This window comes from Williamsia sp. MIQD14 (genome assembly GCF_051025635.1).
Lineage (GTDB): Bacteria > Actinomycetota > Actinomycetes > Mycobacteriales > Mycobacteriaceae > Williamsia_A.
The window spans coordinates 457,975-515,387 of sequence record NZ_JBPFDG010000001.1 but is presented as its reverse complement, the minus strand read 5'-3'; the positions used below and the strand labels follow the sequence as shown (position 1 = coordinate 515,387).

The following is a 57,413-nucleotide window of genomic DNA, read 5'->3' as shown; positions in this document are numbered from 1 at the left end:
TGCTGTGGAACTGCCAGTCGGCCGCGGTCAGCATCGACATCCCGTACTCGAGGCGCTTGCGGTCGTCGTCGTCGGAGAGATACGCCCCGTGGCTGCAACATCCGTCGTTCTCGCGGCCCTCGATGATGCCCTGACACGCGGGCGTGCCGAACACGCACGTCCAGTGCGACAGCAACCAGGTGAGGTCGGCGCTGATGAGGTGTTCGGGGTCGTCGGGATCGAAGAAATCGAACCATTCCCGGGGGAAGTCGAGTTCGACCTCCGGAGCGGGTGTCATCTTGTCGGTGGCTGCCTGCACAACAGTCAACGGTAGACGCACTAGGTTGTACTGCGTGCGCCTAGGAGTTCTCGACGTGGGAAGCAACACCGTCCACCTGTTGGTGGTCGATGCCCATCGCGGTGGGCACCCCACTCCGATGAGTTCCACGAAATCGACGCTGCGCCTGGCCGAGCAGATCGACGGCTCCGGTCGCCTGTCCGACAGCGGTGCCCGTGCGCTGGTCGAGGCGGTCGACGAGTTCACCACCATCGCCCGCACCTCGGGATGCGAACAGGTGATGGCCTTCGCGACGTCGGCGGTCCGTGACGCCACCAACTGCGACCGGGTGCTGGCCGAGGTCGCCGCCGCGACGGGCGTCGAGGTGGAGGTCCTCACCGGCGAGGACGAGGCGCGGTTGACGTCGCTGGCGGTACGCCGCTGGTACGGCTGGAGCGCCGGACGAATCCTGGCCCTCGACATCGGCGGCGGGTCGCTGGAGTTGTCGAACGGTGTCGACGAGGAACCCGACGTCGCGTTGTCGTTGCCCCTGGGGGCCGGCCGCCTCACCCGTGAATGGCTGACCGAGGACCCGCCCGGCAAGCGTCGCGTCGCGGTGTTGCGCGACTGGCTCGACGCCGAGCTCGCCGGGCCCGCCAAGGCGCTCGCCGACGCCGGTGCCCCCGATCTCGCCGTCGGGACCTCGAAGACCTTCCGTTCGCTGGCGCGTCTCACCGGTGCCGCGCCGTCGAGCGCAGGTCCCCGCGTCACCCGGACCCTGACCAGCAACGGTCTGCGCCAGCTCATCGCCTTCATCTCGCGGATGTCGGTGCGCGACCGCGCCGAACTCGAGGGCGTCAGCGACGACCGCGCCGGTCAGCTGGTCGCCGGCGCGTTGGTGGCCGAGGCGTCGATGCGGGCGTTGTCGGTCGATACCCTCGAGATCTGTCCCTGGGCGCTGCGTGAGGGTGTGATCCTCCGCAGGCTCGACGTGGAGCCGATGGCGCCTCTCACCGATCCGCGGGCGTCCGGCTCCCACGTCGGCACCCGATGATCGACGATCCACTCGTGAGAAAGGGCCTTGTGTTGAGAGAGGGCGCACTGTGATGGCAAGAGAACCCGATCCGGATTCGCGCCCGATCTCGGTCGCGGAGATTCTCGCCCGCCGAGCCGAAGAGGATGCCGCCGATGCCGCGAACGCCGGCCGCGACTCCGGTGGCGGGCGTCGACGCCGCGGTGGCGCCGGCTCGTTCTCGGTGTCGGAACTGACCGGCGAGCAGCCCCGCATCGGTGGCGGCTCGGCGCATTCGGGCAGCTTCGCCGCCATCGACCGCGCGACCGCGTTCGATGACGTGACCGCCGGCGACGCCGTGCCCGACGACGCCACCCTGGCCGCGGAGTCGTCGTTCGTCCCGGACCCCGCCGAGGCGCACATCGCGCCCTCGACGACCCCGCGATACGAACCGCGTTCGCGCCGTTTCCCCCGGTCGGAGGTGCCGCGCCCGGCTGCCGACCCCGATCCGTTCCCGCGCTCCGAGCCGCCGGTGGGTCGGCCCCCGGTCGCCGACACCGTTCGCTGGTCGGCGCCCGACACCGACCGTCCGGTGCACCCGCCGACCCGCGACATCAGCGCCGGCGCGGTCCGCGACCGCCTCGACGCGGGTCGATCGGATGCCGGTCGGGCCGACGGGGAGGAGGCGACCGGGATCATCCCGCGCTATGACGACGCCCCATTGGTGGCGTGGCCGACCCTGCCCGCCGACGACGATCTCGACGACCTCTCGCCCGAGGAGCGCGAGCGGGCGTTCGAGCGCTACCGCAACTTCGAGGACATCCCCGCCGAGGAGGTCGAGCCGCCGGCGAAGACCGGTGGTCTGCGTGGTGCGCTGCGTCGTCTGACCGGCGATCGCGCGCCTGCCGCCCCGGAGACCGAGTCCGATCCGGTCACCGAGGCGCCCCGTGATCACCCCTATCGCTTCGCGCCCGAACCCGAGCGCGACACGGTCCGCGACGACGCGGTCCTCGACGAGCTCCCGCCGGTCGACCTGCCGTACGACCACGTCGAGCCGCAGGTGCACGACGATCCCGACACCGAGGTGGTCGATCTCGATCGGGCGCAGCTCGGCGGGTACGACACCGACGCCGCGCCCTCGGGCGCCACCACCTCGGCGTTCGGCGCCACCTCCGCGTTCGGCGCCGCCTCGACCGGACCGGCCGAGGACATCGACACGGACGACGACACCGCGCCGGCATCGACCCGGGCCTCGCGTCGGGCCGTCGAGGACGACGAGCCGTCCCCGACGCGGCAGTGGGTCGTCCTCGGTCTGCAGGTCCTCGCGGGCCTGGTGATCGGGGTCGGATTGTTCCTCGGCTTCACCGAACTGTGGCGCTGGAACGTCTACTTCGCGCTGGTGCTCAGCGTGGTCGTCATCTTCGGACTCGTCACGTTCGTGCACGTCGTCCGCCGCAGCCAGGACCTGATCAGCACGCTGCTCGCGCTCGCCGTCGGTCTCGTCGTCACCATCGGACCCCTCGCCCTGCTCGCCTCGGGCAACTGATGGCCGATCGGGGGCCGGTGAAGGTCGACATCCCCATCGGACTGTCGACCGCGTCGGTCTATCCGCAGAACACCGAGGCCGCGTTCCAATACGCCAGCGAACTGGGTTTCGACGGCGTCGAGCTGATGGTGTGGGGCGAGCAGGTCAGCCAGGACATCGACCACGTGCACTACCTCTCCGACCGCTACGCCATGCCGGTGTTGTCGGTGCACGCGCCGTGTCTGCTCATCTCGCAGCGGGTCTGGGGTCGCGACCCCATCGCCAAACTCGCGCGATCGGTGACCGCCGCGCAGGAACTGGGTGCCTCGACCGTCGTCGTGCACCCGCCGTTCCGATGGCAGCGTCGCTACGTGAAGCAGTTCTCGGCGCTGGTCGCCGAACTCGAGGCCGACAGTGGTGTCGCGGTCGCGGTGGAGAACATGTTCCCGATGCGCGCCGACCGCGTGTTCGGCAAGTACGACGAGGCCGCGCAGCGGATGCAACGCCGCGGCGGACCCGGCATCAACGTCTCCGCGTTCGGCACGTCCATCGACCCCACCGACGACGGGTTCGCGCACTACACACTCGACCTCTCGCACACCGCGACCGCGGGCGTCGACGCCCTCGCCCTCTTCGAACGCATGGGCTCGAACCTCAACCACCTGCACCTCACCGACGGTGTCGGGGCCGCGGTCGACGAACACCTCGTGCCCGGCGACGGCAACCAACCCTGCGTCGAGGTGTGCCGTCGGCTCGCCGAGAGCGACTTCGACGGGGGAGTGGTGCTCGAGGTCACGACGGGTTCGGCGCGCACCAAACCCGAACGCAGTGAGATCCTCGCCCGGTCGCTCGCGTTCGCACGCGAGCACCTCTCGCGATCGTGATGGGCCCGATCCCGACCCGAAGGAGACCGCCGGTGAAACGGCTCGCCGACCTACGCCCCAGCGACACCGCGGAGGCATCCGCCGACCGCCGCACCTACCTCATCACCATCGACCCGGTGTTCACCATCGGCAGCAAGGTGCACGGCGGTGCGCTGCAGGCCATCTCGTCGTACGCCGCGCTGCGCGCCTTCGCCGACACCGCGCCCGAGCCCGGTGACGTCCCCGCCGACCTTGCCCCGATCGCGGTCGCCAGCAACTTCCTCGGCGCCCCCGACCCCGCCGAGGTCGAGGTCGCGGTGTGGGTGCGCAAACGAGGTCGTCGGATCTCGCTCGTCGAGGTGGAGATCGTGCAGGGCGGGCGCACCCGGGTGTCGTCGTCGATCACGCTCGGCCGTCCAGACACCGCCGATCCGCAGTACGTCGCGCCGCAGCCGATGACCGAGATGCCCGTCGAACCACCCGCCGACGTCGAGTGGACGAAGGACTCGGTGATGGCCGACATCGTGCACCTCACCGGTGCCATCGACATGGCCTACGACCCCGCGACCACACCCATGACCCGCGGCGAGACCGGCGCACCGCTCATGCGGATCTGGGCCCGCCCGACCGGGTCGGATCCCGACGGTGCGTTCGCCGTGCTGTGCGGGGACCTGTCGGCGCCCGTGGTGATGAACCTCGGTCTCTTCGGTTGGGCCCCGACGCTGCAGCTCACCTCGTATCTGCGTCGCGCACCTGCGCCGGGTTGGCTGCGGATCGAGTCGTCCACCAGTGAGGTCGGCGCCGGCTGGTTCGAGGAGGACCATCGGGTGATCGACTCCACCGGCGCGCTGGTCGCCCAGTCGCGGCAGCTCGCGTTGATCCCGGAGGGCGCACCGTGATCAGCTGGTGTCGGAATCAGCGACGAGAGGGATACGTGTGACTCAGCGGGTGGCGATCATCGGCGGCGGCAAGATCGGGGAGGCGCTGCTCGCCGGACTGATCCGATCGGGCCGACCGACCCGCGACCTGGTGGTCGCGGAGAAATCGGAGGAGCGGCGGGCCGAACTCGTCGAGGAGTACGGCGTCCGGGTCACCGATGTCGCCGACGCGGTCGAGGGCGCGGCGATCGTGGTGCTCGCCATCAAGCCCGCCGATGTCGACGCCGTCGTCGCGAAGGTCGCCGCGGTGGAGGACAACGCCGAGGTCGAACGCCTCACCGTCACCCTCGTGGCGGGTCTGCCGACGCGGCGCTACGAGGACACCCTGCCCGCCGGTGCGCCGGTGGTGCGGGTCATGCCGAACACCCCGATGCTCGTCAACGAGGCGATGTCGGCGGTCGCGCCCGGTCGGTACGCGACCGAGGAGCACGTCGCGACCGTGGTCGGGTTGCTCGAGTCGGTCGGTCGGGTCGTCGTGGTCGCCGAGAAACAGATGGACGCGGTCACCGCGCTGTCCGGGTCGGGACCGGCGTACGCGTTCCTCATGGCCGAGGCGATGATCGACGCCGGCGTCGGGCTGGGGCTCACCCGGGCCGTCGCCACCGAGCTCGCCGGGCAGACGATTCGCGGGGCCGGGGTGCTGCTGACCGATGCGAAGGTGTCGCCGGTCGACCTGCGCGCGGCGGTCACCTCACCGGCCGGGACCACCGCCGAGGCGATCCGTCAGCTCGAGGCCAACGGTTTCCGGCACGCGTTCTACGAGGCCATGCGGGCCAACGTCGCGGCGAGCGTGTCGATGGCCGCGGCCGATGCGCGGCCCGTTTCGGGTGGTTCCGGGTCCTCCACATCGGACATCTCCGACCGCGACTGACCCTGCCGGCGCGTGCGCGTGACCACGCCACGCCGACGGTTGATCGCGACACGCCGTATATCGGTTCGACAACTGGTCAATCTCAGAATGGTTACCCACTCACGTCGCATCTTTCCCACGCGCCACGCTAAGCTCCCTGGAGCACGTGCGTGTCTGGTGTCCGCGGGAGGGGAAGCCCGCGGCCGCGACGCGTGCACCGGAGGTATGAGAATTTCATGGCGCCTGCAAGTAATGCCGGCGACCGGAACGGCCCCAGCGGGTCACCGGTCACCCCGGCCTCGAGCGGCTCGAGCACTCCCGCCTCTGGCGGCCAACTGAATGCTGTCGGCTCGGGAACGCAGTTCCTGACCGTCGCCGAGGTGGCCGCGTTGATGCGTGTCTCCAAGATGACCGTGTACCGGCTCGTCCACAGCGGCGAGCTGCCCGCGGTGCGTGTCGGGCGCTCGTTCCGGGTGCACGCCAAGGCGGTCCACGACTACCTCGAGACGTCGTACTTCGACGTCGGCTGACGCCTCGTCGCGGGTGACCGCCGCCCCGAGGTCGGCGGCCCCTGTCGTCCACGCGGTCCGTCTCGCCGGCGGGGATTTCATCTCTCGCGCCGCGAACGGTAACGTGGACCCTTGTTGTGCTCGACGGCCACCGGCCCCGCGTCTGCGCGGTTCGGGCGCAGTCCCGTGATTCGCAGATAACAGACCGCGTTCGGTCAGATCGTGAGGTACCCGAGATGGGTTCAGTCATCAAGAAGCGCCGCAAGCGCATGTCGAAGAAGAAGCACCGCAAACTGCTGCGCCGCACGCGAGTGCAGCGCAGGAAACTCGGTAAGTGATCGACCGGGTCACCGATGACGAAACCCGCCGCTGGTCGGCGGGTTTTCTCATATCTGCACCCGACGCCCGCGATGGCTAGGGTGACCGCATGAGCGATGCCAACGCGCGGTCGGATGCACCGAAGGTCGTGCTGGTGACGGGTGCGTCGACCTTCCTCGGCGGGTACCTCACCACCCGCCTGGCGCAGAACCCCTCGATCGAACGCGTGCTGGCCGTCGATGCACGTGTCCCCAGCAAAGACATGCTCCGCAGGATGGGGCGCGCCGAGTTCGTCCGCGCCGACATCCGGCGACCCACCATCGCCAAGGTCATCGAGAACGCCCGCGTCGACACCGTCGTGCACGCGGCGACGTCGGTGATGGACACCGTGGCGCACTCGCCCGCCATCAAGGAACTCAATGTCATCGGCGCCATGCAGGTGTGCGCGGCGTGTCAGCGCGCGCCGTCGGTGCGACGCCTGGTGCTGCGGTCGACCGGCATGGTCTACGGCTCCAGCGCCGCCGACCCCGCGCACTTCGCCGAGGACAACCGCGCCCGCGTCGAGCCGACCACCGGCTACGGCCGGGACCTCCTCGACGTCGAGTCGTACGCCCGCGGCCTCGCCCGACGTCGCCAGGACATCGACGTCACCATCCTGCGACCGACGGCCATGCTCGGCCCGAAGATCTCGACGCGCATGAGCATCTACTTCTCGTCGCCGATCATCCCGGTCGTCATCGGTTATCAACCGCGACTGCAGTTCCTGCACGAGGAGGACGCCCTGGCCGCCCTCGAGCACGCCACGCTCCTCGGCCGCCCCGGCACGTTCAACCTCGCCGCCGACGGTGTCGTGACACTGACCCAGGCGATCCGCCGCGCCGGCCGTGTCGAACTGCCGGTGCCCGCCAACCTGTTGGGGTCGGTGGCCGGGGTGTTCCGCGGGATGCGGGTCGCGACCCTGCACGGCGACCAGGCGTCGTACCTCACCTACGGACGCGTCCTCGACACCGCCCGGATGCGTGCCGAGTTGGGTTTCGCGCCGAAGTACTCGAGCCTCGAGACCCTCGACGATTTCATCGCGCGACGCCCGCTGGAGCCGGTGGTGTCGTCCGGGGCCTGGCATCGCCTCGAACAGAAGATCGCCGAGACCGCTCGCTCGTTGGTCTGAGACAGCATCGATCCGGCGCACCTTCTACACTGGGCGAGCGAGTGCAGGCCGGGGGCTGGTACGCGCTGTCGGGGGACAGCGTCTGATGGTGCGAAAGGGTGTCGGCACAGTGGTCAAAGGCAACGGCGCATCCGACGCACGGACCGCCAAGGTCATCCAGCTGTACGCGACCCCACCCGACGCCCCCAGTCGCGAACAGGTTCGTCGTCGCCATCCCTCGCAGCAGCAGAAGCCAACGCCCCCAACGCCTTCCGGCATCGTCACCCCGACCGACGACGCCGCCACGACCGCCGAGATCACCCCGATCAACGCCGATGTCGTCGCCCGCCTCGACGCCTCGGGCCTCCCCGTCGGACGCACCGGCAGCCCGCTGTTCAGTCTCACCGGACTGCGGTCCGCGGTCGCGGATTCGGTGATCTCCGGCGCCGGCTACCTCCGCGAGCGACTGACCGGTGACTACGAGGTCGACGACTTCGGCTTCGATCCCCACTTCACCGAGGGCGTGTTCCTGCCCGCGATGCGGGTGTTGTTCGACAAGTGGTTCCGCGTCGAGGTCTCCGGCATCGAGAACATCCCCGACGAGGGCGGCGCGCTGCTCGTCGCGAACCACGCAGGCACCATCCCCATCGACGCGATGATGACCTCGGTCGCCGTCCACGACCACCATCCCCGCGCACGGTTCCTCCGGCTGCTCGCGGCCGATCTCGCCTTCGAGTCGCCCTTCGTCGGACAGCTCGCGCGCCGCACCGGGTCGACCCTCGCGTGCACCGCCGACGCCGAACGACTCCTGCGCGGCGGGGAGCTGACCGCGGTGTGGCCCGAGGGGTTCAAGGGTGTCGGCAAGCTCTACAAGGACCGCTACAAGCTGCAGCGGTTCGGCCGCGGTGGCTTCGTCACCACCGCCCTGCGCGCGGCCGTCCCGATCATCCCGGTGTCGATCGTGGGGTCGGAGGAGATCTACCCCATGCTCAGCGACCTCAAGCCGCTCGCCCGCGTGCTCGGGTTGCCCTACATCCCGGTCACCCCGACGTTCCCGCTGCTCGGCCCCCTCGGTCTCGTGCCTCTGCCCTCGAAGTGGCACATCCACTTCGGCAAGCCCATCGAGACCAGCCAGTACGACGAGCAGGCCGCCGAGGACCCCATGGTCGTCTTCGACCTCACCGACCACGTCCGCGAAGAGATCCAGCAGACCCTCTTCCGCATGCTCTCCCGCCGCGGCTCGGTCTACTTCGGCTGACGCCCAGCGTCGCGCGACCGTTCCCGCCTCGCGCGACCGTCGCACTGGTCGCTGGTGACAGAGCCGGTCGCGGGAATCGGGTCACACACATTCCAGCCGATCGAGCCACGGACGGATGATCCCCACGACCTCGCGCCGCACCAGCTGCGGCCATATCCACCGGACGACCATGCGGTCGCTCCACCGCAGCAGATCCTCCCGGGCTTTCTCGTCGGCGATCACATCCTCGACGCGCTGCCCCGGTTTCAGCAGTCGGCCGTATTTGATCTGACCGTCGAACTCGCCGACGAGTCGGTCGTCCCAGTCGAAGTCGGTGACCACTCGCCGTCCCTGGAGTGTGTGCTCGCGCTGGAGAGCCGGGATGGGCAGCCCCGCCGTGATCATCTGAGCCCGGCTCCAGGACTCACCCACCGACGCCGACGCTCCGTCGGCGTGGGCCAGCGCGCGTCGTGCGACGCCGATCCCGCGGCGCCGACGACCATCCACCTCGGCGGCCAGGTCGATGGCCTGAACACCGACGCGGAGCGCGGAGTCGAAGACGACCAGCGCCTGATCGAAATCACCGGCACACGCGACATCGACGGCGGTGCGAGCGCCCGAGGTGACGAGGAGTCCGTCGATGCCGGTGACGTCGGCGCCATCGAGCGGTCCCGCGTGCATATGTCGGGTGGGGGAGATCCTTCCACCGGTCGTCGCGCCGGACGTCGTGTGGACCCGGCGCAGTGGCGGGTGCAGCATGCCGAAGCCGTGGATCACCGCGGCCGAATGGTGACTGACGACGGTGTCGGGCTGCGTCGATGCCTCGACACGCAGGCGGTGTCGGTGCTCCGGCGACGAGGGCGTCGTGAGGAGATAGGTCCCCGCGCGTAGTCGCGTGAGGCGACCATCGCGGACTGCGGCCGCGAGGTGCTTGTCACTCAGGCCGACGCGGAGGGCGGAGTCGCGGTGTACGAGGCCGTTGTCGTCGACGGGAAATGAGGTCATGGGGTTTGGACGCGGCCGACAGCGGATCGGATCCCGAGACGTTTCCCGCGACCTGCTGCACCTCCCGCGACCGTTGCAGCGGTCGCGCGTGGACGAAACAGTCGCGCGAAGGGCGGTCAGTCGCGGAGGCGACGGGCCGCGGCGACGGCGCCGCCGCCGGCGGCACCGAGGAGGACCGCGGTGGGCAGGCCGATCTTGGCGGCCTTGCGGGCGGTGCGGTAGTCGCGGATCTCCCAGCCGCGGACGCGAGCGACGTCGCGGAGGTCGGCATCGGGGTTGATCGCGACGGCGGTCCCGCACAGCGACAACATCGGGACGTCGTTGTGGGAGTCGGAGTAGGCCGTGCAGCGCTTGAGGTTGAGCCCCTCACGTACCGCGAGCTGGCGCACGGCGTGGGCCTTGCCGAGTCCGTGCAGAATGTCGCCGACGAGCCGCCCGGTGAACTTCCCGTCGACGCTCTCGGCGACGGTGCCCAGGGCGCCGGTGAGGCCGAGACGGTCGGCGATGGTCTGCGCGAGTTCGAGGGGGGTGGCCGTCACCAGCCACACCTGTTGACCGGCGTCGAGATGCATCTGCGCGAGGGTGCGCGTGCCCGGCCAGATCTTGTCGGCGATGGTCTCGTCGAAGATCTCCTCACCGAGCCTGCGCAGTTCCTCCGTCGAGCGTCCGGCGATGAAGGCCAGGGCCTTCTCACGACCCGAGGCGACGTCGTCGGCGTTCTCGCGACCGCTGATGCGGAACTTGGCCTGCGCCCAGGCGAACTCGGCCATGTCGCGGTAGGAGAAGTAGTCGCGGGCGGCGAGGCCGCGGGCGAAGTGCACGATCGACGCACCCTGCACGAGGGTGTTGTCGACGTCGAAGAAGGCGGCGGCGGTGAGGTCGGGCGGGACGTCGGTCGGGGCGCCGGGCTCGTCGTCGTCGTGCAGCGGTCCGGCGAGTCGGCCGCGGCGTTCGAGGGTGGCGTAGGCGGCCTGCGCGCTGGCCTCGCCGGCCAGGGAGTGCCGCAGTTCGGCGGCGGACTGACGGAACCGTCCGACCCGACCCGACTGGGCCGACCGGTTGGCCCGCGACGAGATCCAGTTGCTGACGGTCCCACCGGGCTCACGGTCGTCGCCACCGACCGGACCTGTGCTGGTCACGGGGTCGACGGACTGTTCGGCGGGCACCGGGGGGATGGCGTCGGGCTCGTGCTCACCATCGCCGGTGGGGCCGGTGTGCATCGACCTCTCGGGGTCGGTGTCGCCGGGCGTATCGCTCACCAGATCGCCTCCTGCTCCTCGGCCTCCAAGCCTAGCCGCACCCGCCCACGACACCGCGTCCCCGTCGCGCCCGCGCCCGGCGGAGCCGGGTGCACAATCGGCGCCATGGTGATCACCCTGCTGACCCGCGCGGGTTGTCCGGCGTGCGCCCGCGCGCTCGACGAGCTGACCCCGGTCTCCCTCGAGTACGACACGACGCTCGAGATCGTCGACGTCGACGCCGCGGCCGCACACGACCCGGGGCTGCGCGCCGAGTTCGGCGACCGGCTGCCCGTGGTGCTGCTCGACGAGCGCGAGCACAGCTACGGCGAGGTGGACATGCCGCGACTCCGGGCCGACCTCGACGCCGCGAGGTGATCCAACCCTTCTTTGTGAACGCGTTCACAAGCGGTATACCCTCGACGCGTGCCTCATGCCGACGACGACGTGACATCGTCGATACCCGCTGCCTCCGTGGCGCGGTTGGCTGCCTATCTGCACGTGCTGCGGTCGTTCAGTGAGCACGGCGTCATGGTCGCCTCGAGCGGCCAGCTGGCGACCGCGGCGGGCGTGAACCCCGCGATCCTGCGCAAGGACCTCTCCCACGTCGGCGCGAACGGGGTGCGTGGCGTCGGCTACGACGTCGGCCGCCTCACCGCCCGCATCGCCCTCGCGCTGCGCACCTCCGACACCCACAACGTCGCCCTGGCCGGCGCCGGTCACCTCGGACGGGCTCTTCTCGCCCACACCGGACTCGGGCGCGGGTTCCGCGTGGTTGCGATGTTCGACACTGATCCCACCCTCGTGGGCACCACATTCGGTACCGGGGGCGTTGAGATGATCGTGGCACCGATGACCGAACTCTCCGCCGAATGCGCGGCGAAAGACGTCGACATCGCCGTGGTGGCGACGTCGGACGCGATCGCGCAGCAGACCTGCGACACCTTCGTGCTGGCGGGCGTGCGACAGATCCTCAACTTCACGACCGTGGCGTTGCACACGCCGCCGTCGGTGCACGTCCGACCCGTTGACCTGGCTCTCGAACTCCAGGTCCTCGCGTTCAACGCCTCGCGGCGCGACTCCACGAGCGCAGCGACCCAGAAAGCAGTGTCAGTGTGAGCATCTTCTTGTTCGGAGTGTCCCACCGCAGCGCGCCTGTCTCGGTGCTCGAACGCCTCGCGGTGTCCGACGGCGACCGGCCCAAGCTGGTCGACCAACTCCTCGACACCCCGCAGATCTCCGAGGTCATGATGGTCTCGACCTGCAACCGCGTGGAGATCTACGCCGTCGTCGACGCCTTCCACCCCGCGCTCGAGGCGGTCGGTGCGGTGATCGGCGAGCACTCCGGCATGACCGTCAACGAGATGACGCAGCACGCCTACGTCCGCTACTCCGAGGCCGCCGTCGAGCACCTGTTCACCGTCGCCGCCGGACTCGACTCGATGGTCGTCGGCGAACAGCAGATCCTCGGCCAGATCCGTTCGGCCTACGCCAGCGCCGACGAGCATTCCTCGGCCGGACGCGTCCTGCACGAGCTCGCCCAGCAGGCGCTGCGTGTCGGCAAGCGGGTCCACACCGAGACCGGCATCGATCGTGCCGGCGCGTCGGTGGTGTCGGTCGCCCTCGACCGCGCCCGCGCTCTGCTCGGCACCCGCGAGACCCCCGGGGCGATCGGATCGGCGGTCGTCCTCGGTGCCGGCGCGATGGGTGCGCTCGCCGCTGCCCACCTCGCCCGCGACGGCGTTCTCGACCTGTCGATCGTCAACCGCACCGCGGAGAAGGCCGATCACCTCGCGGCGAACGTCGCGAAGAACCACGGTGTGCGGGCGACGTCGGTCCCGATGTCCGAGCTTTCCGCAGCGGTCGCCGAGGCCGACGTGCTGGTGAGCTGTACGGGCACGGTCGGTTCGCTGGTGAGCGTCGGCGAGGTCCACTCGGCCCTGGCGCGACGCACCCGCACCACCCCGCTCGTCATCTGCGACCTCGGTCTGCCGCGCAACGTCGATCCCGCGGCGGCGAAGCTGCCGCACGTCCACATCGTCGACATCGAGGGCCTGCGCGCCGACGGGGCCACCCAGGCCGCCGCGGCCGACGCCACCGCCGCGCGCGCGATCGTCGCCGGCGAGCTCGCCGAGTACCTCACCCTGCAGCGCCAGGCCGAGGTCACCCCGACCGTCACCGCCCTGCGCCAGCGCGCCGCCGAGATGGTCGAGGCCGAGATCATGCGCCTCGAGACCCGGCTGCCCGGACTCGATGACCCGCAGCGTGACGAGGTCGCCAAGGCCGTGCGGCGCGTCGTCGACAAGCTGCTCCACGCGCCGACCGTGCGGGTGAAGCAGCTCGCGTCGACCCCGAACGGCGACCACTACGCCGAGGCGCTGCGCGAGTTGTTCGAACTGACTCCCGGTGCGGCAGAGTCCGTGTCGGCTCCCGAGACCGGTTTGCCGGTCACGGGGAGCGACCGTTGACGATCAGGATCGGGACGCGCGGATCGTTGTTGGCGACCACGCAGTCGGGGGTCATCCGTGACCAGCTGATCGCGGCGGGTCACGACGCGGAGCTGGTCGTCATCACGACCGCGGGCGATCTGTCGGCGGCACCCGTGGAGCAGATCGGTGTCGGTGTGTTCACCACCGCGATCCGCAACGCCCTGCACGCGCGCGACATCGACGTCGCCGTGCACTCCTACAAGGACCTGCCGACCGCGGTCGACCCGGTGCTCACCATCGCCGCCGTCCCGCCGCGCGAGGATTCGCGCGATGCGCTGGTCGCGTCGGGTGGCCGGGTACTCGGTGAGTTGCCGCCGGGTTCGACCGTGGGCACCTCGGCGCCGCGGAGGATCGCGCAGCTTAACGCACTGGGTCTCGGTTTGGAAATCCGCCCCCTACGAGGCAACCTAGATTCTCGGTTGGGCAAAGTCGCCAGCGGCGAACTCGACGCAGTGGTGGTGGCCCGTGCCGGGCTGGTTCGTATCGGTCGTGCCGATGAGGTCACCGAGGCGTTCGACCCGGTCGTGTTGCTTCCGGCACCTGCACAAGGTGCCCTCGCTGTGGAGTGCCGCTCCGACGATGCCGAACTGGTGAGCATTCTCGCCGAGTTGGACGACGCCCCCACACGGGCGGCGGTCGATGCCGAGCGAGCCGTGTTGGCAGCCCTGGAAGCCGGCTGCACGGCCCCGGTCGGAGCGATCGCCGAGGTGGTGGAGTCGCTCGACGACGACGGGCGCATCTTCACCGAGCTGTCGCTGCGCGCTGCGGTCGCTGCGGAGGACGGATCCGACGTGATCCGGTCGTCGCTGGTGGGACCGGTCGAACGCGCTGCCGAACTCGGGCGGGAACTCGCCGTAGAACTGCTGGATCGCGGGGCCGCGGAGGTCATGCGTTCCCAGTAGCCGCCGAACGCAGTTCGCTGTAGCCAACGAACGCAACGGACCCCCGCACGGGTCAGGAGAGCGCACGAATGAGCCGTACGAAGAAGGCCAGTCCGGGTCGGATCCTGTTTGTCGGATCGGGCCCCGGAGATCCGGCACTGCTGACGCTTCGCGCCCGAGACGCCATCGCCTCGGCGAGCACCGTGTTCGTCGACGCCGACGTCCCCGCGGGTGTCACCGCGCTCATCGGGGCCGACATCCCCGTCGAGGAGCCCGTGGTCCGGCCCGCCGAGACGACACCGGCCGACGCGTCCGCCGACGGTGACGACGACGCCTCCATCGACACCCCGCCCGCCGCGGACGACCAGGACCCCTCGGGTGCACGCATCCGGCCGGCCCTGGGCGACCCGGGTGAGGTCGCCAAGACCCTGCTCGCCGCCGCGAAGGCGGGCGACGACGTGGTCCGCCTGGTCTCGGGCGACCCGCTGACCACCGACTCCGTTCTCGCCGAGGTCACCGCCGTCGCGCGCACGTCGGTCGGCTTCGAGGTCATCCCCGGTCTGCCCGCCGCCGCCGCGGTGCCGAGCTACGCCGGTATGCCGCTGGGCTCGTCGCACACCGAGGCCGACGTCCGCGGCGAGGTCGACTGGGCCGCGCTCGCGGCCGCACCCGGCCCGCTGGTGCTCCACGCCACCGCCGGTCACCTGGCCGAGACCGCCAGCGCGCTCACCGAACACGGTGTCGCCGCTCAGACCCCGGTCGCGGTCACCGTCAACGGCACCACCTGCCAGCAGCGCACCATCGAGGCGACGCTGGCCACCCTCAACGACAAGGGCGCGGGCCTGCAGGGACCGCTCATCGTCACCGTCGGCAAGGTCGTCGCCCAGCGCGGCAAGCTGAGCTGGTGGGAGTCGCGCGCGCTGTACGGCTGGACCGTGCTGGTGCCGCGCACCAAGGATCAGGCCGGCGACATGAGCGACCGGCTCGTGGTGCACGGCGCGATCCCGATGGAGGTGCCGACCATCGCCGTCGAGCCGCCCCGCAGTCCCGCGCAGATGGAACGTGCGGTCAAGGGTCTCGTCGACGGCCGCTACCAGTGGGTGGTGTTCACCTCCACCAACGCGGTGCGCGCGGTGTGGGAGAAGTTCGCCGAATTCGGTTTGGACGCACGTGCTTTCAGTGGCGTGAAGATCGCCTGCGTCGGCGAGGCCACCGCGGAGAAGGTGCGCACCTTCGGCATCAACCCCGAACTCATCCCGAGCGGCGAGCAGTCGTCGCTGGGCCTGCTCGACGACTTCCCGCCCTACGACGACGTCTTCGACCCGGTGAACCGGATCCTGTTGCCGCGCGCGGACATCGCAACCGAGACCCTGTCGGAGGGCCTGCGAGATCGTGGCTGGGAGATCGACGACGTCACCGCCTATCGCACCGTCCGCGCGGCGCCGCCGCCGGCGACGACCCGCGAGATGATCAAGACCGGCGGGTTCGACGCGGTCTGCTTCACCTCGAGCTCCACGGTCCGCAACCTCGTCGGCATCGCGGGCAAGCCGCACGCGCGCACCATCGTGGCGTGCATCGGACCCAAGACCGCGGAGACGGCAACGGAATTCGGCCTGCGGGTCGATGTCCAGCCCGAATCTGCGTCGGTGCCCGACCTCGTCGACGCACTCGCCGAGCACGCCTCGCGTCTGCGCGCCGAGGGTGCTCTGCCCCCGCCGCGCAAGAAGGCTCGTCGCTCGCGGTCCTGACAGGCCCGGTCGCAGATGGCCGGGTCGCAGATGACAGCGTCGTAGGCTGGTCGGTATGACCTCGCATCCCTACATCCGGCCCCGTCGTCTGCGCACCACCCCGGCGATGCGTCGGATGGTGGCCCAGACCTCGTTGGAGCCACGGCATCTCGTGCTCCCGATGTTCGTGGCCGACGGTCTCGACGAGCCGAGGCCGATCTCGTCGATGCCCGGTGTCGTGCAGCACACGCTCGCATCGCTGCGTACGGCCGCCGCCGAAGCGGTCTCCGCCGGCGTCGGCGGAGTGATGCTGTTCGGTGTGCCGCGCGGCGAGGACAAGGACGCGACCGGCTCCGGGGCCGATGATCCCGAGGGGATCCTCAACCGCGGATTGCGCTCGTTGCGAGACGAACTGGGCGACGCCACGGTGGTGATGGCCGACACCTGCCTCGACGAGTTCACCGATCACGGGCACTGCGGCGTGCTCGACCATTCGGGTCGCGTCGACAACGACGCCACCCTCGACCGGTACGTGTCGATGGCGCTCGCCCAGGCCGACGCGGGCGCACATCTGCTCGGCCCGAGCGGCATGATGGACGGGCAGGTCGGTGTCATCCGCGATGCGCTCGACGACGCCGGGCACACCGACACCGGCATCCTGGCCTACACCGCGAAGTACGCCTCGGCGTTCTACGGTCCGTTCCGCGAGGCGGTCGGCTCGACCCTGCAGGGTGACCGCCGCACGTATCAGCAGGATCCGGCGAATCGCGACGAGTCGATGCGTGAGCTCGAACTCGACCTCGCCGAGGGCGCCGACATCGTGATGGTGAAGCCGGCGATGAGCTACCTCGACATCGTGCGGGACGTGGCGAACGCGACCGACGCCCCGATCGCGGCGTATCAGATCTCCGGCGAGTACTCGATGATCACCGCCGCGGCCGAGCGCGGCTGGATCGACCGCGACGCCGCGATCATGGAGTCGTTGACCTCGATCCGCCGGGCCGGCGCCTCTGTCGTGCTCACCTACTGGGCCACCGAGGTCGCCCGTCGCCTGGGCTGACCCCCGTTCGGCCACCTGAGCTGGGCGGACACCGTCGGATACGGGTGGGGCACTACTCTGTGTGCCATGTCGTACCCGTCGAATCCGCGGCCGTCTGCGCAGGGCCCGCCGAACCAGGGCACCCATCCGGAGTCCAGTCCGCAGAACCCGAAGCCGACCCTGGCCACGCCGATGGCGATCGGTACCGAGCTGTGGTTGGTGGTGATCGCGGGGCAGGCCATCGCCTACGGCGGTCAGTACTCCGCGGCCGCCGATTCGGTGCGCCGGGCGGCGCGCGAGGCGTCGACCGAGCAGTCCGATCTCATGGCGTCGACCGGCCTCATCGTCGGCGTGTTCGTCGGTGTCGGTGTGGTCGTGACGGCGGTGTCGTTGCTGCTGGTGTGGCTGGCGCGATCGGGCCACAACTGGGCGCGTCTCGCGCTGTCGTTCCTCAGCGGCTTCCTCGTGGTGCAGGCGGTGTTCTCGCTCTTCGGTGACGGCGGACCCGCATGGACGACGATCCCGTCGGTCATCAGTGGTGTCGCCGCTCTCGGCGCGGGATACCTGCTGCTGCAGAAGGACTCCGAGAAGTTCTGTCGGGACATGGCGATGTACCGCCGCGGTGGCGCGACGCCCACGCCGTACCCGGCCGCCCTCTACCCTCCGAACGCCTTCCCGCCGGCCCAGTACCCGCCGAGCCAGTACCCACCTTCCCAGTATCCGGCGAACCAGTACCCGCCCGCCCAGTACCCGCCCGCCCAGTACCCGCCCGCCCAGCACCCGCCGGCGCAGTACCCGCCGGCTCCGCCGCAGTACGACCCGAACCGGTATCAGCCTCCGGCGCAGCAGAATCAGGGATCTGCGCAGCACGGGGACCAGCAGCCGGGGCCCTACTACGACCCGCACGCCTACGACCCCCGGACCTTCGACCCGCAGGCGTATCAGCAGGCGCCGCCGACACCGCCGGCCGACGACCGGTCGTCGGCCCGCCCCGCGACGGGGGAGAACGTGCGCGAGCGTGACCTGTCCGCGCTCGACGAGCGGTCCGAGGACGCAACACCCGATCACCCCGACGACGGCGAGTCGCGCCGATGAGCGCGGGTGGTGTCGCGGTTCCGACGATGGCGGTGTGGGCGGCGCGGCTGTGGCTCGCCTCGGCCGTGCTCTTCGGTGTCTCGGCCGTGTGGTTCCTGTGGATCGGTATCGGCAGCGGCAGCGCCTTCGGTATCGGCCTGGGCGTCATCAGCATCGCGATCGCCGCGGCGGTGTACATCCTGGGTCGCCGCGCGGCGACCCCCGACGCACGCTGGCGATCGACGGTGTCGGTGCTGACCCTCGTGGTCACGATGGCGGGGATGCTCGTCGCGGTGCTGTTCTTCGACCCGTTCCTGTTGGTCAGCGGATTGGTGGGTCTCGTCGGATCGATGATGGCGTATCGGCCCGCAGCCGAGAAGTGGTTCACCGGGGGTGCGATCGGTGGCTGATCGGCGCGACCTCGACGCGGATTCGGCGGCAGGATCCGACGACGACCCGGGCGCAGTACTGTTCCGCGAGAACGGTGGCAGCTGGTGGGTGGTGTCGATCGGGCCGCTGCTGATCGCGGCGGTCGTCGCGGTCGAGGCGACCGGACCCGGGCAGATCCACTGGCCGGTGTTGTCGATCTTCTTCGTGGTGCTCACCGGGTTCGCCCTGATCCAGGTCTACGCCGCACGTCAACATGTCAGCGTCTGCCTCACCGAGACCACACTGCGGCAGGGCGTGAAGACGATCCCGCTCTCCGACATCGCGACGATCCACCCCGAGAACAACGCGCACGACCCCAAGGACTGGGAGAGTGCCAAGGCGCTGGGGGATCTGTCGGGTGTGCCGCGGCGTCGCACCGGAATCGGCCTCACCCTCACCTCGGGGAAGCTGACCCAGGCCTGGGCCCGCGATCATCGACGCCTCCGTCAGGAACTGACCGAGGCACTCCTCGCGGTGCAGATGGGGCTGGGTCCGCGCGGTGGCGCGAAGCCTGATCCCGACGACGAGCCGGACGAGACCCCGTGAACGGTCGGGCACGCCTGGTCGCCGGGGCGGCAGTGATCGTCGCGCTGGTGTTCGTTGCGCTGGCGGTGTGGCTCGCTCTGACCTCGGTGACCACCGCCGACTATCCCCCGCTGACCATCGACGACCGCACCGTGGGCGGCCCGTACTCGTTGACGACCTACAGCGGCAACCGGATCGGCGGCGCGACGGCGTGCATCCTCGCCGCCGTGGTCGCGACCTGTGTCGCGGTCACCCGGGTGCTCCCGCGCCGCCGTCGTGGCGACACGGGAGTCGACGGGGTCAGCCCTCCATCGCCACGGTGAGCAGCGCCTCGGGAACGCCGAAGGCGTCGACGAGGGTCTGCGCGTGCGGCCGGAGTTCCTTGCACAGTTCGTTCACGCCGCGACGGATCGCCTTGGCGCGCTCCACCGACACGTGTCGGTGCATGAGGAACCAGTCGAGGTCGTCCTCGAGCGCGGAGTAGACGAACAGGTCGCAGACGGTGCCCAACAGCTCGGCGGCGGCCTTGCTGTCGCAGTTCTCGATGCCCTCGATGAACGACTCGAGCACCACACGCTCCATGTGGGCGTGGCCCACCTTCAGCAGGTGATCCTGGGCGTTGTTGAACACCTCGAACGCGTCGGCATCCTCGGCCGTCGCGCGGCGGAGACGGTTGGCGCAGGTGCGCAGCAGGTGATCCTCGCGGTTGCGGAAGAGGCGGATCTGCGTGGCCCGGTTCGACAGCTCCGACTCCTCGGGATCCTCACCGGAGGAATCGAGCAGGGTCTGCACCACCTGACGCGCGGCGGACTTCTCGAGGATGACGTCGCGGGCCATGTCTGCGATGAAGCGGGCCCAGCCCACGGTGTTCAGTCCGCGCACGTCCTCGGCGTAGGCCGAGAGCAGTTCCTTCGCGACCAGCTGTGTGAGCACGGTGTTGTCGCCCTCGAACGTGGTGAACACGTCGATGTCGCCACGCATGATCGACAGCTGGTTCTCGTCGAGATAGCCGTTGCCGCCGCACGCCTCACGGCACACGTTGATGCTGTGCGACGCGTGCCAGGTGGTCATCGCCTTCAGTCCGGCGGCTGTGCTCTCGAGTTCGCGCTGGCGGCCGGCCATCGAGTCGTCGCCCTCGGTGTCCTCGGGGTTGGCCGACTGCACCTCGTGCAGTTCCTCGACGACCTCGTTCTGCGCGAACGCCAGGGCGTACGACTTGGCGATGAGCGGCAACAGCTTCCGCTGGTGCGCCAGGTAGTCCATGATCACGATCTCGTTGTCGGAGTCGGGCGCCTCGAACTGGCGACGCTCGAGACCGTAGTGCGTGGCGATGGCCAGCGCCTTGCGGCCGGCGGCACCGGCCGTCGCGGCCACCGACACACGACCACGGATCAACGTGCCGAGCATCGTGAAGAAGCGACGGTTCGGGTTGTCGATGGGGGAGTGGTAGGTGCCGTCGTCGTCGACGTCGGCGTACTTGTTGAGCAGGTTCTCGCGTGGGATGCGGACGTGGTCGAAGCTCAGACGCCCGTTGTCGACGCCGGCGAGACCACCCTTCGGGCCGTCGTCGCCGATCGTCACACCCGGCATGGGCTCGTGGTTCTCGTCGCGGATCGGGACCACGAAACAGTGCACGCCGTGGTCTTCGGGCTCCTGACCCGGACCGGCGGTCACCAACTGTGCGAACACCGTTGCGAGCGTGGCGTGCTGGGCTGCGCCGCCGATGTAGTCCTTGGTGGCCGAGGGCGTGGTGGAGTGGACCACGAACTCGTCGGCGTCGCGGTCGTACGTCGCGACGGTCTCGAGCGCCTGGACGTTGGATCCGTGACCCTTCTCGGTCATCGCGAAGCAGCCGAGGAGGTCGAGATCGATGAGCGGCTTCACGTATTTGTCGTGGTGGCGCTGCGTGCCGAGGTTCTCGATCGCCCCGCCGAACAAGCCCCACTGCACGCCGGCCTTCACCATCAGCGAGAGGTCGGCGTAGCCGAGCATCTCGATCGCGGTGATCGACGCGCCGACATCGCCCGTCCCACCGTGCTCGGTACGGAAACCGGCCGAGGCGAAGTCGAGCTTGCCGAGCTCGCGGATGTGCTCGAACGTCCGGTCGCGTGACTCCTGCATCGTCAGCGTCGGGTCGGGCAGGAGGTCGGTGCGATCCATGTTGCGCCGCGCGTACTGGCGCGTCTCGCGCCACCGCCCGTCGAGCGTGTATCGCAGATTGTCGACCAGGAGTTCACGATCGACGTCGTCGGCGCCGACCACACTCAGGTCCGGGGTGACTTCTTCGGGTACTGCCGCATCGGTGACTGACATATACCCACGTTACGCAGAGCCGGACCGGGCTTGACGGAAATGATGATCACAGTTGACGACCGGAATACGGCAGCGGTGGGCGTGTCGGATAACAGCGGAGTAACGACTGTCGTCGCCAGGCTCGGCGATTTCCTCCGAACCTGGTGTGCAGGTGCATGACTGGGCGAACAATGACATCGAAAAAGTTCTGGCACTCGACGCATCGGAGTGCTAAATTCGGAGCTGCACAGTGATGGAGGGCTCGTCACCGGGGCGGGCCATGGCGACACAGGAGGTGGGTTGCTGTGCTTCGTTTTGATCCTTTCACCGAGATGGACGCACTGGCCCGCGGTCTGCTCAGCGGTCAGCCGACGGGATCGACGCGGACCCCGAGGTTCATGCCGATGGATCTCTGCAAGGTCGACGATCATTTCCTGCTGACGGCGGATCTCCCGGGCGTCGACCCGGGATCGGTCGAGGTCAGCGTCGACAACGGAACGCTGACCCTGGCCGCGCAGCGCACCGCGCGGTCCGATGATGCGGTGCAGTGGTTGGCCAACGAGAGGTTCTCCGGGACGTATCGGCGCCAGCTCAGCCTGGGCGACAATATCGACGCCGCGGGCATCGAGGCCTCCTATGAGAACGGTGTGCTCACCGTGACCATCCCGGTCGCCGAGCGGGCGAAGCCGCGGACGATCGCAGTGCGCCAGAAGGATTCGCCTCGGTCCATCGAGGCCGAATCGACAGCCTGACGCGACCTTGTCCCCAGGTGGCACCCGTGGGCCGGCCGGCTCACGGGTGCCGTCGTGCGGGCTGCTGGCAGGTGATGCAGTGGATCCCGCCGCCGCGGTCGAACAGCGGCCGCGCGTCGACGGTGACGACGTCGCGTCCGGGATAGGCGTCGGCGAGGATCTCCGCGGCCGGTGCGTCGCCGGGGTCGTCGAACGAGCACGCGACGACGCCGCCGTTCACCACCAGGTGGTTGATGTAGCTGTGGTCGACGAATCCGCCTGCGTCGGTGAGGTTCCGCGGCGCGGGCACACGCACGATGTCCAGCCGTGAGCCCATCGCGTCGGTGGCGTCGGAGAGCAGTTCGATGATCTCGGCGGTCACCGCGTGGTCGGGGTGGGCCGGGTCGGTCTGATCGTGGACGAGGATCGTGCCCGGCGTCGGGAAGGCCGCGACGATGTCGACATGTCCACGGGTGCCGAAGGTGTCGTTGTCCCGGGTCAATCCGCGCGGCAACCAGATCGCCGTCGTGGTGCCGATGGTGCGTGCCAGTTCGGCCTCGACCTGCGCGCGAGACCAGCTGGGGTTGCGACCCTCGCCGCGCTGGACGGTCTCGGTGAGCAACACCGTCCCGGCGCCGTCGACCTGTATGCCGCCACCCTCGTTGATCATGGGCGAGTCGATGCGTTCGGCACCGGAGAGCTCGGCGATCAGCGTCGCCACGTGCTGGTCTGCGTCCCAGGTCGCCCATTCGGCGGCGCCCCAGCCGTTGAACACCCAGTCGACCGCGCCCAGCCCGCCGGCGTCGTCGAGGACGAAGGTGGGGCCGATGTCTCGGGCCCAGGCGTCGTCGAGCGGGGCCTCGACGAGCGTGATCTCACTCGACAGATGGCGTCGTGCGTGGGTGATCTCGGCGGGGTCGACGATCACCGTCACCGGCTCGAAGTCGGCGACCGCGTGCGCGACCGCCGCCCACGTCGAACGCGCCTCCTCCCGTTCGGCCTCGCTGTCGCCCAGGGAGTATCCCGCGACCGGGTAGGCCATCCAGACACGTTCCTGCGCAACGGTCTCCGCAGGCATCCGCCATGTTCGGTCGGCGGGGGTCACGGCGTCACCGGCGCTGTCAGCGATGCGTAGGTGTCGGGCCGACGGGTGGCGAGGAACGGGAACAGTGCGAGCCAGTCGCGTCGCTGGTCGAGGTCGAGGTCGGCGACCAGGGTCACCGACTCGTCCCGGGGTGCCGCAACGAGGATGCGCCCGAACGGATCACAGATGAACGACGACCCGTAGAACGTGATCGCGCCCTCGTCGCCGTGTCGATTCGGCACCACCATGAACGTCGCGTTGGCGATCGCGTTGCCCACGATCACCTGCTGCCACAGGGGTTGTGTGTCGAAATCAGGGAAGTCGGGCTCGGATCCGATGGCCGTCGGATAGACCAGGATCTCGGCGCCGGCCAACGAATAGCTGCGCGTCACCTCGGCGAACCACTCGTCCCAGCACGTCGGCAGACCGAGGGCCGCGTCGAGTCCCTCGGGACGGTGCACCGGGTACGGGTCATCGGCCGGTCCGCCACGGAAGTAGGTGTCCTCGTGATAGCCCGGGCTGATCGGGATGTGGAGCTTGTGGGTGTGCGCGACGATGTCGCCTTGCGGTGACACGAGGATCGCGGTGTTCAGGCCCAGCCCGTCGTCACCGGGCGACGATTGATAGAGCGACGCGTGGACGAACACGTCGTGGGTGCGTGCCATCTCGGCGGCGAACGTGGCGGTCGGTCCGGTGTGCAGGTCCTCGGCGTCGGTACCCGGGTCGGTGCCCGCGCGTTCGAAGGCCGGATAGCGACGCAGGGTCAGCTCGGGGAGGAACACCACGCGGGCTCCCGCGCGCGCGGCCGCGGCGATCCCCTCGGCGAGTTCGGCCCGCAGGTCGTCGGGGTCGGCGTGCCAGCGGTGCTGCACCAGCGCGACGCGCAACGGTTCGCGCGTCGGCGCCTCGTACCGACACGGCGGCGCGGGCACCGCAGGGGCGACGATCGTTCGCATCGGGTCTCCTCGGGTTTAACGAATTATGTTCGTTTAACGATAACCCCAGCTCGCTGCCTCGGCAAGCGATGTCGAACCTCCGACTTTGCACCTTTCGGAGCGAAACGAAACGAATGTGAAACACGGCGTGTGCACAATGACGCAAGTTGTCCACAGGGTTCTCGAAGGGTGGGGTGCGTGGCGGGGTATCTGGTTCGCAGGCTCCTGAACTACATCGTCCTGCTGTTCGTGGCGACATTCCTGACGTACCTGCTGGCGTCGCTGACGTTCGACCCGCTGGCGAACCTCCTCGGTCGCAACCCGCCGCCGTCGGCGGGGGTGCTCGCCGCGAAACGCGCGGCGTTGCATCTCGACGACAATCCGGTACTGCGGTATTTCCAGTGGCTCCGCGACGTGCTCACGGGCGACTTCGGGCAGACGGTCGCGGCGGGATCGGTGAACGACGAACTCTGGCGACGCATCCTCGTGTCGCTGCGTCTGGTGGTGCTGGGCACCGTCCTCGGCGCGGTGATCGGGACCCTGGTCGGCGCGTATGGGGCCGTGCGGCAGTACAAGATCTTCGACCACGTCGCCACCGTCGTCACCTTCGTCCTGCTGAGCATCCCCGTACTGGTGCTGGCGCCGGTCTTGAAGTACGTGGCGGTGAAGGTCAACCAGTCGACCGGATCAACCTTCTTCGAGTACACCGGCGAGACCTCCACGACGCTGTCGCCCGGTCTGTGGAACGAGATCATCGACCGCGCACAGCATCTGGTGCTCCCGACCCTTGTCCTGCTGCTGTTCACCCTGGGTAGCTACAGCCGCTACATGCGCAGCTCGATGCTCGACGAGCTCAACTCCGACTACATCCGCACCGCGCGTGGCAAGGGTCTGACCCGTGGTCGGGCGATCTTCAAGCACGGCTTCCGCACCGCGCTGATACCGATGGCGACGTTGTTCGCGTTCGGGATGGGTGCGGTCATCACCGGCGCGACGTTCACCGAACGCGTCTTCGGCTGGTACGGCATGGGGGACTGGCTGATCTACGGGATCACCAGCCAGGACGTCAACATCACGATGGCGGTGTCCCTGTTCACGGCGCTGTCGGTACTGATCTCGGGCATGCTGACCGACATCCTCACCGCCGCACTCGATCCACGGATCCGCGTGTGATGCAGACCGTCCCGATCACCTCGAGTCCGTTGCCACCCGCCGAGAGAGGAGCCGATCATGTCGGTACCCATCCGTCCCGCTGACGGGTCCGTCGGTCCGGTGGGCGACGAGGCGCTCGACACCGTGGACGCCGTGGTGCTCGCGCCGCCGATCAGCCAACGGCGACTGATCCTGCGTCGCTTCCTGCGCAACCGGCTCGCGCTGTTCGGGATCGTGGTGCTGGTCGCGATGTTCCTCGCGGCGTTCCTGCTCCCGTACGTGATCCCCTACGGCTACGAGGAACTCGACGCGTTCGCCCTGAACTCACCACCCACCACCGCACACTGGTTCGGCACGAACCAGATCGGCCAGGACGTCCTCGCGCAGACGCTGCGCGGACTGCAGAAGTCACTCATCATCGGCATCCTCGTGGCGCTCATCTCGACCGTCGTGGCCGGGGTGGTCGGCGCCGTCGCCGGCTACTTCGGTGGGTGGCCCGATCGCGGGCTGATGTGGATCGCCGACGTGATGCTGGTGGTACCGAGCTTCCTCATCATCGCCATCTCGAGCCCCTATTTCCGGGGCAAGAGCTTCATGATCCTCGTCGTCCTGCTCGCCGCCTTCTCGTGGATGATCACCTCCCGCATCGTGCGAGCTCTCACGCGGTCGTTGCGCGAGCGGGAGTTCATCCGGGCGGCGAGATACATGGGCGCCACCCCGGGCACCATCATCGGCAAGCACATCCTCCCGTCGATGGCGTCGATCCTCATCGTCGACGTCACCCTGAACGTGGGCATCGCGATCATCGGCGAGGCGAGCCTGAGCTACTTCGGTTTCGGGGTGCAACGTCCCGACGTGTCGCTGGGCACGCTCATCGCCGACGGGACCTCGTCCGCGTTGACCTACCCGTGGCTCTTCGGGTTCTGCTGTGGCGCACTCGTGCTCATCGTGCTGGCCGCGAACTTCGTGGGCGACGGTCTGCGCGACGCGTTCGATCCGACCTCGACGAGAGGGCAGGCCCGTGCCTGAGAACACGAAGGTCCTCGAGGTCGCCGACCTCGAGGTGACCTTCCCCAGCGAAGAGGGGACCGTGACCGCGGTCCGCGGTCTCGACTACTCGGTGAACCGCGGTGAGGTACTCGCCATCGTCGGTGAATCGGGGTCGGGCAAGTCGGTGTCGTCGCTGGCGGTGATGGGTCTCCTGCCCCCGTCGGCGCGGGTCTCGGGGTCGATCGAGCTCAACGGCCGCCAGCTGCTGGGCCTCTCCGATCGCGAGATGTCCACCGAACGCGGACGTTCGGTCGCGATGATCTCCCAGGACCCGCTGACCGCACTGACCCCCATCTTCCGGGTGGGCGATCAGATCGCCGAGGCCGTGAGGATCCACAACCCGTCGATGTCGCGGTCGGCCGCGCAGACGCGTGCCGTCGAACTGCTCGACCTGGTGGGTATCCCCGAACCGGGCACCCGCGCGCGGTCGTATCCGCACGAGTTCTCCGGCGGTATGCGCCAGCGTGTGGTCATCGCGATGGCGATCGCCAACGACCCCGATCTCATCATCGCCGACGAGCCGACCACCGCGCTCGACGTCACCATCCAGGCCCAGATCCTCGAATTGCTGCGTACCGCGCGCGACGTGACCGGTGCCGGCGTCGTGTTCATCACCCACGACCTCGGAGTCGTCGCGGGCGTGGCCGATCGCGTGATGGTGATGTACGCAGGTCGTGCCGTGGAGACCGCGCTGGTGGACGACCTCTACGCGCGGCCGTCGATGCCGTACACGATCGGTCTCCTGGGCTCGATACCCCGGCCCGACCGTCCGGCGCAGCAACGTCTCGTCCCCATCGACGGCAATCCGCCCGCACTGGTCGATCTGCCCGTCGGATGCCCGTTCGGCCCACGCTGTCCCGTGCACATCGATGCCTGCGACACCGCCGAGCCGCCGCTGATCGAGGTGGCGGCCGGTCACCGTGCGGCGTGTATCAACGTCGAAGCCGCCACCGAGGGCAGTGCCGCCGAGGTCTTCGGAGTCGAGGTCGACACACCGCCGGCCGCCGGTGGAGACGCTACCGAGAAGGCGCCCACCTCGGATGTCGTGCTCTCGGTGACCGAGCTGCGCAAGAGTTACCCACTCTTCAAGGGTTCGGTGATCCGGCGTCGCACAGGTTCGTTCGAGGCCGTCGGCGGGATCAGCTTCGACCTCCGCGCCGGGCACACCCTCGCGATCGTCGGCGAGTCCGGGTGCGGCAAGTCGACCACACTGATGCAGATCATGGACTTCACCCGACCGGAGTCGGGATCGATCTCGGTGCGCGGTCAGCACCCCTACGACCTCGGCCGTGCCGCGCAACGCGAACTGCGCGCACACATCCAGATGGTGTTCCAGGACCCCATGGGTTCGCTCGACCCGCGTATGCCGGTCGGCGAGATCATCGCCGAGCCGCTCAAGATCACCGGCGTACCCGCGACCGAACGTGCCACGCGCGTGCGGGAACTCATGGACACCGTGGGTATGCGACCGGCCTTCGCCGACCGCTACCCGACCCAGTTCTCCGGCGGTCAACGCCAGCGCATCGGCATCGCCCGCGCGCTCGCACTGCGGCCGTCGATCCTCGTGCTCGACGAACCGGTGTCGGCGCTCGACGTCTCGATCCAGGCCGGTGTGCTGAACCTGCTGCAGGACCTGCAGGCCGAACTGGGGCTCGCCTATCTGTTCGTGTCGCACGACCTCTCGGTCGTGCGGCACCTCGCCGACGACGTCGCCGTCATGCGGAACGGCGTCTTCGTCGAGAAGGGCCCCACCGCGCAGGTCTTCAGCGACCCCCGCGACCCCTACACGCGGGCTCTGCTCGCGGCCATCCCCGTCCCCGATCCCGCCCGACAGCGAGAACGCATCACCACCGCGGCCGAACTGGCCGAGAAGATATGAGAGGCAACATCATGAGACGCAGAACACTTCGCGCGATCGTGCCCCTGGCGGCGGTCATCGCCGCCGCCGGCCTACTCGCGGGATGCTCGTCGGGCAACAACGGTGGCGCCCGGGGGCCCGATTCGTTCGTGACAACGGCGCAGGTCAACCCGCATCCGATCAGCGACCTGAAGCAGGGCGGCAACCTCAACTTCCCGTTGTCGCAGGTGCCGGTCAACTTCAATTACTACCAAATCGACGGAACCCAGGTCGACACGAATCGCTTCTATCTCGCGCTGATGCCGACCGCATTCCGAGCCGCGCCGGACGCGTCCCTGTCGGTGGACACCGACTACTTCACGTCGATCAACGAAACCTTCGTCAACGGCAAGCAGACCGTCACCTACGACATCAATCCCAAGGCGACGTGGAGCACCGGTCGCCCGATCGACTACACCGATCTCGTCACGAACTGGACGGCCCTCAACGGCAAGGACACCGCCTACGAGGCATCCTCGACCGCCGGCTACGACCGTGTGGAGTCGGTCGTCCGCGGGTCCAGCGACAAACAGGCGATCGTCACCTATCAGGCCGGGAAGCCCTACGGAGACTGGCGCGGATTGTTCGTTCCCTTGCTACCTCGCGAGAACATGAACTCGGTGCAGGCGTTCAACAACGGCGCGATCACCCAGTTCCCGCCCACAGCAGGGCCTTTCCGCATCCGGTCGATCGAGCCCGGGAAGAAGCGTTTCGTGGCCGAACGAAACCCCGACTGGTGGGGTGAGAACAAGGCCGTACTCGACACCATCACCTACATACCGCTCGATTCGACAGCGTCGATCGGCGCGTTGCAGAGCGGGGAAGTGGACTTCTACGAACTCGGCAGCGATGCGGACGCTTTCAAAATCGCCCGGGGTATTCCGAATGTCGAACTGCGCCAGAGCCTGGGATTCCAATATCGGCACTTCGATTTCAACGGTGCCAGTGGTCGCATCACCTCGGACAAGGCTGTGCGGCTGGCACTGATGAAGGCGATCAATCGGACGTATCTCGCCCAGACACAGTTGGGTCAGATCACCTCGAAGCCGACCGTGATGAACAACCACGTTTTCGTCGACGGACAGAAGGGGTATCAGGCCAACAACGGGGACATCACCTTCAATCCGGAGCAGGCGAAAAAGGAACTCGACGCGGCAGGGTGGACCATGTCGGGACAGTTCCGCAAGAAGGACGGCAAGCAACTCGATCTGCAGGATGTGATCCCGTCGGGAACGCCCAACGCCTCACAGGAAGCGCAGATCATGCAGCAGAACCTGAAGGACGTCGGGGTCAACCTGATCATCGACACCGTGCCCACTGATGACTTCTTCGAGAAGTATGTCTTGGTCGGCAATTTCGACGTCACTCATTTCACCTGGGAAACAACGCCGTACCCGTCCGGTGGCGATGGAATTTACCGGCTGACCAAGGGCATCACGCTGCAGAACTACGGCCAGGTCGGTAGCCCGGAGATCAATGCGCTTGCCGATGAGGCGTTGAAAGAGACCGACGACACCAAGCGGTTCGCCCTCTACAACCAGCTTGATCAAAAGGTCTGGCAGGAGGGCCACAGTTTGACGCTCTTCCAGCGTCCGTTCACCTACGCGACGAAGAAGAACCTCGCGAATTACGGTGCGCCCGGTTTCGGCGACCAGGACATGTCCAAGGTCGGGTTCCTGAAATAGCGGGCCTGCGCTATCCGCTCGCCGTCGCGGCCGCCTGCATGGTGGTCGCGGCGGCGACGGTCCCGGTGCTCGGGGCGCTGTCGGTCCTGGTCCTCCTGATCGTGCTGATGACCACCGTGTGTCGACTCGGTATCGCGATGGTGTGCGCACGACGTCTCGCCCGGGGCGGCGGTCGACCGGTCACGGTGAGGCGCATACGGGTGCAGCACCGCATGCGCTCCCGCGGTGTCCTCGAACTGCACGCCGAGGGGGCGGTCACCCTGGTGCCGGTGTATTTCCACACCGGTCTGCTGGCGATCGCGCCGGATACCGCGGCGCGAATCGTCCGGGTCGGTCGATGGGTCGCCTGCGAGGTCGGCGACGGGATCGTGGCGCTACCCGCCGGGCGGGAGCGGCACAGACCCATGCCGGGGACCGTGTCCGACGCCCCGCGTCTCAACCCCACTGATCTGCGGGCCCGCGCTGCGCGTTTCGGATCGATCCGGCGTCGGCTGGTGCTCGATGCGCCCGCCGCGGTGGGCGCACCGATTGTCGGGCTGCTGTGGGTGTTCGTCGCCGGTGGTGGGGTGATCGACGTCGTGGCCGTGACGGTCGTGGCGGCCACGGTGGCGGTGTGGATCTCCGCCCTCGGGGGCAGCGATCCCAGCTGACGTCGACTCCCCGACGGGTCAGGCTCCCCAACCGACGAGGAGTGCGGCGAGGCCGGATTCGAAGGCGCGGTGGGCTCGGTCCGGGGTGTCGAGATGGGCGAGCGCGCGGGCGAACGCGGGCTCGGACACGTCGTCGTGCGCCCACACCTGCTGCGGGGCAGCGAGATCGAGTGCCGATCCGAGGACGAACGCATCGAGCACGGTGATCGCGTCGAGGGTCTCCTGCGCGGTGAGGCCGGCGGTGTCGAAGGCTCGGGCGAGTGCCTCGTACATGGCGAGCGCCGCGCGGCTGCGCACCGTGTGGGTGGTCAGCAGCGGGATGAGCCGCGGGTGTGCGGCGTAGGCTTCGCGATACGACCGTGCGATGGCGGCCACGGTGTCGGCCCATCCCGCGTCGGTGGACGCGTCGATCCGCACCGACGCCATGGCGCGGTCGCGCAGCAGCTCGATGATCGCACCGCGGCCACCGATGTGGTTGTAGAGCGACGACGGTCGAACTCCCAGTGCGGCAGCGACACCCGGCATCGTGAAGTCGCCGGTCGAGTCGACCGCACGCAGCGCGGTGTCGACGATGAGGTCGACCGACAGCAGCGGGGTACTCGGGCGGGGCACGCTGTCACAGTAGCGACCCGGCGGAGCGTGACCCGGCCGATCGAGCCGCGGCGTTCGCCGTGGTCGTCGAAACCCCCGACCGGGTTCGGCCGCCGTCCGTAGGCTGAATCGTGCGGCTGCCGGCCACGAAGACCCCGGGAGCCCTCACACATGTGTCGTGCGCGGCCGGCCCGCGCTTTTCGGAGGTTCACCATGAAGGCAACACTCATCTACGGCAAGGGCGACATCCGGATCGAGAACGTCCCCGACCCCGAGTTGCGCGATCCCACCGATGCCGTGGTCCGCGTCGTCCGGTCCTGCATCTGCGGGAGCGACCTCTGGCCCTACGGCTCGAAAGAGGCCTCCGACGAGGGCGCCCGCATCGGACACGAGTTCCTCGGCGTCATCGAGGACGTGGGTTCCGAGGTCGGGGACCTCCAGCGCGGCGACCTCGTCGTCGCCCCGTTCGTGTGGGCCGACAACACCTGCGACTTCTGTGCCGAGGGCCTGCAGACGTCCTGCCGCCACGGTGGCGGCTGGGGGATGGACGGTGTCGACGGCGGACAGGGAGAGGCGGTGCGCGTGCCGCAGGCCCAGGGCACGCTGGTGAAGCTGCCGGTGGCCGAGGACTCCGCACTGCTGCCGTCACTGCTGACGTTGTCCGATGTGTTCTCCACCGGCCACCACTGCGCGGTCACCGCCGGTGTCGGCGAGGGCGACACGGTGACCGTGATCGGTGACGGCGCGGTGGGTCTGTCGGCGGTGCTCGCGGCCAAGCGCCTCGGCGCCGAGCAGATCATCCTGATGGGTCGGCACACCGCCCGCACCGACCTCGGTCGTGAGTTCGGTGCCACCGACGTGGTCGCCGAGCGCGGCGACGAGGGCATCGAAAAGGTCCGCGAGCTCACCGGTGGTGACGGCACCCGCAAGGTGCTCGAGTGCGTCGGGCACGAGGCCGCGATGGACATGGCGCTGGGCGCGGTCCGCTCCGGCGGTACCGTGAGCCGTGTCGGCGTGCCGCAGTACGACAAGGTGACCGCGGGAAGCCAGTTCTTCATGAACAACATCACGCTCACCGGCGGTGTCGCGCCTGCTCGCGCCTACATCGAGGAGCTCATGCCCGACGTGCTCGACGGAAAGGTCGAGCCCGGCAAGGTCTTCGACGTGAGCATGGGGCTCGACGACGTCCCGACCGGCTACCAGCAGATGGCCGACCGCGAGGCACTCAAGGTGATCGTCACCCCCTGACCGACGTCCCGACGCGCAGGCGCTCCACTTTCGTGGTCGCGCTCCACGTATAGGTGGAGCGCCACTCGGGAAGTGGAGCGCCTGTGTTGTCAGCAGTGCCGGGACTCAGCCGTGGCAGTGACCGCCGGGTGAGGGGGCCACGTCGAGCGAGGGGTTGCGGTCGAAGAACCCGAAGGGCTTGAGCCAGAACGAGACGGTGTCGGCGGGCATCACCGGCCAGTCCTCGGGTCGGGTGATGTGGTGGACGCCGAAGACGTACCAGAGCACGACGTCGGTGTTCTCGATCGGCCGGTCGGCCTTCGTCCACGAGCCCAGGCCGGTGTCGCCGGCCGACTGGTTGACGAACTCGCCTGCGGGCCAGCGTTCGTCGGGGCGGTTGGGTGTCACCCACAGGGTGTGGCCGATGACCTCGGCGCGGGCGAAGATCGGCGAGGCGGGATCGAACATCGACGGGATCGCGTCCCCGGGGACCAGTTTGTAGGCGGGATGCGTGCCCAGGCCGTTGACGGTGTTGGGGTTGACCACCTTCCACGCCCGCTGACTCGCCCAGTTCATGTCCTGGCGTCCCTGCGACTCGGTGCGCAACGGGATGTTGCGCTGCACGAGCGACAGTCCGTACGGGTTGTCGGGCCCCATCGGCTCGGCCTCGGTCTCGCTCATCACGACGGTGTTGTCGGTGCCGTCGACATCGAGATCGAGGCGTGCCACCAGGAAGTGTTGGTGGAACGGTGCATAGGTGCGTTCGTCGACCAACGTGCCGTGCGGGTGCTCGGCACCGGGGGCGATCGGCGTGGTGACCATGATCCCGGTGGCACGGACCTCGCACTGGATGTTGCCGTCGGTGTAGAAGCGCCAGTAGACGAGGTACTCGTAGTTGGCGACGGTGACGTGGAAGCTGACCGTGAGCCGCCGCATACGACGCACCTCGGCGCCCGCGTCGTGATCGACGTGCTTCCACAGCACGGCGTCGTCCTCTTCGTGGATGCAGATCGCGTTGGTGATCGTGTACGGCTCGCCGGCGCTGTCGTGCAGGGTGGCGTCGAGATACCGGATCTCACCCAAACAGTCGCAGCCGAGTTCCAGTGATGTGGTCATGAACCCGAGGCCCCACTCGCCGATGTCGAACGCCGTGCGCCGGTAGTGGTCCTCGCAGTGGTCGCGGTAAGGAACCATCATCTCCGCGAACGACATCCGATGCGCGACCGACCTCTCTCGGTCGCCGTCGCGGTAGGTGACGGTGTGCAGCGTCATCCCCTCGCGATGGTTGAACCCGACCCGCAGCGACCAGTTCTGCCACGTGAGACGGTTGCCGTCGAGGGTGAACGACGGTCCCTCGGGTTGGGTGATCTCCAACGGGCTGAGCGGTTCTCGGCGCGACTGTGCCCGGATCCGCTCGGGGATCAGTGAGGGGACGTATTCGCCCATCACCTCCGGCGGGTCGATGGCGCCGTCGGGACCGTCGAACGAGTCCTCGATACGCAGCAGTTCCATCGTGTTGACGTCGATCACGCAGTGCAGCCCCGACACCGGGTGCGCGTACGGGTTGGCGCCGGGCTCCGACCGCAGCCACGTGTCCGACCAGCCGAGTCGGCGGTCGGCGTACTCGGGGGGCATCACCGCCGCGCCGTAGGTCCAGGTGTCCATGAACACCAGGTCGAGATCGGTGATGCCGCGACGTGCGAGCGCGGCGATCACGTCGGGATGGGCCCGCAGCACACGGTCGCATTCCTCGAACTCGTCGACGGTGAAGTTGGCCTGCACGCCGGGGATGTGCTCGAACGACTCGACGCGGGCGTCGGTCAGAGAGACCACCGCCTTGTGGGTGGCGTTGCGCGCCGATTCGAGCAGCGTGACCAGCGCGCGGCGCGCGGGCAGCGTGCCGTCGGACGCGAACGCGGCGAGCTCGGCCTTGCTCGGCTCGGCCATCTCGATCGAGCAGTACCGCCAACCGGGCCCCACTCCGTGGGCGTCGGCGAGAATGCTTCGCACCGAGCGGAATTCGTCGGTGTCGAGGGGGTCGAGCGGATGCGAGGTCACGGGAACGTGCTCCTGGTGTGGAAGGAAAACACGCCTGCGCGGCCGGGTGACGACCGCGCAGGCGGGGTTCGTGGCGGTCCTAGTCGACCGAGCTCATCACATGTTTGACGCGCGTGTAGTCCTCCACGCCGTAACCGGAGAGGTCTTTGCCGTAGCCGGAGTTCTTGAACCCGCCATGGGGCATCTCGGCGACCAGCGGGATGTGGCAGTTGATCCATACGCAGCCGAAATCGAGTGCGGCCGACATGCGGTTGGCGGTGGCGTGATCGGTGGTCCACACGCTCGAGGCCAGGCCGTAGTCGACGCCGTTGGCGAGCTCGATCGCCTCGGCCTCGTCGGTGAACGACTGCACCGTCACCACCGGACCGAACGTCTCGTCCTGCACCAGGCTGTCGTCCTGGTGCACACCGGTGATCACCGTCGGTTCGACGAAGAACCCGGTGTCGCCCTTGCGTTTGCCGCCGATCGCGACGGTGGCGTGCGACGGGACGGAGTCGAGGATCGCGGTGACCTTGCCGAAGTGGTCGACGTTGTTCAGCGGGGGCACGGTGACGTCGGCGGTGTAGGCGACCAATTTGTCGACGAAGGCGTCGTGGACCGAGTCGTGCACGAGGATGCGGGTCACCGCGGTGCAGTCCTGGCCGGCGTTGAAGAACGCGGCGTCGGCGATGGGCGCGACGGACTTCTCGAGGTCGGCGTCGGCGAACACGACCGCGGGTGCCTTGCCGCCGAGTTCGAGATGGGCGCGCTTGAGGTTCTTCGCGGCGGCGACCGCGACGGCGATCCCGGCGCGCACCGAGCCGGTGATGGCGACCATGGCCGGCGTCGGATGGCTCACCACCGCGGCACCGGTCTCGCCGTTGCCCAGCACGATGTTGAGGACGCCGTCGGGGAGGATGCCCTTGGTGATCTCGGCGAGCACCAGGGTGCTCTCGGGGGTGGTGTCGCTGGGCTTGAGGACGATGGTGTTGCCCGCCGCGAGCGCGGGCCCGATCTTCCACAGCGCCATCATCAGCGGGTAGTTCCACGGCGTCACCTGGCCGACCACGCCGACCGGCTCACGACGCACGTGCGAGGTGAAACCCTCCATGTACTGCCCCGCCGACTTGCCCTCCAACATGCGGGCGGCGCCAGCGAAGAAGCGGATCTGATCCGCGCCGACGGTGACCTCCTCGTCGGCGATCTGCGCCTCGGGTTGTCCGGTGTTGCGCGCCTGCGCGGCCACGATGCGATCGGAATTGGCCTCGATCGCATCGGCGAGACGCAGCAGTGCCTTCTGGCGGGTCGAGGGTGTGGTGGTGCCCCACGAGGCGAACGCGGCCTTCGCCGCCGCCATGGCCGCATCGACATCGGCCGCACCGGAGATGGGGGAGCGGGCCACGACCGACTCGTCGATCGGGTTCACCACGTCGATGACGTCGGTGCCCGTCGCGTCGACGAACTCCCCGTTGATCCAGTTCTGCAGCACGGTCGGTGTGGTCATGCGGGTGGCGGCCTCCTCGGGAGACGGTGGGTGGCTTGTCGATCAGTGTTTCCCCTGTGGGTGGTGGGGTGCCCCTGACAGTCTGTCCACACTTCACGCTCCCGGATGGACGAAATGGAGTAGCGTCGCGGTGTCCGTGCAGTTCGAGGGGGTGATCGGCAGTGGCGACGACGGTCGGCTGGCTCCTCGATCAACGTGCCCTCGACCTACGGGCCTGCACCGGCCGGCTCGGGCTCGACCGTCCGATCGACTGCGCCCTGACCTCGGAACTCGTCGATGCCGCCGAGTGGCTCTCGGGCGGGGAACTCCTGCTGACCACGGGGATGCGGCTGCCCGACGACCATGACGGTCGCGCGCGGTACCTCTCGAGCCTCGCCGACGCCGGCGTCGCGGCCATCGGCTTCGGCACCGGGCTGGGCTACGACACCGTGCCCGACGACCTCGTCGCCCTCGGCGCCGATCTGGGTCTGCCGGTGCTCGAGGTCCCCCTGCCCATCCCGTTCTCCGCGATCGCGCGAGCACTGCTCGACCGGGTCGCCGACGACCGCTACGCGCAGTTCACCCGCGCCGCCCGCAGCCAGCCCGCGATGACCCGGGCCGTCATCGCCGGGGGCGTCCCCGCGCTCGCCGGCGAGCTGGCGGCCGCACTCGACCACACCGTGGTGGTGATCGATCGCGACGGCCGTGTCGTGTGCAGCCGTCCGCGCGCGGCCGATCCGGCCGCGATGGCGCATGTGCGCCGTGCCATCGGACCCGACCACTGGCGTTCGCGTGCGGCGTCGGCGACCGGTGTGACCATCACCGACGACCACACCATCACCGTGCAGCGCATCAGCTCCGGCGGCGCGGTGGTCGGGCACCTCGCGGTGATCGGTGAGCGGCCGCTCGGCGATCTGCAGCGCGTGCTGGTGGGTCACGCATCGTCGTTGATCACCCTGCAGCACAACGGCGCCGGCGACGTGGCCGCCGAACGGGCGCAGCTGCATGCCGACGTCCTCGGGTTCGCGGTACGCGGTGACCCCCTGCCGCCGACCGCCGAGACGATGCTCCTGCGCGCCGCCGACGACGACGGTCTCGTGCGGGTGGTCGTGTTCGAATTCCGCTCGGCGGCCACGGCGACCGACGCCGTCGGGCGTCTCGCGGGCGCGCTGGAGCAGAGGTGGCGACCGGTGTTCTGCGCGCAGGACGGGCGTGAGGTGGTGGTGGTGCTGCGCGGTGACGACGACGCCGCGACGGCACTGTCGCTGGCCGCGGGTCTGCGGATGCGCGCCGGCCTCGGTGACCCGGTCGCGGTGCGCGAGATCGCGGCGTCGACCGGGCAGGCCCGTCAGGCCGCACGCGCCGCCGTCGACGGGGAGGTCGTCGATCTCGTGACGACGCGGTCGGTGCTCGCGATCGACGGGGTGCAGGACGGCCTGCGCGGACTCCACGACATCCGGTTGCGACCCCTGCTCGAGGTGCGTGCCGCCGGTGGCGCCGACCTCGTGATCACCCTGCGCCGGTTCCTCGAGGCCAACGGACACTGGGAATCGGCGGCCGCGGCGATCGGCGTGCACCGGCACACGTTGCGGCAGAGGGTGTCCCGGATCGAAGGCCTCCTCGGCGTCGATCTGGCCGACGCCCGCACCCGCGCCGAACTCCTGCTCATCCTCCTCAGCGGCGACCGCCCACCCTCGCCGCGCTCGACGCCGACTGCTCGATCCCTAGGGTGAACCCATGGACCTGCAGCTGAGCGGTAAGCGCGCGATCGTCACCGGCGGGAGCAGCGGCATCGGCAAGGCCATCGCGCGCGCTCTGGCCGCCGAGGGAGCCGCTGTGGTCGTCGCGGCACGGGACCCGCGTCGACTGGCCGAGGCCGCGGCCGAGATCGCCCGCGACACCGGCGGGCGGGTGGTCCCGATCGCCGCCGACACCGCGGAGCAGGAATCGGTGGATCGCCTCGTCGAGCGGACCGTCGCCGAGCTCGGTGGCGTCGACATCCTCGTCAACAGCGCGGCGACCCCGTGGAGCGCGGGCAAGCCGACCGCGTTCGACGCCATCACCGACGACGTCGTGCGCGCCGAGGTCGAGATCAAGGTGCTCGGCTACCTGCGCACCGCGCGGGCGGTGACGCCGCACATGGTGGAGCAGGGGTGGGGTCGCATCATCAACATCAGCGGACTCGGTGCGCGACAGGCGACCTCGATCGCCCACACCGTCCGCAACGTCAGCGTCTCGGCGCTCACCAAGAATCTCGCCGACGAACTCGGTCCGAAGGGGATCAACGTGACCGTGGTGCACCCCGGGCTCACGCGCACCGAACGGCTGCGGGATCGTCTCGCCGATCAGGCTGCCCGCGAACAGGTCTCGGTGGAGAGTCTCGAGGAGGGGGTGGCGACCAACTCCATCCGACGCGTGGTCGACGCCTCCGAGGTGGCCGACGTCGTCGCCTTTCTCGCCTCGCCGCGCAGCATCGCGATCACCGGCGACGCGATCGCGGCCGGCGGCGGGATACCCGGACCCGTCTACTACTGAGTCGGGGTTGCCGACACCGGCGTCGGTGTGGGCGACGAGCGCGGCGCGAGACGGGACACGATGCACCGCGCCACATCCCGCACCGCCGACCGGTCGTGGGTGTAGTACCAGGCGTACCGCCGCCGGGCGAGCGGCCCGCTGTCGCCGAGATCCTTGGCGACGATGGTGGCGGCGTAGTTCTGGGTCAGGATGGCCAGCGCGAACTGACGCGGGAAACCGGAATGCGGGCTGATCGGTCCGCGCACCCCGGGGACGTCGAACTCGCCGGCCCCCACGACCCCGACAAGCGTGTGCTTACGCGCGAAATCGGCGTACTGGTGCCCGAATCGGGTCGCGAAAGCATCGGCGTTCTGCACCGCGACGACCATGCATCCCGGCGTGATGAGCTCATCGCCCAGCGAGGTGACCGTGTCGAACACCCGCATGATGGTCGCGTGGTCGATGACCTGCGACGGCAGTCGGTCGAGGATGTCGGCCGGCGCCTGCAGTGGTGGCGGACCGGCCGGGAACGCCCGGATCATGTGTCGCTCATCGGCGATCGGTGCGTCCGCAGGCGGGTCGCCCGGCCGACCCAGGAGGAAGCCCTGGCCGAGGGTGGCGCCGACCGAGCGGGCCACGGCGATGTCGCCGTCGTCCTCGATGCCCTCGGCGAGGATGCGGGCGCCGGTCTCGGCGGCGTAGTCGATCACGAAGGAGACGGTGTCGTCGGACCCCGGCGCCGTCGGGTCGGTGATGATCCGCCGGTCGAGCTTCACGACGTCGGGCAGGATCAGGGGGAGCAGCGCCAACGACTCGGGGTTGGGGCCCACGTCGTCGAGCGCGATACCGCAGTCGCGTTCGCGGGCCCAGTCGATGGTCGCCATGACCGCGGCCGGGTTCGCTAGCACGTCGCGTTCGGTGAGCTCGATGATGATCTGCAGGTCGTTGCTGGTGATCTCGCGAAAGCGATCGCCCGGGAAATGCCAGGTGGGTGACGTTCCCAGCGCCGTGGGCTCCACGTTGATGAAGACGCTGAGCGGACGGACGAGACCTTCGCGCAGCGAGGCGACGACCGCGGCGCGGCGACAGGCCCAGTCGAGTTCGGCGATGCGCCCCGACCTGCGCGCGTGGTCGAACACCTCGAGCGGGGAGGCGTCGGGTTCGGCGGGCCACCGCGACAACGCCTCGTACCCGACGGTCGCCGATGTCGTGAGATCGACGATGGGCTGGAACGCAGGCACGACCGGGGACGCGAGAGCGCGCTCGGCGCGCTGGTGGTCGTAGGTCATCGCAGGTCACGCCTGTCTCTAGACGGTCTCCCGAACCACTGTGCATCATCGTTGTCGGCGACCGGTCGCGCAACAACGTGCAGATCGGCGCGTGTCGCCATCGCCCGTTCCGCCGACACCGCCGTCCGGGCGTCCTCTCAGGGCGGAGACCGGCGTCGGAGGCGGCGGGGTCGAAAAGTTTGGAACACTGGAGAGGTGACCCCGCCCCCTCCCTCGTCCCCAGCACCCACCGCCGACGGCTCCACGGCATCGACCGCCCGTTCGGCGGCGTTGTTCGCGCGGGCGAGCGGTGTCATCCCGGGTGGGGTCAACTCGCCGGTCCGGGCCTTCTCGTCGGTCGGCGGCACGCCGCGTTTCATCACCTCGGCGCAGGGCTGCCGCATGACCGACGCCGACGGCACCACCTACATCGACCTCATCAGCTCGTGGGGCCCGATGATCCTGGGCCACGCCCACCCGACGGTGGTCGAGGCCGTGCAGCGGGCCGCGACCACCGGCCTGTCGTTCGGCGCCCCGACCGAGGCCGAGATCGAACTCGCCGAGGAGATCATCGGTCGCGTCGCCCCGGTCGAACGGGTGCGCCTGGTCAACTCCGGCACCGAGGCGACGATGTCGGCGGTGCGCCTGGCCCGCGGGTTCACCGGTCGCACCAAGATCATCAAGTTCGCGGGCTGCTACCACGGTCACGTCGACGCGCTGCTCGCCGACGCGGGCTCGGGCGTCGCGACGCTCGGCCTGCCCACCTCGCCCGGCGTGACCGGCGCCCAGGCCGCCGACACCCTCGTCGTGCCCTACAACGACCTCGCCGCGGTCGAGGCGGCGTTCGCCGAGAACCCCGACACCGTCGCGTGTGTGATCACCGAGGCCGCCGCCGGGAACATGGGCGCCATCGCACCGGCGCCCGGCTTCAACGCGGGCCTGAAGGAGCTGACCGCCCGCAACGGAGCGCTCCTCATCGTCGACGAGGTGATGACCGGCTTCCGAGTGAGCCCCTCCGGGTGGTTCGGCATCGACGGCGTCGCCGGCGACCTCTACACCTTCGGCAAGGTCATGAGCGGTGGCCTGCCCGCCGCCGCGTTCGGTGGCCGCGCCGACATCATGGGCCACCTGGCACCGGCCGGGCCGGTCTACCAGGCGGGCACGCTGTCGGGGAACCCCGTCGCCGTCGCCGCCGGGCTGGCCACGCTGCGCACCGCCGACGCCGACGTCTACGCCGCGCTCGACGCGAACTCCCACCGCCTCGGCGACCTCATCACCGACGCTCTCACCGCCGCGGGTGTCGGCCACCGCGTGCAGTACGCGGCCAACATGGTCAGTGTGTTCTTCACCTCCACCCCCGAGGTGGCGATCACCGACTACGCCGCGGTCAAGAACAGCGAGACCTGGCGGTTTGCGCCGTTCTTCCACGCGCTGCTCGCACGCGGCGTCTACCCGCCGCCCAGCGCGTTCGAGGCGTGGTTTGTGTCGGCAGCGCTCGACGAGGATGCTTTCGGTGTCCTGGCCGACGCGATGCCTGCGGCGGCCGCCGCGGCTGCCGCGGCCACGTCCCGCGAGGAGCTCCACTGATGCAGCGCACCATCGTGCACATGATGCGACACGGCGAGGTGCACAACCCCGGCGGCATCCTCTACGGCCGTCTGCCGCATTTCGGGTTGTCGACCACCGGTACCCGACAGGCCGGTCGCGTCGCCGACGAGCTCGCCGACCACGACATCACGGCCGTCTTCGCCTCGCCGCTGCAGCGCGCCCAGGAGACCGCCACCCCGATCGCCGCGCGCCACGGGCTGTCGATCATCACCGACGAGGGCCTCATCGAGGCCGAGAACGTCTTCGAGGGTCTGAAGGTGTCGATCGGCGACGGGGCGCTGCGCCGCCCGCGGCACTGGCCGAAGATGCGTGACCCGTTCACGCCGTCGTGGGGTGAGCCCTACATCCAGCTCGCGCACCGCATGCTCGCCGTCGCCACCAAGGCACGCGACGCCGCCCGCGGTCACGAGGCGGTCTGCGTCAGCCACCAGCTGCCCGTCTACACACTGCGTCGGTTCCTCGAGGGCCAGCGTCTGTGGCACGACCCGCGCCGTCGCCAGTGTTCGCTGGCCTCGCTGACCAGCCTCCTCTACGACGGCGACGCCCTCGTCGACATCGTGTACTCCGAGCCGGCCGGCGCGTCCGACCCCCTCGCCACGGGGGCGTGACCCCAGCTGTGAGGAAAGGCGCGGTGCTCGCGGCCATCGTGGCGCTGGTGGTGGTCCTCGCCGGCTGCGGTACCGGCGACGACGCCGTCGCCCAGGGCGACACCTTCGAGTTCGTGTCGCCGAACGGTCAGACCTCGATCACCTACGACCCGCCGTCGGCGCGCAAACGGGTCCAGGAATTGCGCGGCGAGAACGTCGTCGACAACAGCCCGCTCGCCCTCTCGGATTTCACCGGCGACGTCGTCGTCGTCAACGTGTGGGGTCAGTGGTGTGCACCGTGCCGGGCCGAGGTCGGTGACCTCGAGCAGACCTTCGAGCAGACCCGCAGCCTCGGCGTCGCGTTCCTCGGCATCAACTTCCGCGACAACCAGACCGACGCGCAGGACTACATCGCCAACAACAAGATCAGCTACCCGTCGATCTTCGACTACCCCGGCCGCACGCTGGTCCGCCTGACCACGCCGACCTCGGTCGTGCCGACCACCGTCGTCCTCGACCGCTACCACCGGGCCGCGGCGGTGTTCCTGCGGACGATCTCCGCCGAGGAACTCGAACCCCTCGTCCGGCGCCTGGCCGCCGAGCCCTATGACGGCCCCTCGGCGTCGGCGTCCCCGTCGTCCTCACCGTCACCGTCGACCGTGCCGTCGGCGCGGGTGCCGTCGTGAGCGCGGTGACGCTCGCCTCGGGCATCGGCGACTCCTTCGCCTCCACCGTCAGCTCCGGACCGATCCTGCTCGCCCTCGGTGCCTGCGCGCTCGCCGGCCTGGTGTCGTTCGCGTCGCCGTGCGTGGTGCCGCTCGTCCCGGGCTACCTGTCGTATCTCGCCGGTCTCGTCGGCGCCGAGGCGCCGCCGGTGCGCGCCGGGGAACCCAAATCGACCGGCCGTGCCCGCGTGGCCGGCGCCGCACTGCTGTTCGTGCTCGGGTTCACCGTGGTGTTCGTGCTCGCCACCGCCACCGTCTTCGGCATCACCTCGACGTTCGTGCTCAATCGTGATGTGCTGCAACGCATCGGCGGTGTCGTCACCATCGCGATGGGTCTGGTGTTCATCGGTCTCGTCCCGATGCTGCAGCGCGACGCGCGGTTCCACCCGCGACTGGTGTCGAACCTCGTCGGCGCACCGCTGCTGGGGGCGGTCTTCGCGCTCGGCTGGACGCCGTGCCTGGGCCCGACGCTGGCCGCGGTCATCGCGACCGCCAGCGGCACCGAGGGGTCGACGGCGGTCCGCGGGGTCACCCTGATCATCGCCTACTGCCTCGGACTCGGCCTGCCGTTCGTGATCCTCGCGTTCGGCTCGGCGAGCGCGCTGCGCGCCGTCGGCTTCATGCGTCGGCACGCCCGCACCATCCAGGTCGTCGGCGGCGTACTGCTCATCGCGGTCGGCATCGCGCTCGTCACCGGGATGTGGGACTCGTTCGTCACCTGGGTGCGCGACGCGTTCGTCACCAACACGGAGTTGCCGATATGACCGACACCATCGTCCGCGACACCACCGGAGCCGCCTCGCCACCGCCGCCGGTGTGGAAGCGGCGCCTGCTGTGGCCGGCGCGCAACCTGTGGCGGTCGCTGACGTCGATGCGCACCGCGCTGGCGTTGCTGTTCCTGCTGGCGTTGGCCGCCGTCCCCGGCGCACTCCTGCCGCAGCGTGAACTGAACTCGCAGAAGACCCAGGCCTACATCGACGACCACGGCCTCCCGGCCCGGATCCTCGACCGCCTGCAGTTCTTCGAGGTGTTCTCCAGCGTCTGGTTCACCGCGATCTACGTGCTGCTGTTCATCTCGCTGGTCGGCTGCCTCACCCCGCGCCTCATCGAGCACGCCAAGGCCCTGCGCGCGACACCGGTCGCCGCGCCCCGCAACTTCACCCGACTGCCGCGCCACGACCGCCACGAGGTCGACGGTGCACCGTCGGAGATGGCCGACCGCGTGATGGGGAATCTGCGTGGATGGCGACGCACGCGCACGACGCGCACCGTCACCGCACCCGACGGCGCGCAGACCGAGATCATCGAGATCTCGGCCGAGAAGGGCTACCTGCGGGAGTTCGGCAACCTCGTGTTCCACTTCGCGCTGCTCGCGCTGCTGGTGTCGATCGCAGCGGGAAAGATGTGGGGCTACGAGGGCACCCGCATCCTCGTCGCCGACGGCCAGCAGGGACTGTGCAACACCTCGACCGCGGTCTACGACTCGTTCCGCGGCGGCAACCTCGTCGACGGCACCGACCTCGCGCCGTTCTGCGTGCAGGTCGACGACTTCACGGCCAAGTACCTGCCCAGCGGCCAGGCCGACATGTACTCCGCCCGCGTCGACTACCAGGCGGGTTCCGACCTCGAGAACGACCGGACGAAATCGACCACCCTGAAGGTCAACGACCCGCTGCGCGTCGCCGGTGACCGCGTGTACCTCCTCGGCCACGGGTACGCGCCGACGTTCACCGTCACCTTCCCGAACGGGGAGAAGCGCACCCAGACGGTGCCGTTCACCCCGAACGAGGCCGTCACGCTGCTGTCGTCGGGCGCCGCCCGCTTCGACACCCCCGCCGGGCTCTACCCCGACTCCGACGTGCGCCGCAAGAACCAGATCGCCGTGGAGGGCCTCTTCGCGCCGACCGCTCTGTTCACCGGCGCGACCGGGTCGTTGCTGTCGTCATCGTTCCCCGAAGCGCGTGACCCGCAGGTCGCGATCCGCATCTACAAGGGTGACACCGGCCTCGACACCGGTCGCCCGCAGAACGTCTACTCGCTCGACCAGAACCTCATCAACCAGGGACGACTGCTGCAGAAGGCGCAGGTCAACCTCGCGGTCGGGCAGACGAGCACCATCGACGACGGCACCACCGTCCGCTTCGACGGCTACCAACAGTGGGTGTCACTGCAGGTCAGCCACGACCCCGCCCAGCAGTACGTGCTGATCTCGGCGATCGCCATGCTCGCCGGGCTGTTGGTGTCGCTGCTGATCAAGCGACGTCGGGTGTGGGCGCGGATCACGCCGGCTGCGGACCCCTCTTCTCGGGATTCCGCCGCGACCGGCAAACGACATACAGTAGTAGAGATGGCGGGTCTCGCCCGGACCGATCAGGCCGGGTGGGGCGAGGGCTTCGGTGACCTCGTCCGCAGACTCCTCGAGATCGATCCACCCGGCGCACGTTCTGCGCGCACCGGCGAAAGGTGACACCTGTGAACATCGACGAGAACCTGTCGCGGTACTCCGACCTGCTCTTCGGCACCACGCTCACGCTGTACGTGCTGGCGATGATCATGTTCCTGGCCGCCCTCGCGTCGTCGCGCAGCACGACCGCCGCGCCGGCTGCAGCCGAGGAGAACGTGCTGGTCAAGGCGGGTGGCGGCAACGACGTCCGCACGCCGGGTCCGGTCGGCGACGTCCGGATGCCGGGCAAGATCGGTCCGCAGGTGCGCACGCCGTTCGGTGAGCGCATCGCGAAGATGGCGTTCCCGGTGGTGATCGTCGGCGCGCTGGCCCACATCGGGTCGATCGTGATCCGCGGTCTCGCGACCGACCGCATGCCCTGGGGCAACATGTACGAGTTCATCAGCCTGTCGTGCGCGGCGGGTGTCGTCGCGGGCATCGTGGTGCTGCGCCGCCCCGAGAACCGGCCGCTGCTGTCGTTCGTGCTGGTGCCGGTCGCGCTGCTGATGTTCATCGCGGGCCGCTGGCTCTACACGCAGGCCGCGCCCGTGGTCCCCGCCCTGAAGTCCTACTGGCTCGCGATCCACGTCTCCATCGTGTCGGTGGGGTCCGGGGTGTTCCTGGTGTCCGGTGTCGCCAGCGCGCTGTACCTGATCAAGCTGCGCTACCCCGAGGCCGGGAACGGCATCGGCGGACGCATCCTCGACCGGCTGCCCAGCGCGCAGGCGCTCGACCGGCTCGCCTACAAGACCGTCGTGTTCGCGTTCCCGCTGTTCGGCCTGGGCGTCATCTGCGGCGCCATCTGGGCCGAGGCGGCCTGGGGACGCTTCTGGGGCTGGGACCCCAAGGAGACGGTCTCGTTCATCGCCTGGATCATCTACGCGGCCTACCTCCACGCCCGCGCGACCGCGGGCTGGCGCAACACGTCGGCGGCGTGGATCAACATCGCCGGATTCGTGGCGATGTTGTTCAACCTCTTCATCATCAATCTGGTGGTGTCGGGTCTGCATTCCTACGCCGGCCTGTAGGAAGCGCGCCGCGGGCGCGCGACTTTACGCAGTGCTACCGAAAAAACAATGTCAACGAACAATGGTGAGCCGCGAGAATGATCCCGCGGCTCACCATTGTCTTGCGGTGACTCAGTGGTCGTCGCGCAGATTCTGCTGACGCACGACCTTCAGCAATTCGATGATGGTGTCGATGGTCGACACCGACAGTTCGCCGTGGCGGAACGCCGCGAGATGGGCGCCGGTCTCGGCGGCCATCGCGACGTATTCGCGCTGCTGCTCGACCCGCTTGAGATCCTCGTCGGGGTCGGACAGGAAGTAGGTCACGCTGATCTCGAACGCGCGCGAAATCGCTTCCACCGTGCGGAAAGACGGTGTCTTGGCCTTGCCGGTGCGCAGCTGTGAGATGTAGGCGTCGCTCAGCGTGTAGCCGAGGCGATTCGCCTTCAGCGCGATCTTCTTCCCGGTGTAGGGAATACCGTTCTCATCGCGAACGGTGTCGAACAGTTCATTGAGACTCTCGGCAAAAGACCGGGCTGTGTGAACGTCGCTCGTCGTGGTCATTCGTGCTCCCCGATCTAGTGAAGGTGACCGACCAGATCACCTTCGCAGCAGATGGAACTCGCCATGCGGACAAGAATGTGTCCGCCTTGCGTTTATTTCTGCTGTGAACTCTACCTTTAGGAGTCGTTCATCAGGTACTACGAGCCGAACACCACCTCAGGAACCGGCTCCGGGGCGCGGATCGTCGGCGTCGGGGGCCGGTGGGGTGGCCGTGTCGTCGCCGGTCGGGTCGGTGCCGTTCGTGTCGCGGCGGGGGCTGCGAGGGGTGCGGCGATCGTGACCGAGATCGAGCAGGAAATCGGGATCGTCGTCGGGGCCGATGGGGCCGCGCCGCGACGACGTCGGTGCGCTGCGCGTCGTCGTGTCCGGCCCGAACGCCTTCCACACGAGATAGGCGACACCTATCGCGACGACCAGGGCAACGACGACGACCACGAGAAACCTCCACGAACGTACGGGTAGGTCCACGTTACGGGAGTCCGACGAATCGGGCTGTCGACGCTGGTCGGGAGCCCGCGTCGGGGGCTCCGAGACGACCGCGGGCCGACACCCGGGGGCTGTCCGGGGCCGGCCCGCGGGCTCGACGAGTCGTGCGACGAGGTCAGTCGGTCTTGCGGTTGAGCAGGGCCACGACGTCGGCCTCGCGGAACCGGCGGTGACCACCGGGGGTGCGGATGGCGCCGAGCAGGCCGGAGCTGGCCCAGCGGGCCACGGTCTTGGGGTTGACGTTGAACATCGCCGCGACCTGTCCGGGGGTCAGCGTGTGCTGGCTGGCCACCCGCGGCGTGATCGGCATGGACGACGAGAGTGCGCCCCCAGGCATAGCGTTGAATGCTGCAGTCATGTGTCGTTCTCCTCGTGCTGGGCCCCCGGCCGTCGATCGAGATCGGCGGTGGTGGGCATCTGATCTGGCTGTGACCGATGAAACTGGTGTTTCGCTGCCCGACAACATGATTACACCGAGAATGCAAGGTGTTCGAACGGTCAGCTGTTGGTAAATCAATGGTAAAAATCGGGCATCGCGGGCGCGGGGCCCTCTCGACGTAGGCTGACGGGGTGAACGAACGCGACACATCCGCCAGTCAGCCGGGCCCCACGGGTGCCCCCTCGGACCCGCAGGAGGTCGGTGCCGGACGTGGTCTGGCGACCGCGCTTATCCTGTACACCGTTGCGCGCCTTGGACTTGTCATCGTGCTGGCCGCGATCATCTACGGCGTCGGACACCTCGCCGGGGTCGACGTGCCGATCCTCGTCGCGGCGATCTTCGCGGTCGTGATCGCGCTGCCGCTGGGCATGCTGCTGTTCAAGCGACTGCGCACCGACGTCAACTCTGCCATCTCCGCGGTCGACGCCGACCGCCGCGCCAAGCGCGACGCGTTGCAGGCACGGTTGCAGGGATCGCAGCGTCCCGACGGTTCCGGCGACCCCCGATCGTGACGCCCGCGGGTCCGCTGGTCGACCACCGGGGCTCGCGTGAGTGGGTCGACACCGCGATCCGGCTGATCGAGGCCGACGCCACGCGCAGCGCCGACACCCACCTCGTGCGGTTCCCGCTGCCGGAGTGGTCGCGGTTCGTCGGCGCCGACGGTGAACCCACCGCCATCGATCTCTATCTGAAGGACGAGAGCACCCACATCACGGGTTCCCTCAAGCACCGGCTCGCGCGGTCGCTGTTCCTGTACGCGCTGTGCAACGGGTGGATCACCGAGACGACACCGGTCATCGAGGCGTCGTCGGGATCCACCGCGGTCTCCGAGGCCTACTTCGCGGCCCTGATCGGGGTGCCGTTCGTGGCGGTCATGCCGCGCAGCACGTCGTCGGCGAAGGTCGCGCTCATCGAGCGACAGGGCGGCCGGTGCCACTTCGTGGACTCGCCGTCGGAGGTCTACACCGCCGCGGCGTCCCTCGCCGACGACCTCGGCGGGCACTTCATCGACCAGTTCACGATGGCCGAACGCGCCACCGACTGGCGCGGCAACAACAACATCGCCGAGTCGATCTACTCCCAGCTGTCCCTCGAGCGGCACCCGATCCCGACGTGGGTCGTCGTCGGAGCGGGCACCGGCGGCACCTCGGCCACCATCGGCCGCTACATCCGCTACCGCCGCCACCCCACATGGCTCTGCGTGGTCGACCCGGAGAACTCGGTGTTCCATCCGGCGTATGCCAGCGCCGACGGATCGGTGACCTCGGCGGTCGGGTCGAAGATCGAGGGCATCGGCCGGCCCCGTGTGGAGCCGTCGTTCGTCTCGCAGGTCATCGACGCGATGCTGCGGGTTCCCGACGCGGCGTCGGTGGCGACCGCGCGGCTGGTGTCGGATCAGCTGGGCCGCCGCGTCGGCGGGTCGACCGGCACCAACGTGTGGGGCGCGTTCGCCGTCATCGCCGACATGCTCGCCGCCGGCACCGGCGGCAGCGTGGTGACGTTGCTCTGCGACGGCGGCGACCGGTACGGCGACACCTACTTCGACGACGACTGGGTCGCCGGGTGCGGCTGGTCGCTCGACGAGCCGCGCGCCGTGCTCGACGAGTTCTGGACCGACGGTCGGTGGACCGGGTGAGCGCGGTGGCCGACGGCGTGACGACGCCGGCTATCGAGGCGACCGACCTCGTGCGGGAGTACCACATGGGCGAGGAGACCGTCCGCGCGCTCGACGGGCTGACCCTGCGCCTCGACGGCGGTCAGTTCGTCTCGGTGGTGGGGCCCTCGGGGGCGGGGAAGTCGACGCTGCTGCACGTGATCGGTGCCCTCGACGCCCCCGATTCGGGACGCATCGTGGTCTCCGGTTCCGACATCGGGTCGCTGAACGACGACGAGCAGTCCGAGTTCCGCAGGCGCACCATCGGTTTCATCTTCCAGTTCTTCAACCTGGTGCCGACGATGTCGGCGTGGGAGAACGTGGCGCTGCCCCGGTTGCTCGACGGGACGTCGCTGCGGCGGTCGAAGGCGGACGCGGTGGCGTTGCTCGACCGCGTGGGGCTCGGCAACCGCGCCGGTCACCGTCCGTCAGAGCTGTCGGGCGGGCAGATGCAGCGCGTCGCGATCGCCCGGTCGTTGATCATGGACCCGCGGATCGTGCTCGCCGACGAACCGACCGGCAACCTCGACTCGCACACCGGTGCCTCGATCCTCGGACTGCTGGCCGAACTGGCCCACGACGACTCGGGCCGACTGGTGCTGATGGTCACCCACGACACCCAGGCCGCCCAGTTCGCCGACACCACCGTCACCGTCCGCGACGGGCGGATCGAAGCGTAGATGTCGGGGGGCGGGGGAGCGCGACGTCGGTTCGATCCGGTCGCGACGTGGACACGGGTGCGGGTGCTCAACCTGCGCGAGCTGCGCAGTCACCGGCTGCGGGTGATCACGTCGCTGATGGTCATCACGGTGTCGTCGACGCTGCTCGTGGCGGTGCTCGGCACCTACGGATCGATCACCGCGTCGGTGCGTGAGCTGTCGGCGACCGTCTCCGGGACCGCCGACCTCGACGTCACCTCCGTCGGCGACAGCGGGCTCGACGAGTCGTTGGTCGGTGAGATCCGCTCGCAGGTGCCGCAGGCCTCGACCGTCGCACCGCTGATCCAGGGCTCGATCTACCTCGACGCGAAGCCGGTCACCGTGCTCGGTGCCGACGTGTCGATCCTCGGTCTCGGCGGCGCCCTGCGTGAGGTGCTGGCCTCGTCGTCGGGGGGCGGGCAGGCATTGTCGCCGAGCGGTCCCGACGCGTCGACGTCGATCGCGGTCGGCCCCGGACTCGGTCTCACCGCGGGGCAGAAGGTGACCGTCGACGGCGTCGAGGTGACGGTCGTCGGGGTGGTCGACAACGCGGCGGCGAAACCCATCAACGGGGGCCGGTTCATCGCGGCGTATCTGCCGCTGGCGCAACGACTCACCGACAAGCAGGGCCGCCTCGACTCCATACTCATCGGCGCCGCCCCCGGTGTCGACACGGCCGCACTGCGTTCGGCGATCGAGCGCGTGGTCGCCGGGCGCGCGGTGGTCAACCGGCCCGACTACCGCGCGGGTCAGGTCGAGACGGCCAGCTCGGTGACCCGCGACTCGACACTGCTCGTCGCGCTGATCTCGCTGGTGATCGCGGCGTTCCTGGTGTTCAACACGATGAACATGGCCGTCGCGTCACGGCGACAGATGCTGGCGATGGTCCGGGCGATCGGCGGGCGCCGTGGACAACTCGTGCGTGACCTCATCGGCGAGGCCGCCCTGTTCGGATTGGTCGGCGGCCTGATCGGCATCCCCGTCGGGATGCTCGCCGGCCGCTGGATCATCAGCAGGCTGCCCGAGGTCTCGGAGGAGGCCGTCGGCGCGACCATCGGCTACCACCTGCCCTGGTACGTCGGCCCGATCGCGGTCATCGCCTGTATCGCGTCGTGCGTGGCGGCCAGTGTGCTCGCTGCCCGATCGGTGTTCGCGCTGTCACCGATCGAGGCGATGGTGCCCGGCGAGGTGCTCGCCCGCGACCGCAGCCCGGGCGTGCTGGTGTGGCTCGCCGGCGTCGGTGGTCTCGGGCTCGTCGGGTCGGGCTGGCTGATCGCGCACACCGTGCAGGGTCGGCTCGTGTTCGGCGGCGCGGTGCTCACCAGCATCGGGACGCTGCTGTTCTTCTTCGCGATCACCGGCCCGCTGATCCGGGCGGTGACGGCGTTGGCCGCGCGACTCGGCGGCCCCGGGACGCTCGCCGCGGTCAACACCGAGCGGTCCCCGCGCCGAGCCTGGGCGACGCTCATGACGGTCACCGTCGCGGTGTCGGTCGGTGTCGGCACGTCGGGGGCGATGAACGACCTCGTCGGATCGGTGTCGGGGGCGCTCGACGGTCTCGCCGATCCCGATCTCTACGTCTCGTCGCAACCGGTGGAGAACATCCCGAGCGGGCCGGTCCTCGACTCGGGCGTCGCCGGCCGCGTGGCCGCGGTGCCCGGTGTCGCGGCGGTGGTCGGTGGTCAGTGGGCGACGGTGAACGTCGGCGAGGCCCGGATCCTGATGCAGGGTCTCGCGCCGGGGATCCAGGCCCCGTACGTGAAGAAGACCTCCCCGGAGGTTCTGCGTCGGGTGCTCGCCGGCGAGGGCGTCGTCGTGTCGAAGGTGCTCGCCCGCACGCTGAAGCTCGGAGTGGGCGACGGGTTCCGGCTCGCGACCCCCACCGGGTTCCACGAACTGCCGATCCTGCAGACCGTCGACTACGTGACCCTCGACTCGGGTACCGCGGCCATCTCCGATCAGCTCCTGTCGCAGTGGTTCCAGCGGCCCGGCAGCACGTTCCTGCAGGTGCGCTACGACCCCGGCGTCGACGGATCGCAGGTGCGCGAAGCGGTGACCGCGGCCGCGCAGGCCGGTGCCGATCCGCAGCGCCCGGTGTTCGTCTACAGCGGTGTCGAGACCCTCGACGCCACCCGCGCCTCGGTGAAGCAGTCGGGTGCGTTCACCATCGCCATCCAGTGGATCGTGGCGTTGGTCGCGGCGATCGCGCTGCTCAACACGCTGTTGCTGTCGGTGATCGAACGCCGCCGCGAACTCGGGGTGCTCCGCGCGATGGGTGCCTCACGCCGCTTCGTGTCGCGGATGGTGCTGGCCGAGGCGGCCTCGATCGCCGCGGTCGGTGCGGTCCTCGGTGTGGCGAGCGGCGAGTTGCTGCACATCGTGAGTGACCGGGTGCTGGGCACGACCACCTCGGTGGACATCGGCTACCACCCGCAGGCGTCGACGATCTTCTACGTCGTCGTCGCATTCGTCCTCTGCACCGCGGGCGCCTTCCTGCCCGCGGCCCGCGCCGCGCGGATGAACATCAGCGAAGCCGTCCTCGACGAATAGGGCTCGACGGCCCTGCTTGGAATATCTGTTGTCAATAAATGTTGACAACGCTGTGAGTGTCAACTTAACCTGACACAATGCAGAGCGACGACGTGGACACCGAACAGAACGACACCATCACCACAGCCGCGGCGAGCACAGATCCCGCCCAGGGACTGGCCGCGGTGCGCGCCCTGCGAACGCTGGCCGACCGCCTCGAAGAGGTGCAGGTGGCCAGTGCCCGCGAGCAGGGCTGGAGCTGGCAGGCGATCGCAGAGATCCTGCAGATCAGCCGCCAGGCCGTGCATCAGAAGCACTCGGCTCGCGAGAGGGACTGATCCACACCCACCACACGACCGAAAAGAGACACACCATGTTCGACCATTTCACTCGCGAGAACAGGCACATCCTGTCCTTCGCCATGGAGGAGGCCGCCGACCTCGGGCACACCCAACTCGGCAACGATCACCTGATCCTCGGGATGCTGTGCAACGCACGTGCCCCGATCTTCACCCGGCTGACCGCGGAGGGCTTCACGCTCGACGCGGCCCGCGACACCGTCCGTGAGGTCCGCGGCGACGGTGACGACAGCGACGACGCCGATGCGTCACAGGTCGCCGAGGACCGCGAGGCCCTCAAGTCCGTCGGCATCGACCTCGACAAGGTCGCCACGGCGATCAAGAACGCCTTCGGCACCGACATCACCGACGGCTGGTCGCAGCGCGGTTCCGACCGCCGCGGACACCGCGGTCGTGGCGGACCGCGGCGCGGCGAGGACTCCGGTCCCCGCGGCCACCGCGGTCACCGGCACGGCCATGGTCACGGCCACGGCCATCCCGACGAGGGCTTCGGCCGGCCCGACTTCCCGCTGGGCCGCGGTGAGTTCCCCGGTCGCGGCTTCGGGGGCCCGATGGGCGAGCCGGAGACGGGCGAGGGACCGTGGGAACGCGGCCGCGGCCGGCGTGGACCCCGTGGACGTGGCGGGCCGTTCGGTCGGCCACGGTTCTCGGTCGACGCCAAGGCCGCCATGGCCAATGCCGTGCAGATCGCCCGCGAGTCGGGCGAGGACCGGATCACCGCCGAACACGTGCTGCTCGGGATCCTCAAGACCGACGACAGGCGTTCGCGCGCACTGATCGAGTCGGTCACCACCTCGGAGAAGCTGCGTGACGCGTTGAGCGCCACCGTCTGATCCGTGACCGATGATGCTGCGCCCGTGAGTTCCTCACGGGCGCAGTGTCGTCACGTGAGCTCAGGCGAGGAACAGGGCGGCCGCGGTCGCGAGCGCCCAGGCCACCATCGCCATGCCGGCCTGCGCGATCGCCGGGATGAGGGCCGGGCCCAGCGCGCCGCTGCGGACCGGTGCGTTGGCCCGCCAGGCCAGCGGTGCGGCGATCAACCCGAGCAGCGCCCACGGCGTCGCGGCGATCAGCACGAGGCTGAGCACCGACGGCAGTGCGACGAGCGCGAGGTGCGTGGTGCGCGTGCGGGTGTCGCCGAGGCGGACCGCGAGGGTGTTCTTGCCCGACTCCGTGTCCGACGGTATGTCGCGCAGGTTGTTCGCCACGAGGACCGCGCTCGAGTACGAACCGACGGCGACCGCGCAGACCACGCCGATCCAGTCGATCCGCTCGGCCTGCACGAACTGCGTGCCCAGCACCGCGACGAGCCCGAAGAACACGAACACCGCGACCTCGCCGAGACCCGCGTAGCCGTAGGGGTTCTTGCCGCCGGTGTAGAACCAGGCGCCCGCGATGCACACGACGCCCACGACGATCAGCCACCACGCGCTGCTCAACGCGAGCACCAGACCGCAGACCGCGGCCAGACCGAACGCGGCGAACGCGGCGTTGCGTACCGCCACCGCGGGGGCGGCCTTCGACCCGACGAGCCGCATCGGTCCGACACGATCGTCGTCGGTGCCGCGGATGCCGTCGGAGAAGTCGTTGGCGTAGTTGACCCCGACGATCAGCGACAGCGACACCGCCAGCGCGAGCAGCGCCTTCCACCAGACCGCGTCGCCGAGCCAGCCCGCCGCGCCGGTGCCCGCCACCACGGGGGCGATCGCATTCGGGAACGTGCGCGGCCGCGCTCCGTCGATCCACTGCTTCGGGGTAGCCATGTCGACAATCTTGACCTACCGCTGTGTCGCGACGCATCGGTGGTTCCGCGCCCGCCCGGCCTCTACGGTCCGCTATGTCCGATCCGAAGTGCCGGCGCCGAGTCATCGCAGGTGGCCGCCACTACTGTGAACATCCGGGCGTTGCGGACATCGAGACGGCCGGGACAGGTCGGGCCGAACGCATGGCCGGAGAGGTGAAGGTGTCGGTGGACGCGTCGACGGTGACGATCGGCCTTCTCGGTCCCGTCGCGGTCGCGACCCCCGCCGGCATGGTGGAGGTCCCCGGCGTCCGTGCCCGCCGCCTGCTCGTCGCCCTCGCCCTTGCCCGCGGCGGTGTCCGTTCGGCGTCCGCGCTGATCGACCTCGTGTGGGGCGACGACCGCCCCAAGTCGCCGCAGGCCGCGTTGCACACCCAGATCTCCCGACTCCGGCAGGTGCTGCCGTCGGGCATGCTCGCCGGCGCGGCCACCGGCTATCGCCTCGACCTGAGCGGCCACGCCGTCGACGTTGACCGGGCCCGCGCACTCGCCGCCGTCGCGACGCCGGACGCGTTGGCCGAGGCCGACGCCCTGTGGCGCGGTGTGCCCGGCGACGACCTCGGTCCCGACACCCCCGGTGGCGACCCACTCGCGGGTGAGTTGCGCACTCTCGGTGACGATCTGCGTCGGCGGCTCGATGAGGCGCGAGCCGCGGCCGCGTCGGCGGCGGGTGACCACGAGACCGCCCGCACCATCGCCCAGGACCTCTGCGACCGCGACCCCCTCGACGAACCCGCGCACCTGCTTCTGATGCGTGAGCTGGCGGCGGCCGGCCGTACCGCCGACGCGCTCGCCGTGCACGCCCGACTCCGGCGCGCCCTGTCCGCCGAACTCGGTGTCGACCCCGGCGCCGAGATCGAGGCACTGCATCGCGAGTTGCTGACCCCGGTGCAGGTCCCGTTCCCGCCTCCGGTGATCCCGATCCCGCGCCCGTCGGTCGCCACCCGTGCCGTCGGTCTGCGGTCCGAACCCAACGAATTGCTCGGTCGCGCAGGCGACATCGACGCGGTGCTCGCCGCGGTCGACCGGCACCGGGTGGTCACCATCGCCGGTCCCGGCGGCGCGGGCAAGACCCGCATGGTGCATGCCGTCGGCCGACGGATCGCCGAGGCGGGCCGGACGATCTACCTCGTCGAGCTGGCGTCGGTCCGCAACGACGACGACGTCGTCGCGGCCATCGCCGCGTCCCTCGGTGTCGGCGAGTCCGACCTCACGCCGTCGGGTGCGCCGCGTATCCCCGTCGGCGATCTGGCCGACCGGCTCGCCGACACCCTCGTCGGCCGCGATGCCGTTCTCGCGTTGGACAACTGCGAGCAGATCATCGACGGCAGCGCGCAGGTGGTGACCGACCTGATCGCCGCCGTCGCCGACCTCACCGTGCTCACCACCTCCCGCGCGCCGCTGATGGTGCCGGGTGAGGTCATCCACCGCTTGGCGCCGCTGTCGAGCGACGTCGCCGATTCGCCGGCGGTCGAGCTCTTCGTCGCGCGAGCACGCGCCGTGCGCTCCGACGTCGCCATCGATCCCGGCGTCGTCGCCGAGCTGTGTCGTGACCTCGACGGCCTGCCTCTCGCCATCGAACTCGCCGCCGCGCGCGTGCGTACCCTGAGCGTGTCCGAGATCGCCCGACTGCTGTCCGCACGTCTCGCCCGTGGCCGACTCAGCCTGTTGCGCACGTCCGATCGCACCGCACCACGCCGACATCGGACGCTGCACGCCGTCATCGAGTGGAGTTGGGATCTGCTCGACGACGAGGCGCGCTCGGCCCTGCGGCGGCTGTGTCGTTTCCCCGCCGGGTTCACCGTCGCCGCCGCCGATGTCGTCGTGGCCGGCGGCGCGGGGCTCACCCTCGTCGACGACGTCCTCGAACAGCTGGTCAACCAGTCCCTGCTGACGGTGACCGAGGTCGACGGACACATCCGCTACCGGATGCTCGAGATGGTCCGCGAGTTCGGCGAGGAGCAGCTCGCCGCGTCGGGCGAGGCGCACGAGGTCGACGCGGCCATGATCCGGTGGGCCATCGGATGGGCCGAGGACACCCGCGCCCTCTACGACGGCGGTGAGCAGGCGGCGGCGATGGCGACGGTGGTCGCCGACAACGACAACATCGTGTGGATCCTGCGCCGCTGCACCGAGTTCGACGCGACGGAGCGTCCCGACGACGCCGTGTCGGCCGTGGTCGCGGTGTTCCCGGTGATGGCCTCGGGATGGGTGGCGCGCGGATTGCACGTCGAGGTCCGCAACTGGGCGCCCCGCATCATCGGCCTGCTCGGGCGACCGCCACGTGACCTCCCCGACGACCGACGGGAGCTGTGGCAGGTCGCCCTCCTGATGGTGGCCGGCCACCTGATCATGATCCACCCTGAGCTGCGGTTGTTGGCTCGGGCGCGGATCGCGCTGCGCACGGTCTTCCACCCCGACGAGACGATGGCGCTGCCCGCGGACTTCGTGAGCGCGATCCTGTTGGCGCGCAGCACGTACAGCGGACTGCGCATTCTCACCCGGGGTGCGCGTTCGTCGGTCCCGCTGGTGCGGGCGATCGCGCTGTCGGTGCGTTCGAACGCCCGCGAGAACGTCGGCGACCTCACCGGCGCGCTCCGCGATTCGCAGGACGCGCAATCGTTGGCCGTCTACCGCGGTGACCTGTGGATCACCGCGACCGGCGCGATGGAGATCGGCAACATCCACGGCCAGAGCGGGCGTTACGGCGATGCGGTCGAGAGCTATTCGCGCGCAACGCACCTCCTCACCGAACTCGGCTCCGTCGACGAGGTCGTCCAGGTCCGGACCTATCTCGCCTGCAGTCTGGTCGGCATCGGGGAGATCGAGCGGGCGCGCGAGATCGTGGATGAGCT

At 69.4% G+C, this 57,413-nt stretch carries 55 protein-coding genes (2 of these 55 only partly in view); 41 read left to right on the top strand and 14 right to left on the bottom strand.

The features are described 5' to 3' along the window. Positions 1-277, bottom strand: partial view of a hypothetical protein gene (locus ACQ7HM_RS02180; protein ID WP_434215605.1) — the 5' portion only. It extends 554 nt beyond the left edge of the window; the window shows 277 of its 831 coding nt (coding positions 1-277); it begins with the start codon at positions 275-277; its stop codon lies beyond the left edge, outside the window. Positions 278-332: 55 nt separating this feature from the next. On the opposite strand from ACQ7HM_RS02180, the gene ACQ7HM_RS02175 reads away from it, so the two are divergent. The 9 genes from ACQ7HM_RS02175 to ACQ7HM_RS02135 all read left to right on the top strand — a co-directional run bounded on the left by ACQ7HM_RS02175 (position 333) and on the right by ACQ7HM_RS02135 (position 8,676). Continuing rightward, entirely contained in the window at positions 333-1,310 is a 978-nt protein-coding gene (locus tag ACQ7HM_RS02175; RefSeq protein ID WP_434214595.1) for a Ppx/GppA phosphatase family protein, read from the top strand. A gap of 52 nt (positions 1,311-1,362) precedes the next feature. Further along, positions 1,363-2,814 (top strand): hypothetical protein, encoded by a 1,452-nt coding sequence (locus ACQ7HM_RS02170; protein WP_434214594.1) that lies wholly within the window; start codon positions 1,363-1,365, stop codon positions 2,812-2,814. After that, a complete protein-coding gene (locus ACQ7HM_RS02165) occupies positions 2,814-3,677 on the top strand; it encodes a sugar phosphate isomerase/epimerase family protein (RefSeq protein ID WP_434214593.1) in 864 nt (287 codons plus the stop codon). Before ACQ7HM_RS02170 ends, ACQ7HM_RS02165 begins: the two co-directional genes overlap by 1 nt. A 32-nt stretch (positions 3,678-3,709) precedes the next feature. Then, positions 3,710-4,555: a thioesterase family protein gene (locus tag ACQ7HM_RS02160; RefSeq protein WP_434214592.1), complete on the top strand. Its 846-nt coding sequence runs from the start codon at positions 3,710-3,712 to the stop codon at positions 4,553-4,555. 37 nt (positions 4,556-4,592) lie between these two features. Beyond that, complete coding sequence (gene proC, locus ACQ7HM_RS02155; protein WP_434214591.1) at positions 4,593-5,465, top strand: pyrroline-5-carboxylate reductase; 873 nt, start codon at positions 4,593-4,595, stop codon at positions 5,463-5,465. 215 nt (positions 5,466-5,680) lie between these two features. Beyond that, positions 5,681-5,974, top strand: a complete 294-nt coding sequence (locus ACQ7HM_RS02150) for a helix-turn-helix domain-containing protein (RefSeq protein WP_082502166.1) — start codon at positions 5,681-5,683, stop codon at positions 5,972-5,974. A 215-nt stretch (positions 5,975-6,189) separates the two neighbouring features. Beyond that, complete coding sequence (locus ACQ7HM_RS02145; protein ID WP_003402602.1) at positions 6,190-6,291, top strand: 30S ribosomal protein bS22; 102 nt, start codon at positions 6,190-6,192, stop codon at positions 6,289-6,291. Between the two features lie 89 nt (positions 6,292-6,380). Then, positions 6,381-7,439, top strand: coding sequence for an NAD-dependent epimerase/dehydratase family protein (locus ACQ7HM_RS02140; protein ID WP_434214590.1), 1,059 nt, complete (start codon positions 6,381-6,383; stop codon positions 7,437-7,439). Between the two features lie 85 nt (positions 7,440-7,524). After that, complete coding sequence (locus ACQ7HM_RS02135; RefSeq protein ID WP_434214589.1) at positions 7,525-8,676, top strand: lysophospholipid acyltransferase family protein; 1,152 nt, start codon at positions 7,525-7,527, stop codon at positions 8,674-8,676. Positions 8,677-8,757: 81 nt separating this feature from the next. Here ACQ7HM_RS02135 and ACQ7HM_RS02130 read toward each other — a convergent pair whose 3' ends face one another. Then, on the bottom strand, positions 8,758-9,660 hold the full coding sequence (locus ACQ7HM_RS02130; protein WP_434214588.1) for a hypothetical protein: 903 nt from the start codon (positions 9,658-9,660) through the stop codon (positions 8,758-8,760). 116 nt (positions 9,661-9,776) lie between these two features. Further along, positions 9,777-10,919, bottom strand: a complete 1,143-nt coding sequence (locus ACQ7HM_RS02125) for an HAD family hydrolase (protein ID WP_434214587.1) — start codon at positions 10,917-10,919, stop codon at positions 9,777-9,779. Between the two features lie 105 nt (positions 10,920-11,024). Here ACQ7HM_RS02125 and ACQ7HM_RS02120 point away from each other — a divergent pair, with 105 nt between their 5' ends. The 10 genes from ACQ7HM_RS02120 to ACQ7HM_RS02075 all read left to right on the top strand — a co-directional run bounded on the left by ACQ7HM_RS02120 (position 11,025) and on the right by ACQ7HM_RS02075 (position 19,385). Further along, positions 11,025-11,276 (top strand): glutaredoxin family protein, encoded by a 252-nt coding sequence (locus tag ACQ7HM_RS02120; protein WP_434214586.1) that lies wholly within the window; start codon positions 11,025-11,027, stop codon positions 11,274-11,276. Positions 11,277-11,324: 48 nt separating this feature from the next. Then, positions 11,325-12,017, top strand: coding sequence for a redox-sensing transcriptional repressor Rex (locus ACQ7HM_RS02115; RefSeq protein WP_434214585.1), 693 nt, complete (start codon positions 11,325-11,327; stop codon positions 12,015-12,017). After that, positions 12,014-13,366, top strand: a complete 1,353-nt coding sequence (locus ACQ7HM_RS02110) for a glutamyl-tRNA reductase (protein ID WP_434214584.1) — start codon at positions 12,014-12,016, stop codon at positions 13,364-13,366. Before ACQ7HM_RS02115 ends, ACQ7HM_RS02110 begins: the two co-directional genes overlap by 4 nt. Continuing rightward, the gene (hemC, locus tag ACQ7HM_RS02105; RefSeq protein ID WP_434214583.1) at positions 13,363-14,289 is read left to right on the top strand and encodes a hydroxymethylbilane synthase; all 927 of its coding nucleotides are present in this window, start codon (positions 13,363-13,365) and stop codon (positions 14,287-14,289) included. Before ACQ7HM_RS02110 ends, hemC begins: the two co-directional genes overlap by 4 nt. A 68-nt stretch (positions 14,290-14,357) precedes the next feature. After that, entirely contained in the window at positions 14,358-16,016 is a 1,659-nt protein-coding gene (locus ACQ7HM_RS02100) for a uroporphyrinogen-III synthase (protein WP_434214582.1), read from the top strand. Positions 16,017-16,071: 55 nt separating this feature from the next. Further along, positions 16,072-17,055: a porphobilinogen synthase gene (gene hemB, locus ACQ7HM_RS02095; protein ID WP_434214581.1), complete on the top strand. Its 984-nt coding sequence runs from the start codon at positions 16,072-16,074 to the stop codon at positions 17,053-17,055. Between the two features lie 66 nt (positions 17,056-17,121). Then, positions 17,122-18,129 carry a hypothetical protein gene (locus tag ACQ7HM_RS02090; protein ID WP_434214580.1) on the top strand — a complete coding sequence of 336 codons (1,008 nt, stop codon included), beginning with the start codon at positions 17,122-17,124 and terminating at the stop codon, positions 18,127-18,129. Continuing rightward, positions 18,126-18,518, top strand: a complete 393-nt coding sequence (locus ACQ7HM_RS02085; protein ID WP_434214579.1) for a hypothetical protein — start codon at positions 18,126-18,128, stop codon at positions 18,516-18,518. The genes ACQ7HM_RS02090 and ACQ7HM_RS02085 overlap by 4 nt, the downstream gene beginning before the upstream one ends. After that, positions 18,511-19,083, top strand: coding sequence for a DUF3093 domain-containing protein (locus tag ACQ7HM_RS02080; protein ID WP_434214578.1), 573 nt, complete (start codon positions 18,511-18,513; stop codon positions 19,081-19,083). The genes ACQ7HM_RS02085 and ACQ7HM_RS02080 overlap by 8 nt, the downstream gene beginning before the upstream one ends. Continuing rightward, complete coding sequence (locus ACQ7HM_RS02075; RefSeq protein ID WP_434214577.1) at positions 19,080-19,385, top strand: hypothetical protein; 306 nt, start codon at positions 19,080-19,082, stop codon at positions 19,383-19,385. The genes ACQ7HM_RS02080 and ACQ7HM_RS02075 overlap by 4 nt, the downstream gene beginning before the upstream one ends. On the opposite strand, the gene ACQ7HM_RS02070 is transcribed toward ACQ7HM_RS02075, so the two are convergent. Further along, complete coding sequence (locus ACQ7HM_RS02070) at positions 19,363-21,375, bottom strand: acyl-CoA dehydrogenase family protein (RefSeq protein WP_434214576.1); 2,013 nt, start codon at positions 21,373-21,375, stop codon at positions 19,363-19,365. The two genes, ACQ7HM_RS02075 and ACQ7HM_RS02070, sit on opposite strands and share 23 nt — an antisense overlap. 284 nt (positions 21,376-21,659) lie before the next feature. On the opposite strand from ACQ7HM_RS02070, the gene ACQ7HM_RS02065 reads away from it, so the two are divergent. Continuing rightward, positions 21,660-22,106 (top strand): Hsp20/alpha crystallin family protein, encoded by a 447-nt coding sequence (locus ACQ7HM_RS02065; protein ID WP_434214575.1) that lies wholly within the window; start codon positions 21,660-21,662, stop codon positions 22,104-22,106. 40 nt (positions 22,107-22,146) lie between these two features. Here the strand turns inward: ACQ7HM_RS02065 and ACQ7HM_RS02060 are convergent, their stop codons facing one another. Further along, entirely contained in the window at positions 22,147-23,127 is a 981-nt protein-coding gene (locus ACQ7HM_RS02060) for an agmatine deiminase family protein (RefSeq protein WP_434214574.1), read from the bottom strand. Positions 23,128-23,186: 59 nt separating this feature from the next. After that, on the bottom strand, positions 23,187-24,125 hold the full coding sequence (locus ACQ7HM_RS02055) for a nitrilase-related carbon-nitrogen hydrolase (protein ID WP_434214573.1): 939 nt from the start codon (positions 24,123-24,125) through the stop codon (positions 23,187-23,189). 177 nt (positions 24,126-24,302) lie between these two features. Here ACQ7HM_RS02055 and ACQ7HM_RS02050 point away from each other — a divergent pair, with 177 nt between their 5' ends. From ACQ7HM_RS02050 to ACQ7HM_RS02030, 5 genes are all read left to right on the top strand, one after another. Beyond that, positions 24,303-25,277, top strand: a complete 975-nt coding sequence (locus tag ACQ7HM_RS02050) for an ABC transporter permease (RefSeq protein WP_434214572.1) — start codon at positions 24,303-24,305, stop codon at positions 25,275-25,277. A gap of 99 nt (positions 25,278-25,376) precedes the next feature. Continuing rightward, positions 25,377-26,285 carry an ABC transporter permease gene (locus ACQ7HM_RS02045; RefSeq protein WP_434215604.1) on the top strand — a complete coding sequence of 303 codons (909 nt, stop codon included), beginning with the start codon at positions 25,377-25,379 and terminating at the stop codon, positions 26,283-26,285. Further along, on the top strand, positions 26,278-28,185 hold the full coding sequence (locus ACQ7HM_RS02040) for an ABC transporter ATP-binding protein (RefSeq protein WP_434214571.1): 1,908 nt from the start codon (positions 26,278-26,280) through the stop codon (positions 28,183-28,185). The genes ACQ7HM_RS02045 and ACQ7HM_RS02040 overlap by 8 nt, the downstream gene beginning before the upstream one ends. After that, positions 28,182-29,888: an ABC transporter family substrate-binding protein gene (locus tag ACQ7HM_RS02035; protein WP_434214570.1), complete on the top strand. Its 1,707-nt coding sequence runs from the start codon at positions 28,182-28,184 to the stop codon at positions 29,886-29,888. Before ACQ7HM_RS02040 ends, ACQ7HM_RS02035 begins: the two co-directional genes overlap by 4 nt. 38 nt (positions 29,889-29,926) lie before the next feature. Then, on the top strand, positions 29,927-30,538 hold the full coding sequence (locus tag ACQ7HM_RS02030) for a hypothetical protein (RefSeq protein WP_434214569.1): 612 nt from the start codon (positions 29,927-29,929) through the stop codon (positions 30,536-30,538). An 18-nt stretch (positions 30,539-30,556) separates the two neighbouring features. Here the strand turns inward: ACQ7HM_RS02030 and ACQ7HM_RS02025 are convergent, their stop codons facing one another. Beyond that, positions 30,557-31,150 carry a TetR/AcrR family transcriptional regulator C-terminal domain-containing protein gene (locus ACQ7HM_RS02025; RefSeq protein ID WP_434214568.1) on the bottom strand — a complete coding sequence of 198 codons (594 nt, stop codon included), beginning with the start codon at positions 31,148-31,150 and terminating at the stop codon, positions 30,557-30,559. Positions 31,151-31,342: 192 nt separating this feature from the next. Between ACQ7HM_RS02025 and ACQ7HM_RS02020 the strand changes: the two genes are divergently transcribed. Further along, on the top strand, positions 31,343-32,377 hold the full coding sequence (locus ACQ7HM_RS02020; protein WP_434214567.1) for a zinc-dependent alcohol dehydrogenase family protein: 1,035 nt from the start codon (positions 31,343-31,345) through the stop codon (positions 32,375-32,377). Between the two features lie 105 nt (positions 32,378-32,482). Here the strand turns inward: ACQ7HM_RS02020 and ACQ7HM_RS02015 are convergent, their stop codons facing one another. Together ACQ7HM_RS02015 and ACQ7HM_RS02010 are read right to left on the bottom strand one after the other, a co-directional pair. Beyond that, positions 32,483-34,414 carry a primary-amine oxidase gene (locus tag ACQ7HM_RS02015; protein WP_434214566.1) on the bottom strand — a complete coding sequence of 644 codons (1,932 nt, stop codon included), beginning with the start codon at positions 34,412-34,414 and terminating at the stop codon, positions 32,483-32,485. A 79-nt stretch (positions 34,415-34,493) separates the two neighbouring features. Next, the gene (locus tag ACQ7HM_RS02010; RefSeq protein WP_434214565.1) at positions 34,494-35,897 is read right to left on the bottom strand and encodes an aminobutyraldehyde dehydrogenase; all 1,404 of its coding nucleotides are present in this window, start codon (positions 35,895-35,897) and stop codon (positions 34,494-34,496) included. 161 nt (positions 35,898-36,058) lie between these two features. On the opposite strand from ACQ7HM_RS02010, the gene ACQ7HM_RS02005 reads away from it, so the two are divergent. Next, positions 36,059-37,609: a PucR family transcriptional regulator gene (locus ACQ7HM_RS02005; RefSeq protein ID WP_434214564.1), complete on the top strand. Its 1,551-nt coding sequence runs from the start codon at positions 36,059-36,061 to the stop codon at positions 37,607-37,609. Positions 37,610-37,613: 4 nt separating this feature from the next. Further along, the gene (locus ACQ7HM_RS02000) at positions 37,614-38,411 is read left to right on the top strand and encodes an SDR family NAD(P)-dependent oxidoreductase (RefSeq protein ID WP_434214563.1); all 798 of its coding nucleotides are present in this window, start codon (positions 37,614-37,616) and stop codon (positions 38,409-38,411) included. On the opposite strand, the gene ACQ7HM_RS01995 is transcribed toward ACQ7HM_RS02000, so the two are convergent. Next, on the bottom strand, positions 38,405-39,679 hold the full coding sequence (locus ACQ7HM_RS01995) for an EAL domain-containing protein (RefSeq protein WP_434214562.1): 1,275 nt from the start codon (positions 39,677-39,679) through the stop codon (positions 38,405-38,407). The two genes, ACQ7HM_RS02000 and ACQ7HM_RS01995, sit on opposite strands and share 7 nt — an antisense overlap. 195 nt (positions 39,680-39,874) lie before the next feature. Here ACQ7HM_RS01995 and hemL point away from each other — a divergent pair, with 195 nt between their 5' ends. From hemL to ccsB, 6 genes are read left to right on the top strand one after another with little or no spacing between them, the layout of a single operon-like run. Beyond that, entirely contained in the window at positions 39,875-41,245 is a 1,371-nt protein-coding gene (gene hemL, locus ACQ7HM_RS01990; protein WP_434214561.1) for a glutamate-1-semialdehyde 2,1-aminomutase, read from the top strand. Beyond that, on the top strand, positions 41,245-41,874 hold the full coding sequence (locus ACQ7HM_RS01985) for a histidine phosphatase family protein (protein WP_434214560.1): 630 nt from the start codon (positions 41,245-41,247) through the stop codon (positions 41,872-41,874). Before hemL ends, ACQ7HM_RS01985 begins: the two co-directional genes overlap by 1 nt. A gap of 8 nt (positions 41,875-41,882) precedes the next feature. Next, positions 41,883-42,539, top strand: a complete 657-nt coding sequence (locus tag ACQ7HM_RS01980; protein ID WP_434215603.1) for a redoxin domain-containing protein — start codon at positions 41,883-41,885, stop codon at positions 42,537-42,539. Beyond that, entirely contained in the window at positions 42,536-43,342 is an 807-nt protein-coding gene (locus tag ACQ7HM_RS01975) for a cytochrome c biogenesis CcdA family protein (protein WP_434214559.1), read from the top strand. Before ACQ7HM_RS01980 ends, ACQ7HM_RS01975 begins: the two co-directional genes overlap by 4 nt. Continuing rightward, on the top strand, positions 43,339-45,045 hold the full coding sequence (gene resB, locus ACQ7HM_RS01970) for a cytochrome c biogenesis protein ResB (RefSeq protein WP_434214558.1): 1,707 nt from the start codon (positions 43,339-43,341) through the stop codon (positions 45,043-45,045). The genes ACQ7HM_RS01975 and resB overlap by 4 nt, the downstream gene beginning before the upstream one ends. Before the next feature lie 5 nt (positions 45,046-45,050). After that, the gene (ccsB, locus tag ACQ7HM_RS01965; protein ID WP_434214557.1) at positions 45,051-46,049 is read left to right on the top strand and encodes a c-type cytochrome biogenesis protein CcsB; all 999 of its coding nucleotides are present in this window, start codon (positions 45,051-45,053) and stop codon (positions 46,047-46,049) included. 111 nt (positions 46,050-46,160) lie between these two features. On the opposite strand, the gene ACQ7HM_RS01960 is transcribed toward ccsB, so the two are convergent. The 3 genes from ACQ7HM_RS01960 to ACQ7HM_RS01950 form a co-directional block, all read right to left on the bottom strand. Continuing rightward, positions 46,161-46,592, bottom strand: a complete 432-nt coding sequence (locus tag ACQ7HM_RS01960) for a helix-turn-helix domain-containing protein (RefSeq protein ID WP_434214556.1) — start codon at positions 46,590-46,592, stop codon at positions 46,161-46,163. 156 nt (positions 46,593-46,748) lie between these two features. After that, positions 46,749-47,027, bottom strand: a complete 279-nt coding sequence (locus ACQ7HM_RS01955; protein ID WP_434214555.1) for a hypothetical protein — start codon at positions 47,025-47,027, stop codon at positions 46,749-46,751. Between the two features lie 166 nt (positions 47,028-47,193). Beyond that, complete coding sequence (locus ACQ7HM_RS01950) at positions 47,194-47,436, bottom strand: BldC family transcriptional regulator (protein ID WP_055793089.1); 243 nt, start codon at positions 47,434-47,436, stop codon at positions 47,194-47,196. A 212-nt stretch (positions 47,437-47,648) separates the two neighbouring features. On the opposite strand from ACQ7HM_RS01950, the gene ACQ7HM_RS01945 reads away from it, so the two are divergent. From ACQ7HM_RS01945 to ACQ7HM_RS01920, 6 genes are all read left to right on the top strand, one after another. Further along, positions 47,649-48,029: a DUF4229 domain-containing protein gene (locus ACQ7HM_RS01945; protein WP_434214554.1), complete on the top strand. Its 381-nt coding sequence runs from the start codon at positions 47,649-47,651 to the stop codon at positions 48,027-48,029. Then, positions 48,026-49,153 carry a PLP-dependent cysteine synthase family protein gene (locus ACQ7HM_RS01940; protein WP_434214553.1) on the top strand — a complete coding sequence of 376 codons (1,128 nt, stop codon included), beginning with the start codon at positions 48,026-48,028 and terminating at the stop codon, positions 49,151-49,153. Before ACQ7HM_RS01945 ends, ACQ7HM_RS01940 begins: the two co-directional genes overlap by 4 nt. 65 nt (positions 49,154-49,218) lie before the next feature. Further along, positions 49,219-49,851 (top strand): ABC transporter ATP-binding protein, encoded by a 633-nt coding sequence (locus ACQ7HM_RS01935; protein ID WP_434215602.1) that lies wholly within the window; start codon positions 49,219-49,221, stop codon positions 49,849-49,851. A 57-nt stretch (positions 49,852-49,908) separates the two neighbouring features. After that, positions 49,909-52,419, top strand: coding sequence for an ABC transporter permease (locus ACQ7HM_RS01930; RefSeq protein WP_434214552.1), 2,511 nt, complete (start codon positions 49,909-49,911; stop codon positions 52,417-52,419). A gap of 77 nt (positions 52,420-52,496) precedes the next feature. After that, positions 52,497-52,736, top strand: coding sequence for a helix-turn-helix domain-containing protein (locus ACQ7HM_RS01925; protein ID WP_434214551.1), 240 nt, complete (start codon positions 52,497-52,499; stop codon positions 52,734-52,736). Between the two features lie 35 nt (positions 52,737-52,771). Then, positions 52,772-53,590 (top strand): Clp protease N-terminal domain-containing protein, encoded by an 819-nt coding sequence (locus ACQ7HM_RS01920; RefSeq protein WP_434214550.1) that lies wholly within the window; start codon positions 52,772-52,774, stop codon positions 53,588-53,590. 60 nt (positions 53,591-53,650) lie between these two features. Here ACQ7HM_RS01920 and ACQ7HM_RS01915 read toward each other — a convergent pair whose 3' ends face one another. Then, positions 53,651-54,520 carry a 1,4-dihydroxy-2-naphthoate polyprenyltransferase gene (locus ACQ7HM_RS01915; RefSeq protein WP_434214549.1) on the bottom strand — a complete coding sequence of 290 codons (870 nt, stop codon included), beginning with the start codon at positions 54,518-54,520 and terminating at the stop codon, positions 53,651-53,653. A 182-nt stretch (positions 54,521-54,702) separates the two neighbouring features. On the opposite strand from ACQ7HM_RS01915, the gene ACQ7HM_RS01910 reads away from it, so the two are divergent. Beyond that, positions 54,703-57,413 carry the 5' portion of a BTAD domain-containing putative transcriptional regulator gene (locus ACQ7HM_RS01910; RefSeq protein WP_434214548.1) on the top strand. It continues 586 nt past the right edge of the window, so the window shows 2,711 of its 3,297 coding nt (coding positions 1-2,711); the start codon lies at positions 54,703-54,705; its stop codon lies beyond the right edge, outside the window.

Excerpts from the sequence above, each read along its gene's own strand:
- ACQ7HM_RS02150 (WP_082502166.1), top strand. The coding sequence starts at position 5,681 with ATGGCGCCTGCAAGTAATGCCGGCGACCGGAACGGCCCCAGCGGGTCA.
- resB (WP_434214558.1), top strand. The coding sequence starts at position 43,339 with ATGACCGACACCATCGTCCGCGACACCACCGGAGCCGCCTCGCCACCG.
- ACQ7HM_RS01960 (WP_434214556.1), bottom strand. The coding sequence starts at position 46,592 with ATGACCACGACGAGCGACGTTCACACAGCCCGGTCTTTTGCCGAGAGT.
- ACQ7HM_RS02085 (WP_434214579.1), top strand. The coding sequence starts at position 18,126 with ATGAGCGCGGGTGGTGTCGCGGTTCCGACGATGGCGGTGTGGGCGGCG.
- ACQ7HM_RS02140 (WP_434214590.1), top strand. The coding sequence starts at position 6,381 with ATGAGCGATGCCAACGCGCGGTCGGATGCACCGAAGGTCGTGCTGGTG.
- ACQ7HM_RS02120 (WP_434214586.1), top strand. The coding sequence starts at position 11,025 with ATGGTGATCACCCTGCTGACCCGCGCGGGTTGTCCGGCGTGCGCCCGC.
- ACQ7HM_RS01925 (WP_434214551.1), top strand. The coding sequence starts at position 52,497 with ATGCAGAGCGACGACGTGGACACCGAACAGAACGACACCATCACCACA.
- ACQ7HM_RS02020 (WP_434214567.1), top strand. The coding sequence starts at position 31,343 with ATGAAGGCAACACTCATCTACGGCAAGGGCGACATCCGGATCGAGAAC.
- ACQ7HM_RS01995 (WP_434214562.1), bottom strand. The coding sequence starts at position 39,679 with ATGACCTACGACCACCAGCGCGCCGAGCGCGCTCTCGCGTCCCCGGTC.
- ACQ7HM_RS02070 (WP_434214576.1), bottom strand. The coding sequence starts at position 21,375 with ATGTCAGTCACCGATGCGGCAGTACCCGAAGAAGTCACCCCGGACCTG.
- ACQ7HM_RS02060 (WP_434214574.1), bottom strand. The coding sequence starts at position 23,127 with ATGGCCTACCCGGTCGCGGGATACTCCCTGGGCGACAGCGAGGCCGAA.
- ACQ7HM_RS02170 (WP_434214594.1), top strand. The coding sequence starts at position 1,363 with ATGGCAAGAGAACCCGATCCGGATTCGCGCCCGATCTCGGTCGCGGAG.
- ACQ7HM_RS02135 (WP_434214589.1), top strand. The coding sequence starts at position 7,525 with ATGGTGCGAAAGGGTGTCGGCACAGTGGTCAAAGGCAACGGCGCATCC.
- ACQ7HM_RS02100 (WP_434214582.1), top strand. The coding sequence starts at position 14,358 with ATGAGCCGTACGAAGAAGGCCAGTCCGGGTCGGATCCTGTTTGTCGGA.
- ACQ7HM_RS01950 (WP_055793089.1), bottom strand. The coding sequence starts at position 47,436 with ATGACTGCAGCATTCAACGCTATGCCTGGGGGCGCACTCTCGTCGTCC.
- ACQ7HM_RS02010 (WP_434214565.1), bottom strand. The coding sequence starts at position 35,897 with ATGACCACACCGACCGTGCTGCAGAACTGGATCAACGGGGAGTTCGTC.
- ACQ7HM_RS02055 (WP_434214573.1), bottom strand. The coding sequence starts at position 24,125 with ATGCGAACGATCGTCGCCCCTGCGGTGCCCGCGCCGCCGTGTCGGTAC.
- ACQ7HM_RS02130 (WP_434214588.1), bottom strand. The coding sequence starts at position 9,660 with ATGACCTCATTTCCCGTCGACGACAACGGCCTCGTACACCGCGACTCC.
- ACQ7HM_RS01920 (WP_434214550.1), top strand. The coding sequence starts at position 52,772 with ATGTTCGACCATTTCACTCGCGAGAACAGGCACATCCTGTCCTTCGCC.
- ACQ7HM_RS02090 (WP_434214580.1), top strand. The coding sequence starts at position 17,122 with ATGTCGTACCCGTCGAATCCGCGGCCGTCTGCGCAGGGCCCGCCGAAC.
- ACQ7HM_RS02030 (WP_434214569.1), top strand. The coding sequence starts at position 29,927 with ATGGTGGTCGCGGCGGCGACGGTCCCGGTGCTCGGGGCGCTGTCGGTC.
- ACQ7HM_RS01985 (WP_434214560.1), top strand. The coding sequence starts at position 41,245 with ATGCAGCGCACCATCGTGCACATGATGCGACACGGCGAGGTGCACAAC.
- ACQ7HM_RS01915 (WP_434214549.1), bottom strand. The coding sequence starts at position 54,520 with ATGGCTACCCCGAAGCAGTGGATCGACGGAGCGCGGCCGCGCACGTTC.
- ACQ7HM_RS02145 (WP_003402602.1), top strand. The coding sequence starts at position 6,190 with ATGGGTTCAGTCATCAAGAAGCGCCGCAAGCGCATGTCGAAGAAGAAG.
- ACQ7HM_RS01935 (WP_434215602.1), top strand. The coding sequence starts at position 49,219 with ATGGGCGAGGAGACCGTCCGCGCGCTCGACGGGCTGACCCTGCGCCTC.
- ACQ7HM_RS02165 (WP_434214593.1), top strand. The coding sequence starts at position 2,814 with ATGGCCGATCGGGGGCCGGTGAAGGTCGACATCCCCATCGGACTGTCG.
- hemB (WP_434214581.1), top strand. The coding sequence starts at position 16,072 with ATGACCTCGCATCCCTACATCCGGCCCCGTCGTCTGCGCACCACCCCG.
- ACQ7HM_RS02000 (WP_434214563.1), top strand. The coding sequence starts at position 37,614 with ATGGACCTGCAGCTGAGCGGTAAGCGCGCGATCGTCACCGGCGGGAGC.
- ACQ7HM_RS02035 (WP_434214570.1), top strand. The coding sequence starts at position 28,182 with ATGAGAGGCAACATCATGAGACGCAGAACACTTCGCGCGATCGTGCCC.